At 67.2% G+C, this 57,671-nt stretch carries 51 protein-coding genes and 2 pseudogenes (2 of these 53 cut by a window edge); 18 read left to right on the forward strand and 35 right to left on the reverse strand.

Translation table 11 applies throughout. The features are described 5' to 3' along the window. On the reverse strand, positions 1-2,548 hold the 5' portion of the coding sequence (locus tag F4560_RS43035) for a rhamnogalacturonan lyase family protein (RefSeq protein WP_221483858.1). 296 nt of this gene lie to the left of the window's left edge; the window shows 2,548 of its 2,844 coding nt (coding positions 1-2,548); the start codon lies at positions 2,546-2,548; its stop codon lies beyond the left edge, outside the window. 482 nt (positions 2,549-3,030) lie between these two features. On the opposite strand from F4560_RS43035, the gene F4560_RS43040 reads away from it, so the two are divergent. Together F4560_RS43040 and F4560_RS43045 are read left to right on the forward strand one after the other, a co-directional pair. Then, positions 3,031-4,044, forward strand: a complete 1,014-nt coding sequence (locus F4560_RS43040; protein ID WP_184928747.1) for a LacI family DNA-binding transcriptional regulator — start codon at positions 3,031-3,033, stop codon at positions 4,042-4,044. A gap of 76 nt (positions 4,045-4,120) precedes the next feature. After that, positions 4,121-4,465: pseudogene (locus tag F4560_RS43045) on the forward strand (transposase family protein); the annotation flags it as partial. A 410-nt stretch (positions 4,466-4,875) separates the two neighbouring features. Here F4560_RS43045 and F4560_RS43050 read toward each other — a convergent pair. From F4560_RS43050 to F4560_RS43065, 4 genes are read right to left on the reverse strand one after another with little or no spacing between them, the layout of a single operon-like run. Beyond that, positions 4,876-5,949, reverse strand: a complete 1,074-nt coding sequence (locus F4560_RS43050) for a prenyltransferase/squalene oxidase repeat-containing protein (protein ID WP_184928748.1) — start codon at positions 5,947-5,949, stop codon at positions 4,876-4,878. 4 nt (positions 5,950-5,953) lie between these two features. Beyond that, positions 5,954-6,661 (reverse strand): class I SAM-dependent methyltransferase, encoded by a 708-nt coding sequence (locus F4560_RS43055; RefSeq protein ID WP_184928749.1) that lies wholly within the window; start codon positions 6,659-6,661, stop codon positions 5,954-5,956. Next, positions 6,655-7,911, reverse strand: a complete 1,257-nt coding sequence (locus tag F4560_RS43060) for a glycosyltransferase family 4 protein (protein WP_184928750.1) — start codon at positions 7,909-7,911, stop codon at positions 6,655-6,657. Before F4560_RS43060 ends, F4560_RS43055 begins: the two co-directional genes overlap by 7 nt. Before the next feature lie 15 nt (positions 7,912-7,926). Then, entirely contained in the window at positions 7,927-10,614 is a 2,688-nt protein-coding gene (locus tag F4560_RS43065; protein WP_184928751.1) for a tetratricopeptide repeat protein, read from the reverse strand. Between the two features lie 84 nt (positions 10,615-10,698). Between F4560_RS43065 and F4560_RS43070 the strand changes: the two genes are divergently transcribed. After that, entirely contained in the window at positions 10,699-11,670 is a 972-nt protein-coding gene (locus tag F4560_RS43070) for a hypothetical protein (RefSeq protein ID WP_184928752.1), read from the forward strand. Positions 11,671-11,838: 168 nt separating this feature from the next. Continuing rightward, complete coding sequence (locus tag F4560_RS43075; RefSeq protein WP_184928753.1) at positions 11,839-13,725, forward strand: hypothetical protein; 1,887 nt, start codon at positions 11,839-11,841, stop codon at positions 13,723-13,725. Here the strand turns inward: F4560_RS43075 and F4560_RS43080 are convergent. Next, complete coding sequence (locus tag F4560_RS43080; protein ID WP_184928754.1) at positions 13,709-15,418, reverse strand: hypothetical protein; 1,710 nt, start codon at positions 15,416-15,418, stop codon at positions 13,709-13,711. The genes F4560_RS43075 and F4560_RS43080 overlap by 17 nt on opposite strands. Positions 15,419-15,500: 82 nt before the next feature. Here F4560_RS43080 and F4560_RS43085 point away from each other — a divergent pair, with 82 nt between their 5' ends. Next, a complete protein-coding gene (locus F4560_RS43085; RefSeq protein ID WP_184928755.1) occupies positions 15,501-15,956 on the forward strand; it encodes a hypothetical protein in 456 nt (151 codons plus the stop codon). An 83-nt stretch (positions 15,957-16,039) separates the two neighbouring features. Here F4560_RS43085 and F4560_RS43090 read toward each other — a convergent pair whose 3' ends face one another. Then, positions 16,040-16,549, reverse strand: a complete 510-nt coding sequence (locus tag F4560_RS43090) for a hypothetical protein (RefSeq protein WP_184928756.1) — start codon at positions 16,547-16,549, stop codon at positions 16,040-16,042. A 103-nt stretch (positions 16,550-16,652) separates the two neighbouring features. Here F4560_RS43090 and F4560_RS43095 point away from each other — a divergent pair, with 103 nt between their 5' ends. Then, positions 16,653-17,903, forward strand: a complete 1,251-nt coding sequence (locus tag F4560_RS43095) for an IS4 family transposase (protein ID WP_184928757.1) — start codon at positions 16,653-16,655, stop codon at positions 17,901-17,903. Positions 17,904-18,062: 159 nt separating this feature from the next. Here the strand turns inward: F4560_RS43095 and F4560_RS43100 are convergent, their stop codons facing one another. Further along, positions 18,063-18,308 carry a hypothetical protein gene (locus F4560_RS43100; protein ID WP_184928758.1) on the reverse strand — a complete coding sequence of 82 codons (246 nt, stop codon included), beginning with the start codon at positions 18,306-18,308 and terminating at the stop codon, positions 18,063-18,065. Between the two features lie 174 nt (positions 18,309-18,482). Between F4560_RS43100 and F4560_RS43105 the strand changes: the two genes are divergently transcribed. After that, entirely contained in the window at positions 18,483-19,328 is an 846-nt protein-coding gene (locus F4560_RS43105; RefSeq protein WP_184928759.1) for a PE-PGRS family protein, read from the forward strand. Here F4560_RS43105 and F4560_RS43110 read toward each other — a convergent pair. Further along, complete coding sequence (locus F4560_RS43110; protein WP_184928760.1) at positions 19,255-20,502, reverse strand: SPFH domain-containing protein; 1,248 nt, start codon at positions 20,500-20,502, stop codon at positions 19,255-19,257. The genes F4560_RS43105 and F4560_RS43110 overlap by 74 nt on opposite strands. Positions 20,503-21,035: 533 nt before the next feature. On the opposite strand from F4560_RS43110, the gene F4560_RS43115 reads away from it, so the two are divergent. Further along, positions 21,036-23,105: a tetratricopeptide repeat protein gene (locus F4560_RS43115; RefSeq protein ID WP_184928761.1), complete on the forward strand. Its 2,070-nt coding sequence runs from the start codon at positions 21,036-21,038 to the stop codon at positions 23,103-23,105. Here F4560_RS43115 and F4560_RS43120 read toward each other — a convergent pair whose 3' ends face one another. Beyond that, entirely contained in the window at positions 23,106-24,719 is a 1,614-nt protein-coding gene (locus F4560_RS43120) for a hypothetical protein (RefSeq protein ID WP_184928762.1), read from the reverse strand. Between the two features lie 431 nt (positions 24,720-25,150). Between F4560_RS43120 and F4560_RS43125 the strand changes: the two genes are divergently transcribed. The 3 genes and pseudogenes from F4560_RS43125 to F4560_RS46765 all read left to right on the forward strand — a co-directional run. Next, positions 25,151-25,921 carry a glycosyl hydrolase gene (locus F4560_RS43125; protein ID WP_221483859.1) on the forward strand — a complete coding sequence of 257 codons (771 nt, stop codon included), beginning with the start codon at positions 25,151-25,153 and terminating at the stop codon, positions 25,919-25,921. 914 nt (positions 25,922-26,835) lie between these two features. After that, positions 26,836-26,994 carry a hypothetical protein gene (locus F4560_RS43130; RefSeq protein WP_184928763.1) on the forward strand — a complete coding sequence of 53 codons (159 nt, stop codon included), beginning with the start codon at positions 26,836-26,838 and terminating at the stop codon, positions 26,992-26,994. Positions 26,995-27,210: 216 nt separating this feature from the next. Next, positions 27,211-27,381 (forward strand): annotated as a pseudogene (locus F4560_RS46765) (UvrD-helicase domain-containing protein); the annotation flags it as partial. A 46-nt stretch (positions 27,382-27,427) separates the two neighbouring features. Here F4560_RS46765 and F4560_RS45325 read toward each other — a convergent pair. From F4560_RS45325 to F4560_RS43150, 4 genes are all read right to left on the reverse strand, one after another. After that, positions 27,428-28,519, reverse strand: coding sequence for a hypothetical protein (locus F4560_RS45325; protein ID WP_246477966.1), 1,092 nt, complete (start codon positions 28,517-28,519; stop codon positions 27,428-27,430). 215 nt (positions 28,520-28,734) lie between these two features. Continuing rightward, positions 28,735-29,742 carry a hypothetical protein gene (locus F4560_RS43140; protein WP_184928765.1) on the reverse strand — a complete coding sequence of 336 codons (1,008 nt, stop codon included), beginning with the start codon at positions 29,740-29,742 and terminating at the stop codon, positions 28,735-28,737. A 314-nt stretch (positions 29,743-30,056) separates the two neighbouring features. Continuing rightward, entirely contained in the window at positions 30,057-30,962 is a 906-nt protein-coding gene (locus tag F4560_RS43145) for a cysteine desulfurase family protein (RefSeq protein ID WP_184929737.1), read from the reverse strand. Between the two features lie 136 nt (positions 30,963-31,098). After that, positions 31,099-32,511, reverse strand: a complete 1,413-nt coding sequence (locus F4560_RS43150) for a hypothetical protein (RefSeq protein WP_184928766.1) — start codon at positions 32,509-32,511, stop codon at positions 31,099-31,101. Between the two features lie 316 nt (positions 32,512-32,827). On the opposite strand from F4560_RS43150, the gene F4560_RS45890 reads away from it, so the two are divergent. Then, complete coding sequence (locus F4560_RS45890; protein WP_281392023.1) at positions 32,828-32,959, forward strand: hypothetical protein; 132 nt, start codon at positions 32,828-32,830, stop codon at positions 32,957-32,959. Between the two features lie 528 nt (positions 32,960-33,487). Here F4560_RS45890 and F4560_RS43155 read toward each other — a convergent pair. The 18 genes from F4560_RS43155 to F4560_RS43240 form a co-directional block, all read right to left on the reverse strand. After that, on the reverse strand, positions 33,488-34,207 hold the full coding sequence (locus tag F4560_RS43155) for a hypothetical protein (protein ID WP_184928767.1): 720 nt from the start codon (positions 34,205-34,207) through the stop codon (positions 33,488-33,490). A 45-nt stretch (positions 34,208-34,252) separates the two neighbouring features. Continuing rightward, on the reverse strand, positions 34,253-35,461 hold the full coding sequence (locus F4560_RS43160) for a tyrosine-type recombinase/integrase (RefSeq protein WP_184928768.1): 1,209 nt from the start codon (positions 35,459-35,461) through the stop codon (positions 34,253-34,255). 360 nt (positions 35,462-35,821) lie between these two features. Beyond that, entirely contained in the window at positions 35,822-37,357 is a 1,536-nt protein-coding gene (locus F4560_RS43165; protein WP_184928769.1) for a YfjI family protein, read from the reverse strand. Next, the gene (locus F4560_RS43170; protein WP_184928770.1) at positions 37,354-38,337 is read right to left on the reverse strand and encodes a bifunctional DNA primase/polymerase; all 984 of its coding nucleotides are present in this window, start codon (positions 38,335-38,337) and stop codon (positions 37,354-37,356) included. Before F4560_RS43170 ends, F4560_RS43165 begins: the two co-directional genes overlap by 4 nt. Positions 38,338-38,434: 97 nt before the next feature. After that, positions 38,435-39,148 carry a hypothetical protein gene (locus F4560_RS43175; RefSeq protein ID WP_184928771.1) on the reverse strand — a complete coding sequence of 238 codons (714 nt, stop codon included), beginning with the start codon at positions 39,146-39,148 and terminating at the stop codon, positions 38,435-38,437. Positions 39,149-39,170: 22 nt separating this feature from the next. Continuing rightward, a complete protein-coding gene (locus F4560_RS43180) occupies positions 39,171-39,656 on the reverse strand; it encodes a hypothetical protein (protein WP_184928772.1) in 486 nt (161 codons plus the stop codon). Between the two features lie 198 nt (positions 39,657-39,854). Next, positions 39,855-41,843, reverse strand: a complete 1,989-nt coding sequence (gene traB, locus F4560_RS43185) for a plasmid transfer protein TraB (RefSeq protein WP_184928773.1) — start codon at positions 41,841-41,843, stop codon at positions 39,855-39,857. A 56-nt stretch (positions 41,844-41,899) separates the two neighbouring features. Then, positions 41,900-42,256, reverse strand: coding sequence for a TraA-like protein (locus F4560_RS43190; RefSeq protein ID WP_184928774.1), 357 nt, complete (start codon positions 42,254-42,256; stop codon positions 41,900-41,902). Between the two features lie 104 nt (positions 42,257-42,360). Further along, entirely contained in the window at positions 42,361-43,140 is a 780-nt protein-coding gene (locus F4560_RS43195) for a hypothetical protein (RefSeq protein ID WP_184928775.1), read from the reverse strand. Continuing rightward, positions 43,140-43,412 carry a hypothetical protein gene (locus F4560_RS43200; RefSeq protein WP_184928776.1) on the reverse strand — a complete coding sequence of 91 codons (273 nt, stop codon included), beginning with the start codon at positions 43,410-43,412 and terminating at the stop codon, positions 43,140-43,142. Before F4560_RS43200 ends, F4560_RS43195 begins: the two co-directional genes overlap by 1 nt. Further along, positions 43,412-43,696 (reverse strand): DUF3970 family protein, encoded by a 285-nt coding sequence (locus F4560_RS43205; RefSeq protein WP_184928777.1) that lies wholly within the window; start codon positions 43,694-43,696, stop codon positions 43,412-43,414. Before F4560_RS43205 ends, F4560_RS43200 begins: the two co-directional genes overlap by 1 nt. After that, the gene (locus F4560_RS43210) at positions 43,693-43,914 is read right to left on the reverse strand and encodes a hypothetical protein (RefSeq protein WP_184928778.1); all 222 of its coding nucleotides are present in this window, start codon (positions 43,912-43,914) and stop codon (positions 43,693-43,695) included. The genes F4560_RS43205 and F4560_RS43210 overlap by 4 nt, the downstream gene beginning before the upstream one ends. Then, positions 43,914-44,318 (reverse strand): hypothetical protein, encoded by a 405-nt coding sequence (locus F4560_RS43215; protein ID WP_184928779.1) that lies wholly within the window; start codon positions 44,316-44,318, stop codon positions 43,914-43,916. Before F4560_RS43215 ends, F4560_RS43210 begins: the two co-directional genes overlap by 1 nt. Next, positions 44,318-44,767, reverse strand: coding sequence for an RRQRL motif-containing zinc-binding protein (locus tag F4560_RS43220; protein WP_184928780.1), 450 nt, complete (start codon positions 44,765-44,767; stop codon positions 44,318-44,320). Before F4560_RS43220 ends, F4560_RS43215 begins: the two co-directional genes overlap by 1 nt. Next, positions 44,767-45,042 (reverse strand): hypothetical protein, encoded by a 276-nt coding sequence (locus tag F4560_RS43225; protein ID WP_184928781.1) that lies wholly within the window; start codon positions 45,040-45,042, stop codon positions 44,767-44,769. The genes F4560_RS43220 and F4560_RS43225 overlap by 1 nt, the downstream gene beginning before the upstream one ends. Beyond that, positions 45,042-45,620: a hypothetical protein gene (locus F4560_RS43230; RefSeq protein ID WP_184928782.1), complete on the reverse strand. Its 579-nt coding sequence runs from the start codon at positions 45,618-45,620 to the stop codon at positions 45,042-45,044. The genes F4560_RS43225 and F4560_RS43230 overlap by 1 nt, the downstream gene beginning before the upstream one ends. After that, positions 45,620-45,943 carry a WhiB family transcriptional regulator gene (locus F4560_RS43235; protein ID WP_246477968.1) on the reverse strand — a complete coding sequence of 108 codons (324 nt, stop codon included), beginning with the start codon at positions 45,941-45,943 and terminating at the stop codon, positions 45,620-45,622. The genes F4560_RS43230 and F4560_RS43235 overlap by 1 nt, the downstream gene beginning before the upstream one ends. Then, positions 45,943-46,170 (reverse strand): helix-turn-helix domain-containing protein, encoded by a 228-nt coding sequence (locus tag F4560_RS43240; RefSeq protein ID WP_246477969.1) that lies wholly within the window; start codon positions 46,168-46,170, stop codon positions 45,943-45,945. The genes F4560_RS43235 and F4560_RS43240 overlap by 1 nt, the downstream gene beginning before the upstream one ends. Before the next feature lie 158 nt (positions 46,171-46,328). Here F4560_RS43240 and F4560_RS43245 point away from each other — a divergent pair, with 158 nt between their 5' ends. From F4560_RS43245 to F4560_RS43260, 4 genes are all read left to right on the forward strand, one after another. Continuing rightward, positions 46,329-46,679 (forward strand): XRE family transcriptional regulator, encoded by a 351-nt coding sequence (locus tag F4560_RS43245; protein ID WP_184928783.1) that lies wholly within the window; start codon positions 46,329-46,331, stop codon positions 46,677-46,679. A gap of 206 nt (positions 46,680-46,885) precedes the next feature. Continuing rightward, positions 46,886-48,100 (forward strand): helix-turn-helix domain-containing protein, encoded by a 1,215-nt coding sequence (locus F4560_RS43250; protein WP_184928784.1) that lies wholly within the window; start codon positions 46,886-46,888, stop codon positions 48,098-48,100. Between the two features lie 35 nt (positions 48,101-48,135). Continuing rightward, a complete protein-coding gene (locus F4560_RS43255; protein WP_184928785.1) occupies positions 48,136-48,639 on the forward strand; it encodes an NUDIX domain-containing protein in 504 nt (167 codons plus the stop codon). A 39-nt stretch (positions 48,640-48,678) separates the two neighbouring features. Then, positions 48,679-49,146 carry a hypothetical protein gene (locus tag F4560_RS43260; protein ID WP_184928786.1) on the forward strand — a complete coding sequence of 156 codons (468 nt, stop codon included), beginning with the start codon at positions 48,679-48,681 and terminating at the stop codon, positions 49,144-49,146. 481 nt (positions 49,147-49,627) lie between these two features. On the opposite strand, the gene F4560_RS43265 is transcribed toward F4560_RS43260, so the two are convergent. From F4560_RS43265 to F4560_RS43275, 3 genes are all read right to left on the reverse strand, one after another. Next, positions 49,628-50,617, reverse strand: a complete 990-nt coding sequence (locus F4560_RS43265) for a hypothetical protein (RefSeq protein WP_184928787.1) — start codon at positions 50,615-50,617, stop codon at positions 49,628-49,630. Further along, positions 50,614-51,135 carry a DUF6932 family protein gene (locus F4560_RS43270; protein ID WP_184928788.1) on the reverse strand — a complete coding sequence of 174 codons (522 nt, stop codon included), beginning with the start codon at positions 51,133-51,135 and terminating at the stop codon, positions 50,614-50,616. The genes F4560_RS43265 and F4560_RS43270 overlap by 4 nt, the downstream gene beginning before the upstream one ends. A gap of 1,070 nt (positions 51,136-52,205) precedes the next feature. Further along, positions 52,206-53,561 carry a PIN-like domain-containing protein gene (locus tag F4560_RS43275; RefSeq protein ID WP_184928789.1) on the reverse strand — a complete coding sequence of 452 codons (1,356 nt, stop codon included), beginning with the start codon at positions 53,559-53,561 and terminating at the stop codon, positions 52,206-52,208. A gap of 1,040 nt (positions 53,562-54,601) precedes the next feature. Between F4560_RS43275 and F4560_RS45895 the strand changes: the two genes are divergently transcribed. Both F4560_RS45895 and F4560_RS43280 read left to right on the forward strand, forming a co-directional pair. Further along, entirely contained in the window at positions 54,602-54,727 is a 126-nt protein-coding gene (locus F4560_RS45895; protein ID WP_281392025.1) for a hypothetical protein, read from the forward strand. A 722-nt stretch (positions 54,728-55,449) separates the two neighbouring features. Continuing rightward, on the forward strand, positions 55,450-57,671 hold the 5' portion of the coding sequence (locus F4560_RS43280) for an AfsR/SARP family transcriptional regulator (protein WP_184928790.1). It continues 211 nt past the right edge of the window; only the first 2,222 of its 2,433 coding nucleotides appear in the window; its start codon is at positions 55,450-55,452; the stop codon falls past the right edge of the window.

Raw genomic sequence — 57,671 nt, forward strand, 5'->3', positions numbered from 1 at the left:
CAGGCCCTGTCGTGGGTGTCGTCGTTGCGGTAGTCGTCGTCGTTGGAGATGTGGTCGTTGGAGGTGTCTGGGTGGTGGTGTCCGGTGGGGTGGTCGAACGGGGTTGCCAGACCGCGAAGTCCCGCAGGGTGAAGTGGCTGTCCACGGTTCGGAACCCGAACCAGCCCTGGGTGTAGGGCTGCGAGTCGGCGTAGTCGAAGACCAATCGGCCATCGACCCAGTACTGGATCTTGCCACCATCGGACACAAGCCGGATCCGCTGCGGACGGTTCGCGGTGAGCAGCGGCTCGGTCCGATCGAAGATCAGCGGCCGGTTGCCGGGCTCGCCGACGTAGCGGCGCATCCGGGTGGTGGTGTTGCCGTTGGCGCCGTGGCCCACGTAGTAGGTCTTGAGGTTGTCGTAGTCGGCCAACCGGCCCGATCGGCGGCTCGCGAAGAGGTCGTTCGGGGAGCGTGCGTCGGTGGCGCTCCAGAAGGCGTTGAGGTCGGACACGCGATCGTTGGCCCCGCCGGCGCTGACCGGCGTGGCGGTGTACTCGATGATCGTCGGGCCGGCGAACTTCTGCCGGAACCACACCGTCGCGCCGCCCGGCACGTCGATGTCCAGCGCGCCGTCGCGGGCCTGGACGGTGCCGCCGCTCTCGAGCTCGGCGGTCCACTTGCCGGTGCCGTCCCGGAAGTCGTCGGAGGCGACCATGGCCCACTCGGGTGTGGCATCGCCGCCGACGGTGGTGATGTTGGGTGCCGGGGGCTGGCTCATACCGGTGCCGAGGTAGTAGTCGACGAGCAGCGATTGCAGGTAGCCGCGGACGGTGAATCCCAGGCGGTAGGCCGGGTTGTGCGCGAGGGTGTACAGCCGCGTGCTGGTCGGTGCGGTGGTGGTGTAGATGCGCATCGCCGTGTGATCGGTGGTTTCAGCGAGGATCTCCTCGCGCCAGTCACCGATGATGTCGCCGTACATCGGCACCGCTGCCCGCCAGGACGAGCGGACGCCGGACGGGTTGAAGATCCGGCCGACCGACTGCGAGCCTGGATTCCACTTCTCCACGTACGTGTTATCGAGCAACTCGGAACCGAGGTCGCCGTCCCACCAGATGCGGAAGTTGACGCTCGGAGTCCGATTGGAGATCCGCTGGCCCCGGACGTTGAAGAGCCCGGCCCCCGGCTCGCCGGACGCCACGGTGGCCCAGTACTCGTAGCCGGGGTGACCGGGGTCGATGTCCGCCGTGGTGCCGCGAGCGACGTCGGTTGACGTTCCGGAGTGCGCGCCGGTCACCAACCGCTGGCCGGTCGCCGCGTCGTAGTAGTACCAGGGGAATGTGCTCGACGAGCCGCCCTCGGTCTGCTGGATCGCGTAGCCCTCCAGCCCTGGCCGGCTCGGGTCCAGGTCGCCGATGTGGAACCGGTCGCCGTGGATGGAGCCGGGCACGACGTACCGCAGCGTGCCATTGCTGTTGATCACCTTGTTGCCGTCGGCGATGTCGTCGCGACCGTCTCCGTCGACATCGACGATCCGGATCTGGTGGAACGAGCAGCACGCATTGTTGATCATTTTCCAGCGTTGGGTCAGCCGGGAGCCGTCGTAGTCCCACGCGACGTACAGGGTGTTGAACCCGCCGGTTCCGGCGCCGGTCCGGTTGACCATCTTCGTGATCAGGCTGGGGCGTACGCCGTCCAGGTAGCCGACTCCGAAGTGCCCGCCCGACGGCCCATTCGCGACCAGATCGGTCGGCACCGCCGCCCGGGCCCGCTCCGCGCCGGTCCGACCGTCGATCACCGAGACGAACTGGTTCGCGGCAGGGGCCGACACAGTCCGCCCGTCGGCGAACCGCACGCCGTTGGCCGTGTGCACGAGCACCTCGGCGCGGCCGTCCAGGTCGAGGTCGTACACCGTCACGTTGTCGTCGTTGCGGAAGCCCGCGACGTCCCCGTAACCGGAGATCGCCGCCGGCGCCGGCTCGTTGGCCCCGTTGCCGCCAAGCCGGGTGTACGAGGCCGGACCGAGGTCGACCCGCCACAACCGTGCGCCCGAGAGCGAGTACGCCTCCAGATACGACGGCCTGCCGGCCGCGAACGGCAACCGGCTCACCACTACCTCGTACCGGCCGTCGCCGTCCAGGTCGCCCGGCCAGCCGTGCTGCACGTAGTAGTCGGCCGCGGCCGCCCCCGGGATCGACGCCAGCGGAATGTTCCCGTAGCCGTTGCCGAACACCGTCGCCGGAGGGCTCGCCACCTGCTCCTTGCCGTCGACGACCGCGCGCACTGTGTACGTGCCCGAACCGGCCGTGCGGTCGGTGAAGTTCGTCCCACCGGTCAGCGGAGTCGGGTTCAGCTTCGTCGAGTTCTTGTACACGTTGAAACCGATGCCACTGCCCTGCTCCGGGCCCAGCAGCCGCCAGCTCAGGAAGGCGCCGTCGGAGGTCGGCACCGCCGTCAGGCCCCGGTCCAACCGCTCCATCACTCGGGCCGCCGGGGCAGCGGTCGGACTCGGACCCGCATTCGCCGTGAGTGATGCCGCCGCCAGCGACACCGTCAGCACAGCGGTCATGGCACCCGCAACCAAGGCGAGGCGTTTTCGATTCATCACAACACTCCAGATTGTATTGTGTTGTCACGGAACTCAGGTAAGGGCTTTCCGAAGGCCCGAGGTGCTTTTGGGCGACTCTGCAATCACTTGCGCATGGCGAACGAAGCCGACTCGGCGGTGGTCACAGAGATCTCCCTGCATGGGGGTGTGGAGGCAGACAGGCACGCAGACAAGGACGGGGCGACGGCCTTGTCGGCGCGGTTGAAAGCTTTCAACTCGCGCCCATAAAAGTTTCACACCGTATGCAGCCAGGGCGGCGACGGTGTTCAGATCGGCTGCAAGGACAACGGTGGTGCCTACACCAGCCCCGCATCGATCGAGGTCTGTGACTTTACATACACGACACGATGATGGCAAGCATCGAAAGGTCCGACTGTCCGACACTGTCATGTCGACCGATCGGCCTGGGTAGACTCGACATCCTTGACGTTGGGGGGAGGCTGATGTCCCGACCGGTCCGCCCGCGATACGGCATCCGCGAGGTTGCCGCGGCCGCCGGCGTCTCCGTCGGCACCGTCTCGAACGTGCTCAACAACCCCGACCTGGTCGCGTCGGAAACCCGCGAACGAGTCGAGCAGGCGATGCGCCAGGTCGGGTTTGTCCGAAATGGGCTGGCCCACCAGCTACGCCTGGGGCGCTCCAACACCGCCGCGGCGATGGTCTTGAGCATCGGCAACCCCTTCTTCACCGAAGCGGCACGCGGCATCGAGGACCGCCTGGCACAGGCGGACTGCATGCTGATCCTCTGCAGCACCGACAAGGACTCCGGCCGAGAGGCGAGGCAACTGCGGTCGCTCGAGGAGCAAGGCGTCCGCGGCTTGATCATCACGCCGGGCCACATGCAGACCGAACCACTGCTGGCACTGCAGCGCCGGGGTATCCCTGTCGTCCTGCTCGACTGCCCCAGCCCGACGCCGGAACTGTGCTCCGTCTCCGTCGACGACGTCCACGGCGGAGAACTCGTTGCCACACACCTGCTCAGCCAAGGGCATCGGCAGATCCTGTTCCTCAACGGATGCAGGGAGGTCTACCAATGTGTCGCCCGCAGCCGCGGCGTCCACCGGGCCCTACAGGCTGAAGGGCTGGAGCCGTCCCGGCACCTACTCGAGGTTTCCCTGACCGACGTCGACGACGACGACGCGGAGCGCGCAGTCGAACAGATTCTGGGCTTGCCCGAATGGCCGACCGCCATCATGTGCGTCAATGACGTCGTAGCCCTCGGCGTGCTGCGCTGCCTGCGCAAGCGCGGCATCAAGGTGCCCGACGACATCGCCGTCGTGGGATACGACGACGTGTCCTTCGCGGCGGAACTGTCCACACCGCTAACCACCGTGCGGCAGCCCACTTACCAGCTCGGATACACCGCGGCGGCATTGCTGCTGGCCGACGCGGACGGTGCGACCGACCACCAGCGGGTGGTGTTACAGCCGGAGCTGGTGGTACGGGATTCGGCCTAGATGAGTAGGTCCTAAGCGCGGGTGGTGTCCGGGATGGACGAAGGGTGTTCAAGATCAGTTTGTGAGGACCGACCTGAACACCGAACTGGTCACCCTGGCCGTGGCCCAAGCTCTGCTCGGCATCACCTCGGAGACCCGGTGGCTTCGGTTCCTGCCCCGTCGTCTGCCCGGCGCGTTCCGCTACGTGCCCCAGCAGTCCGGCTACAACAAGCGCCTGCGCAATGCCATGCCGCTGCTCCAGCGGGCGATCCGGATACGCTCGCGGTCGACACCGACCTCTGGGCGACGCGACCTGGATCGTGGACCCCACCCCGATCGAATGCGCCCGTTGCCGCGAGACGGCCAAGCGGTCGGGGTTGGACGGATGGGCCGGCTACCGTTACTGCGCAAGCCATTCCGCTTTTCCTGGGGTCTGCGCCTACGACCACTGGCCGGTTAGGACTTACTCATCTGGTGTCTTGTCACGCAGCCTTGGCCGGGTGATTGGTCCAGGTACGGATGAGTGAGTCGGTGGCGAAGGCGGTCTTGGGCTGGGCTCGGGCATTGTCAGCGGACGAACGAGCCGATGGCGGCGTTCTGTTCGGCATGGGTGAGGTGGTCGGTGCCGTTGAGGGCGAAGTAGGGCAGGACGGCGAACTCGGCGGCTGTCTTCGATGCGCTGGGCTGCGTCGACAGGCGGAGAGCACGAAGTACCGGCGATAGGTCACGACATGGCTGCACGGGGAGGTCGACTGCGCCGCCCTCCTCCAGGCAAGCGTCGCCGAACGTCGGCTGTACTTCGGGCGGGCCGGGGCATCCGGCACGTTCCTGCCCTGCGTTCGGTCGCCGCGATCAGGTCGCGACGCTACTTCCAGCCGTCCAGGATGGCGTAGCTGTGTCGCCGGTCGGCCGGCTCCGGGGGCCATCCGGTGGAGAGTCGGTGGCTGGGTGGTCGGTGTGGAGCGATGTCGTGAAGGTTTGGTGCGTGGCCGGTTCGTCCGCGATCGCGGCGTGTGCGAGGAGGATGGCTCCGGCGGTCCAGGTGGCGCGTTCTGATGGCCAGAGGACTTGGTTGGCGTATTGGTAGCCGGTCCAGTAGGAGCCGTCGGTGTGGCGTAGTCGGGCGATGTCGCGGAGGAGTTCGCGGGCGGTGTCGTGGCGGCCGCGGGTGGCGAGGGCGAGGGCCAGTTCGGCGGTTTCTCCGCCGGTGACCCAGGGCTGGTCGTGGACGCAGCGCACGCCGAGGCCGGGTGCGACGAAGCGGTCCCACCCTTCGGCGATCCGGGTTGACGCCGTCGCGGGGGTGAGCACGCCGCAAAGCACCGGGTAGTACCAGTCCATGGCGTGCGGCTTGGTGGTGAACGTGTCGGGTGCGTTCGTGATGGCCTGGCGCAGGAGGTCTGCGGCGGCTCGCCACCGGGTGGGTGGTTGGTCGAGGTCGGTGGCAAGGTCGGCGGCGCACAGCAGGGCCTGGTGGATGCTGGAGCACCCGGCGAGCATCACTTCCTCGGTGGCGACGCCGAACCTGTTGAGGCGCCAGGGTATCCGCCCATCCGGTGCTTGCAGCGCCACCACGAAGTCGAGGGCCCGGCTCACCATCGGCCGCATCCGGGTGAGGAAGCGCGTGTCGCCGGTCAGCAGCCAGTGGTGGCGTACGCCGACGGCGACGTAGGCGGTGAAGCTGGTGTCGCGCGAGCGGTCCGTGGCGTGGCCGTCGCGGTAGGCGGCGAACCACGAGCCGTCCGGGTTCTGGGTCCGGGCGAGCCAGGTGTAGGCGGCTTCCGCCTCGTCCCGAAGTCCGGCGACCGCCATGCCCATCGCGGCTTCGACGTGGTTCCACGGGTCGACGTGGCGACCGGGTTCCCAGGGGATGGAGCCGTCGGCTTGCTGTGCGGCGGCGATGGTGCGTGCGGTCTCGTGGTCCACTGCCTCAGTCCTTGACCGCGTAGACGACCAGGCTCTTGCCCAGAACCGGGTCGAGCGCTCGTTCCGCGAAGCGGGTCATCGCGTTGCCCCGTTCGATCTCCCAGCACAGGGCTTTGTGGTAGCCGCGGACCAGGGCGTTGTCGTTGTCGGGGCCGAAGGCGCATTTGAGCCACCAGTACGGCGTGTGGAACGCGTGGGCGTGGTGTGAGCCGATGGGGCGGAGCCCGGCCTGCCGGAGCATGTCGAGCAGGCCGCTGCGGCGGTAGATGCGCACGTGTCCGCCTTCGACGAGGTGGTAGGCCTCCGACAACGTCCAGCAGATCCGTTCGGGCAGCCAGCGGGGGACGGTGATCGCGATGTGCCCGCCGGGTGCGAGCACGCGGACGAGTTCGGCGAGCGCCACGTCGTCGGCCCGGATGTGCTCCAGGACCTCGGCGGCGATGACGCGGTCGAAGGACCCGTCGGTGAACGGGAGGGCGAAGCCGTCGGCGCGTAGGGCGTTGGCTTGGGCGGTGGGTGGTGCTTCGCCGACGTAGGCCATCGCGGCGAACATGTCGCGGACGTCCTTGAGGACGGTGTCGTCACGGTCGAGTGCGACGACGTCGGCGCCGCGTCGGTAGGCCTCGAAGGCGTGTCGTCCGGTGCCGCAGCCGAAGTCGAGCACTCGGTTGGTCGGGCCGACGGGGAAGCGGTCGAAGTCGATCGTCAGCAAGTCGCGCCGTTCTTCCGGTTGTTGTGCACCAGGGCCCGGTAGACGTCCGCGGTGGCCGCCGCGGTCGCAGTCCAGGAGAACCGCTCCGACCTGGCTGCGGCCCGTGTGCCCATGGCGGTTCGGAGGACGTCGTCCTCCAGCAGCACCCGGAGCTGCTTGGCAAGCGCGGCCGGGTCCGCCGGCGGGACGAGCAATGCGCACTCGCCGTGCGCGCCGACGACCTCTGGAAGCGCGCCGGCGGTCGTCGTGACAAGCGGGGTGCCGCACGCCATCGCCTCCACCGCGGGGAGTGCGAACCCTTCGAACAGCGAGGGCACGCAGACCACTTGGGCGCTGCGCAGCAGATCGGCGAGTTCCACGTCGTCCAGTCCTGTTCGGACGGTTACGCGGTCCCGCAGACCGAGCTCGGAGATCAGGTGGAGGGTGGGACTGGTGGGGGAGATCCGGCCGACGACGACCAGTTCGGCGTCGGGCACGTCGGGCAACGCCGCCACCAAGTGGCGCAGACCCTTGAGCGGCACGTCGGCGCTGGCGGTGGTGACGATCCGGCCCGGCACACGGCGCACGTCGGAGTCGACGAAGAACACGCCGCGGTCCACGCCGGGGTGCACGACACTGATCCGGCGGTCCGGAACCCCCATGCACCGGGTGATTTCGACGCGTGCCGCGGTGGACACGGTCAGCACGGCGGGCAGCGTGCGGGCGACGCGGTGCTGCATCGCGGTGAACCCGTACCAGCGTCGCGCGCCCCGCGCCGCCTCGCCTTCGGCCGATTGCAGGGTGAGGTCCCGGTCGATGGTGATCGGGTGGTGCACGGTGGCCACCAGCGGCAGTCCCAGCGCGGGGACGCCGAGCAGTCCGTAGCCGAGGCCCTGGTTGTCGTGCACGACGTCGAACTCGTGCCGGCGCGAGCGCAAGTACGCCAGCGCGCGCAACGAGAACGCCAGCGGCTCCGAGTACCGTCCGCGCAGCCGCCAGTCCAGGTATTCCACCCAGTCGCCGACCCGCCGCAGTTCCCGCAGCGCGGGCTTGCGGAACGGGTTCGGCTCCGCGAACAACTCCAGACCGGGCAGCCGGGTCAGCCGCACACCGCGGTCGAGGCGGGGGTAGGGAGGCCCGGCGATCACCTCCACGCGGTGCCCGAGCGCGGTCAGCTCACGACTGAGGTGCCGGACGTAGACGCCCTGACCACCGCAGTGCGGTGCGCCCCGGTAGCAGAGCAGGGCGACGCGCAACCCGTTGCCGCTCACCGCGAACGCTCCCTGTCATCGCGGGCGCTCATCGGGTCGCCCCGACCAGAAGTCGAGCTGCACCATGATTTGGTGCGTGTCCGGATGCCACGGTCCCAGGACGCGCTCGCAGTCCGGCAGCAGCGCGTGGAACTCGGCGAGCGCCGCCGAGACCTCGCCGCGCTTGGCGGAGAACAACGCCTGGTGGTAACGCGCAGTGAGCGTTTCCGGGTGATCCGGTCCGACCGAGTGGACGAGGTCGTCGACCAACCGGGACCACCGAGAGGCAACGGGGGGGGGGTGCTCCGTTTCGGCTTCCCAGTAGAGGATGTTGTGGCGACTACGCAACGTGTCGACGTGATCGGGGCCGATCACCCGTTCACGCAGCCCCAGCACCTCGCGGAACCCGCGCAGCGCCTCCGGGACATCGGGGACATTGGCAGCAGCCAAGGCCATGTGGTGACGAGCGCTGAGCGTCTCCGGGTGCTCCGGGCCGAGGTGGGCGGCGCATTCGTCCGCGAGTTCGGCGAACATCCGTCCGGCGGCGGGCCAATCACCGGTGTAGCCGGTCCAGAACGCGACGTTGTTCCGCAGGCTCAACACATCGACGTGCTGCGGCCCGAGCACGGCGACGGCCTGTTCGAGCACTTCGCGGAGCACGGGCAACGCCGTCTCCGGGTCGCCGCTCTTCGCCGTCCAGGTCGCCACGCGTGCGCGGGCCCGGAGCGTGAGGACGTCCCGGGCTCCGAGCTCGTCGCCGGCCGCCGCGGCGATCACCGACCACCTGGTCCGGTTCTCCAGCGGGATCGCGGACTCGTGCGCATCGACCTGCTCGACCGCCTCGGCCCGCTGCCCCACCGCCCACAGGTGGCGGTGCAGCGCGGCGATCGCGTAGTCCGAGGGCATCTCGGCAGCTACCGACGCCAACGCGCGGTGTCCCGCCTGTTCGTCCACAGCGGTGTCCCGGTCCTGACGCAAGAAGTCGGCAAAGGCGCGCTCGGCGATGCCGACGTGCTCGTCAGGCGTGCCGGCCCGACCACGCACGACCACGGCGTCCAGCCGGAGCAGCAGGTCGCGCAACGGCCCGACCGCACCGTGTCCGAACGAGTCGCGCACGGCGGCGAGCAGCACGGTGAACGGCAGCACCGGCCCGATGCCCGCCGCCAGCAGCACGGCCAGCACCGCCCGGAGCTGTTCGGCTTGCTCGTCGCGCCGCAGCAGTCCGGCGCGTCGCAGGTAGGCCCGGTACACGTCGTCGAACTCAGACGGTGTCGGACCGGCGGCCGACAGGGAGGTCGTGGTGGCCAGCAGCCCATCGGTGATCAACCGCGCCGACAGCCAACTGCCCCCGCTCAGCGTGACCACGTTCGCCACGTGGTGCGTCGGCAGTCCGCGCAGTTCGGCGTAGCGGGCGAGGGCAGGCGCGTCCGGACGGTCCAGGGTCACCACGTGTGCGGACGGCAGGTGGTCGCCCGCCTTGTCTCCCGTGATGACGAGCTGGACGTGGGCCAGCTCCGGCTCGGTGGTGACGCGGGCCAGGGAGGTGAGCAGCGCGTCGCGGGTGATCGGGTCCTGGGTGTCCGTGCCGTCGATCACGAGGCGCACCCGTTCGGTGATGTGCTGCAGCGGACCGAGTACGTGTACTTCCAACGCGTCCACGTGCGGCCACCGGTCCGGCAGTTCCTCGTTCCAGTAGCGGGCACTCGCCTCGGCGAACCCGAGGCCGTGGGCGCCGAGCTGACGTGCCAGCTCGACCGCGACCTGCTCGGCGGTGGTCGCGCCGGTGAGGAACACCGAGGCGTGCACACCGACGTCCCGTCGAGGGTCGACGAGCGTGGCGACCGTGGCGGACTTCCCGGAACCGGCGGGACCGGTCACCACGACGCAGCGCACCCCGTCGCGCACCAGTTCGTGCACGACATCGCACGCCCGCGTCGGCTCGTAGTGCTCCACCAGCCGCTCGACCTGCGCCATCGCGCTGGTGTCCGCGAGCGGGGACGAACGCCAGGCCAAGGCGGCGTTCACCGCCAACCACAGGCCGGCGTCGCTGCGCAGCACCTCGCGGCTGCCGTCGTAGGCCAGGTGCACCGCCACCTGGTACTGGCACGAGTCGTCCACATGCGTCTTCAGATCGGCGCAGTGCAGCCGCTCGCCGACCGCGGGCACGCCGGTGCGGATCATCCTGGCCAGCGACCGCGTCAGGCAGGCGCCGAACGCCGGGCCTTCGTCGGTCGCCGTCAGCAGCTCGAACCGGCGGCGGGACCGGCGCATCGGCGCCAGCCACTCCCGACCCGCCGCTTCGGCCGCCAGCCCGGAGTGGCAGGCGTCGATGAGCATGACCAGGCCGTCCAGGTTCGAGTACCGGCGCAGCAGCTCCTTCACCCGCTGTCCCACCAGCACGGCCTGTCGGGAATCGGCCGCCGAACTGTCCTTCGCCAGCAGGTAGAAGTCGTCGTCCTCGAACCCGCCGTGCCCGATGAACACCAGGAACAGCGTCGCCTGCTCGTCATGAGCCTGTCGGATCGACGCGACGATCGCGTCGTCCAGTTCGGCCGCGGTCGGGTCGATCACCGTCGGGCCGGTCGGCAACGCGGGCGTGCAGCCACCCAACTCGGGCCGCACCAGCACCTCGGCCAACTCGTGAGCCGCGCGCGGAAGCACAGACAGCTCCAGGTTCGCGGCGTCGCACTGCGACCCCACCACCAGCACCAAGCGCCCGTTCACGGATCAACATTCGCCTACCGGACCCGCTGCGGGCAAGCAACGCCATACTACGGAGCGTCGCCACCCGGGCAGAAGGGTCGAAGCGTGACGGAGATCATTCTCGTGCACGGCATCGGACAAGAGCACCGTTCCGCCGACTGGCTGGAAAGCCAATGGCTGCCCAGCCTCGCCGGAGGCGTGCGCACCGCCGGTCACCCCGAACTCGCCGACGCCCTGTGGCGGCACGCCCGACCGGGCACCCCGACCACCCGCATGGCCTACTACGCCGACCTCTTCCGACGCGCCGACCAGCAAGGATCTGCCGCCGACCTGGTCGGGCTCAGCACACCGGACCGGCAGCGGGTGATCGACGACCTGCTCGCCGAGCTGATCGCCAACGCGGGTGCACGCGCACAAGGCCCGAACGACCAGCGTGAAGTCGAGCAAGCCCTGCGTGTGCTGCGCGGGGATGTCCCGGACGCGCAAGGACTCGGCGCGCTGGCCCGGCCGCTGCTCAACGCGTTGCTGCGCATCGGTCCCTTCGCGCGCCTCGGTCACGCGGTCGCGGAACGCTTCCTCGTCGCTGCACTGCGCCAGGTGACCCTCTACCTCACCGACCCGGAGATCAGGCAGGCCGCGCAGCAGCGTGTGCTGTCCCTCGTCGACGTCGACACGAAGGTGGTCATCGCCCACTCGCTGGGCACCGTGGTCGCGTTCGAGGCGCTGCACCGCGTGGACCACCCCATCCCACTGCTGATCACGCTCGGATCACCGCTCGGGATGCGCACCCTGATCCACGGGCGCCTCCACCCGCAACCGACATGCGTGCCGCCCACGGTGAAGCGCTGGGTGAACATCGCGGACCGGGACGATCTCGTCGCCTCGACGCTCGACCTGACCCCGTTGTTCGCCGGCGGGGACGGGGTGCTGGAAAACCACTCGACGGTGGACAACGGCTCCAAGCCCCACGAAGCCACCTACTACCTGGGCAAAGCGGTAGTCGGCGGACCATTGGCCGAGGTCTGCCATTCGGGTGATGGCTTAGGCGATCCGCCTGCGACATCAGCGTCGGCATGATCCAATCCGGCGTACCTTGGGGAGGCAGGCGTGAGTTCCTACTTCGGCCCGCGCAGGGCGAATCCTTTTCTCAACCGCGCGGGTGTTCGGCGGGCAATGCGTGAATGCTTGAGGGCCCGGCGCGCACAACGTCGGCCGTGCCTGATGTTCGTGCACGGTCCTGAGGGCATGGGGCGCGCCAGTCTGATCAGCGAGTTCTACCACGAGGACCGGGATGCGTTCGGCCGCGTGTACATCGAAGTCGCCGCCCGGCAGGCCGACGGCACGATGGTCCCGCCGGGGGAGATGCTCGGGCAGGTGCTTCGCGGGCTCGGTGTGCCCGACACCGAGCTGGACAGTTCGGACGCGGCGCGGTTATACGCCTTCCACCGGGTGTCCGCCGGCAAGCGATTCCTCCTGGTCATCAAGGACGCGGTCAGCGTCGAGCAGGTGACGAACCTGATTCCCGCCGCCGCCCCGGACGCGGTGTTGGTCGTGACCACCCGCACGATGGTGCGCGACCTGCTGCTGCACGACTTCGCCGACATCCCGCTCGGGAAACTGCCCCAGGCCGAGTCGAGGGAACTGCTGACCGACCGACTGAAGTCCACCGCGGGCAAGATCGCCGCGGACACGCTGCGCGAACTCGCCGACCTGTGCGACGGCTACCCGCTTCTGATCAAGATGCTGGCCGCTCAGCTGACCGGTCGCGCGCGTGTCGTGGAGCGGTTCCTGGCCGACCTGCGCCGCTCCGGAGCTGCGCTGATCGAGATGGACCGGTCCCAACAAATGGCCAGGTTCCTGGATCTGGCCTATGAGAACCTGGAACCCGGGCTCCCACTCGTCTACCGGCGTCTGGCCTTGCTGCCCGGCCAGAGTTTCGGCGCCGATGCCGCCGCCATCGCACTGGACGTCCCGCCGGTCGAAGCCGAACGCCTACTAGACCAGTTGGTGGACATGAGTCTGCTGGTGTTCGACGAAGACACCGACCGGTACTCGTTCTACCGCGTCGTCCGCGCCGATGCGCTCCGTCGTGCGCAGGAAGTCGACGGCCCACGGGAATGCGGGTCGGCACGCGCCCGGATCGTCACCTGGTACCTCGACCAGGCGGTGCCGATGGACGCGGCCCTGTCCCGGCGGTGGCGGGTCGGCCCGGTGTTCGAGCGGTACGCCCGCGCCGGTGGCCCGGTCGTCGCGCGGGAGGAGGCGACGGCGTGGTTCGACGCCGAATGGCCCGCGCTGGTGGCGTCGGTCGGCATGGCACACGAGGACGGGCTGCACGAGATCGCCTGGCAGACCTGCGTGGCGCTGTTCAAATACCTCCATCTCCACGGGCACTACGACGCCTGGCTGGACACCCACCGGCTCGGCGTGTTGTCGGCTCAGACGGCGGACGCCACGGCCGGGCTGATGCAGGTGATCTCCCAGCGCGGCGCGGCGCACCTCGCATTGGGGGAGCTCCGCTCGGCGCGTGCCGACTTCACTGCGTCCCTGGAATCAGCCGTGCGGGCAGTCCATCCGTTAGGCGAGCAGAGCGCGCACGAATGGCTCGGGAAGGTCGCCGCCGCCGAGCGGGACATCGACACGGCCCTGGACGCCTACGACAAGTCCGAGGCGGTGATCGCCCGGGTCGCCGACGCGATCCCCGCCGACCAGCAGGGCCGGATGCGGGCACTGCTGGACCTGCACCGCGCCCGGGCGTTGCTCGTCCGCTCGGAGTGGGCGCGGGCCGCGGCCCTGGTGGCGGACGGCCCGCGGTTCTTCGAGCGGATCGGCGAGGCCGAGAACCAGGCGAAGTGCCGGATGGTCCTCGGCCGCGCCGCGCACGGCTCCGGTGATCAGTCGGAGGCTGTCCGGTGCTTCTCACTCGCGGCAACCCTCTTCGAGGGTGACAATGCGCGTCGCGCGCAGGCGGATGCGCTGCGTTGGCTGGGTGACGCGTTGGCCGCCGCCGGGCGTCGGGACGAGGCGCTCCAGGCCTACCTGTCGGCCAAGGAGCTCTTCGTCAGCCTTGGCGACGCGCGGGCCGATGCCGTGCAGGAACGGATCGACGCCCTGCTCAACGAGGACGGGTGAGGCACGCGGTGAACACCTGACGGCCCAGTCGCACGGTGAGCGTCTCGGGGAGCTCCGACCATTTCCGTCCTGCGGCGAGCCAACCGTAGATCGCAGAGCCACACACGATCACCCCGTCGGGCGACGAGGAATCGGCGAGAGCCACCGACAGACGGGTGCCATCGCGGTGCGCGATGCTGTCGCCGGCCACGACCAGCACGGTGGACGGACGGCTGTCGAAAACCGCCTCCACGGCGCTGTCGCCCTCGCCGTCGATCACCACGATCGCGGCGTTGCCACGCAGATCGCGGCGTGGGTGCCCGCCGGCCACGACCAGGTGGCGGGCGGCGTCCGGGGTCTGATCCTCCCTGGCGAGCACATCGGCCGGCCACCGGGTGACCACGACCTCGTCCACGTCCCTCGGTTCGGCGGCCACCCACCACGCCCGCACCGGTTCCTCCTCGGGCACCAGACCGCCGACGGAGTATCGGGGGAGCAGCGTGGTGCGGGACGGCTCCGGTAGACGCATGAGGTCGTAGAACACCCTGCGCAACAGGTCCGCGCTTCGCCCCGGGACGGACGTCGTCAGGTCGCGGACCTGCGACCACCGGTCGGTTGCGGTGTCGGTGAGGGCGGTCCGGATCTGCGCCTCGAACGGTCCGCGCCGGTCCAATCTGGCTGCGGTCCGCCCCAAGGCGTCGATGGCAGATCCTGCTGCCACTTCCGGCACCGGGAACGAGGCCAACAGCGTCGGCCGCCCCAGCGCGGCGCCGTACCCCGTCACCGCGCCGTGGTCACCGATCACCACGTCCGAAGCGATCAGTGCCTGCTGCCAACCCTCCGCCGGCGGGATCAGTCGCAGACCCGCGCGGAGGCAGTCACCGAGCCACAGCCGGATCTGGTGTGGACCGTGCGCGAACCAGACATTCGGGTGCAACACCGCCGCGACCACGTACCGGTCGACCGGCAACTCGGCCAGTAGATGTCCCGGCAGGTCCGGCATGGTTCCCAGCAGGGAACGATCACCCCAGGTCGACGTCAGCACCACCACGGTGGTGTCGTCGCCGGCTCCGAGCACCCGCCGGTAGCCCGATCTTCTCTGCTCGCTGGCGACCAGGCGATCGAAGCACGGATCCCCCGCCACGACGGCAGCGGACAGCGCCTCCGGCACCGACTCGCCAAGCCGCGCACACTGTTCCTCGTGGGACAAAACGATCGCGCTCGGCACGACGTCTCCGGAATGGATCAACCACTCGCGGGAAAGGCCGTAAACGGAACGGCTTCCGGCTTCCGGCTTCCGGCTTCCGGCTTCCGGCTTCCGGCTTCCGGCTTCCGGCTTCCGGTGTGAATTCTTAGTATATCCCATTCCGTGGGACAGGACGATGAGCGGCGCGTCGATTTCGTGCAGGTTCCCGCTGTTGTGCACCGACAACGCGAGGTGGAACTTGGTCGACACGGCTTGATCCCACGGAATCACCAGGGCTCCGGTCGCGGCGAGGTATCCCTCGACATCGGCGGTGACGGCCGAGGCGGCCGGAAAGGTGAAGACCAGCTGGACCCGTCGATCGGAGTCGAACACAGAGAGGATGTCGGCGAACCGGTTGACCGCCGTGATCGTGTGCACCACCACGAGGACAAAACGCTCGGCCGCAACGGTCGTCCAGCGCGGCCCCTCCGGGCCCAGTGGCACGCCGAGCCAACGGGTGGTGGACAACTACGCTCCTGGGACGCTCGATGACCGGATCACCGTACCTCCACCGACGGCGGTCACCACCCTCCTCGGTACGGTCGCCGGTGTGACCCCGATTTGGCTGACGATCGTCGTGGCCGTGCTCAGCGTCAGCGGTGCCCTCGCGGCGCAATGGCTCGCCAGCTCCCGCGCATACCGCCTGGCGTTGATCGAGCGGGAAACCCGCCGCGCCGAACGCGACCGGCAGAGCCGCGAGGACGCCTACACGAAGTTCCTGGCCGCCGCACGGGCCATAAAGCCTGGAAAGCAGCCAACGGCGGACCCCTCGGCGACCGAATCCGCGTCCACAGCCCTGCGCGAAGCAGCTGCCCACATCGAGCTGTACTCACCGGACCTCGCCGAAGGACCGCTGGCCGTCGCGCTCGCCGCCGCCGAACGCCTGCTCACGCTTCCGCTGGCCATGTCCCCATCCGCACCCGCGGTCCGGGAGGCCGAGCGCGAGTTCGACGAAGCGCTGGCCAAACTACGCAGGGCCATGCACTCCGACTTGGACGACTCGTGAACCGGCGGCTCGGCTGAGGATCAGATCAACGGTCGAACTCGCCGCAGCGGGCGGCGCGATCCATTGCACGGGTGCGCTTCTCGTCACTCGGCCGATACCCGTTGCCGAGCGGGTCGACCGTCGTTCGCGTCGAGGTCGGCAAGCTGCTCCTCCATCGCGCTCACGCGTTGACGAGCTTTGTCGACCCTCTTCTGCAAGCGATCCTCTTCGACCCGAGCCTTGGTCAACGACTCTTGCAGGCTGCGCCTTTCGGCTGTGAGTCGTGCATCGCCCGGTGGAAGTTTGACCGAGGAGACGATCCCGCGTACCTGCTGACACTCGGGACAATTCGTCACGCTGCGGTACCAGTACGTGTTCGTGTGGTGCTGAGTCGCCTCGACCAGGTGGTCGCACGTCAGGGTCAGTTGCCAGGTGTCGAGCTCCGAAGGGTCCGGCTTATTGCTGTTGAAGATCTCTCGGATTGTCGCGACCTGCTCTTCGCTCAGCGGTGGTGGTGGGCAGCAGTACCCACAATGCGTTGCCCTCGATCCTTGAAGGGTCCAGCGGTGGCTTCGGCAATCCGCGTGGCGTCGGTTGTACTCCGCTTCCGCCAAGTCGTACTGCTCCCGTTGTCCCGTGTCCATCTCAATGCCGCTTAGTTAGTGGCCTTGGTGTGCGGGTTGAGGCGAGTGGATTGGTTGGCAGTACTGTTGATCAGTGCCGTCTGCTCGCCGTTTCACCGATGGGATCAGCATCGGTGTGCTGGCCCGTGTGTTCGACCGGGATCTGGTGGACGAGGTGCTCGCGGAAACGGGGCGTCGGGAGAGGCGGTCGCGTCTGCTGCCCGCGCGGGTGGTCGTCTACTACGTGCTGGCGCTGTGCCTGTTCTTCGATGACGGTTACGAAGAGGTGATGCGCAAGCTGGTCGACGGTCTGCGGTTTCTGGGCACGTGGCGGCAGGGGTGGACGGTGCCCACGACGGGGGCGATCTCCCAGGCGCGGGGGCGGTTGGGCGAGGCGCCGCTGCGGGTGCTGTTCGACCGGGTGGCGGTGCCGATGGCCCATGCCGGAACGCGGGGGGCGTGGTTTCACGGGTGGCGGGTGATGGCGGTCGACGGTGTCGTGCTGGACTTGCCCGACACGGCGGCCAACGTAGCCGAGTTCGGCAAGAAGCCGCACAAGGGCGGGCAGAGCCCGTTTCCGCAGGTGCGGATCATGGGGCTGGGCGAGTGCGGCACGCATGCGATCGTGGCGGCGGAGTTGGATTCCTGGCGGGTGCAGGAACGCGGCTTGTGCGAGCGGTTGGTGGCGGCGTTCGAGCCGGACATGCTGGTGCTGGCCGATCGCGGTGTGTTCTCCTACGACTTGTGGCAGCGGGCGCGCCGGAGCGGGGCGCAATTGGTGTGGCGGGTCCGTGACGATGTGGACCTGCCGGTGTTGGGGTGGCTTCCCGACGGGTCCTACCGCAGTGAGCTGCTGCCCTCGAAGGTCAAGGCGGACCTGAAGCGGGGCAAGCGGTCGCGGGCGCCGGAGGGGTCGCGGTTGCCGGTGCGGGTGGTGGAGTACTCGGTGACCGACCGCGGCGGGCAGCCCGAGATGATCCGCCTGGTGGTGTCGATCATGGATCACGAGGTGGCGCCGGCGGTGGAGTTGGCGGTGCTGTATCGGCAGCGGTGGGAGTTCGAGCTGACCCTGGACGAGATCGAGACCCATCAGATGCCGCATGGCAGGGTGCTGCGGTCGAAGTCCCCGGAGTTGGTCCGGCAGGAGATCTGGGCGTTGCTGCTGACCCACTACGCGGTGCGGGCGTTGATGTTGGAGGCCGCCGAGGGCCTCGGTCCGGACGACGGGCTCGACGTCGACGGGTTGTCCTTCGTCCGAAGTCTCAACGCTGTGCGCCGCCAGGTCACCAACCAGGCGGGTTTTTCCCCCTCACCGCCTGAAGAACGCGATCATCGAGACGCTTGAGGAGATCCGACACCGACGCGCCCGGGGCCGCCGCCACCGCTCCTACCCACGCGTGGTCAAACGCAGCAACGTCGGCAGCAAGCTGATCAAACGCGCGCACCACACAGGCACCCGCTACGACCGGCCACCTGGCATCCACCTCTTCGGCAAGATCACTAACTAAGCGGCATTGGTGTCCATCTGGAGCAACGGTGGCCAGCGGCCGAGGCCGTCTGCTACGGGTAGGCCGCATCCGCGACAAGCTGCTCCCGCATTGATCTCGGCGCGAGACAGGTACATTCCGTTCGCCTCCCACTCACGCCGCCTTGCCTCCCGTCGGATCTCGTCTTGCTCGGCCTCCAACGCGGCCTTGCGACGGCGGCTCAGCGCGCGCCGCGCCTTCTCTTCCTCGGTCAGCTTCGCCATTGCACCCTCTCCGGTCTGCAGCGTCCGGGAACCGTGCTCTCGGTATCGGCCCACGCCCCGGCGAGCTGAACCTTTCTCGGCAACCAGTACCCGTAGAACGGACTCACCCGTCGGCATGTGGCTCTTGAGAGCGCCTGTCGTAGCGGCTGGACTTCGACATCGAGTCGTGACTCAATGTCGGCCATGCAGATCGGCGAGCACCGGGTGTTCCGCGACCGGCCGAAGGCTTTGGGCGAGCCGGTTCACCGCGTAGAAGTGGTCAGGCTCGACGGACCACGGCGTCAGGGCGACGTTCACGTGCGCTTCCTGGCGGGCGAGGAAGCCGGGCTCCAGGAGTGGGTGGCGCGCGGACAACTGGTCGCTCCTTGGGAGGACGTGGAGTCGTTCCTGCATGACGACCGGCGTCGCCTCGCGGTGGTCGAGGAGTCCGTCGACGTGCGAGGTACGCCCGAGTTCGACGCGGCGCGCTTCGTGTTCGAATTCGTGCGTCCCAAGAACGTGCTCCGTCTGCACACGACGAAGGCGGACGCCGGCGTGGCGGAGATCTTCGATCTCACAAAGATCGCGACGTTGGTCGGTATCGGACCCGATGAGCTGACCGCCCAGCCGCGCTGCTTCGTCGATCGCAACGGTGTCCTTGTCTGTCCGTGGTCGGCGACCCGAACCCTGGCACGCCGGGTAGCCGACAAGCTCGGCGAGGAAGTCCTGGGCAAGGCTCTCGACCAGGAGCGGCGTCTGCGGGACCACTACGAAGGCGAGCCGTCGTGGCGACGTGACGACAAGGAGTTGCGGCAGTTCGAACGTGTGGCGAGCGTGCTGCGCGAGTGGTGCACCGGCGAGGCCGTCGAGCGTTTCGACGAACTGCGGGCCCTGCGGGCGGAGGTGGTCCGACTGGGTGGACTTGTTCAACGAGCCGTGGCCGAACTGCGCCAGCGGAAGGCGCACGCTATCGCTGCCACCATCGAGCGCGACCTCGGAGTCCTGGATGCCACGCCTGCTGCCGGGACCAGTCGGCGTTGACCTGCGGCGTCGGTGCGGTGTGCGGCGCGCGGTACTCCTTCTCTGGGCGGTGCGGGCTCCATTCGCCCAGGTACGGCCGGAGTTCGTCCGGTGTGGGAGGACGGTCGAACCCGTTCGCGGTGAGTGCCTTGGGGTCGTGCACCGGATCGATGCTGTCAGCCATGGACCGTCCCCAGTCGATCCACGACGTCAGGGCGTCACGACTATCGGGTGAGGCCTCGGTGAGTTCCGAGAGCGCGTCGCAGAAGGCGCGGACCTGGTCGGCGGTCAGCCAGGAGTCCAAGGCACGACTGAAGATTTCCGCGCGGCGCTCCTCTGTCGCGCGGACGCGGGCCTGAGCCATCGCCTGTTCCCATTGCGCGAGCTTTTCCGCTGCCTCACCTCTCAGCTGGGCTTCGAACTCCTCCAGTGCCCGCCTGTGTTCGCGGTCGCTCTCCTCCTCGGCAGCCACACGGTGCTCGATCTCGTCGATGACCTGGTCGAGCATGTTCTCAAGACGGGCCCGACCTTTATCGCCCCACGTGCTACGGCGTGCGTGGCGAGATTCCACGAGCTCCAGTCGGAGGCGACCGGACGGAACCGACTCGTGTACCAGGGGCTGGCGTTGCCACGAGTAGCGCTTACTGCCGACAGTCCCTTGATCGGATGTGCGCGCGACCTCCTCGTACTCCTCTTTGAGCGTCACAGTGAACTTTCGTTCGCCCGCTTGGATGAAGAGTCCCTTGTTCTTGCGCTTCTTGGACATCGCCAGCGTGTAGCCCCGCCGCCCCGCACTCCGTGACAATTCCTCGACAAGTCCGAGGGCGCGAGGCATCGACGACTCGGAGACCTCCATCACGTCTGGATTGGCTCGCAGCATCCTGGTCAGTTCAGGCGTCGCCGCCACCTGATCGCGAACGCCGAGCCTGATCCGGTTCCACTCGGTCTCGTCAGGGTTCGCGGCGTCCACGAGTTGGATGATCAGATCGCCGCCGTTGCGACCGGTGTGCCGGAGAAGGAATCCCTCCGGCACGAGCCCGCGCTGCGTCGCCGCGTGGATGGCACGACGGTAGGCCGCGCGCGACGTCTCGTCCGGATTCTCGATCCGAAGAGTCCCGGCGTCCGTCAGTAGCTGAACGAGCCTCGTGGCATCGGGGAGGTCGGATGTGCCAGACGTGACGGTCGTGTTCTCCACCTGAGGATCGGGATGACGCCCGTGTCGCAGGTAGAAGTCTCCCGCATCGGTGATCCGTGCTGTCCAAGCCCCGTTCTCCCGAGGGGTCGTGACCAGCCCTCGTGCGCGAAGCGCGTAGACGGTCGCGGCAAAGTCGGGCGTGTGGGAGCCGACTTGCCCGTCACCCGCTGAGACTTGGCGGAGAACGGACACCTGACGGTCATTCAGTTTCGCGCGCCGCTGCACACGGCCAGCACACACCGTCGCGGGCGTAACAGGCAAGCCGACTCACCGCGGGCTTCTCGCGTTGTCGTCCGACCGATGTCGCCCATGCGGCGGTGATAGCGAGGCCGGGTTCGGCCAGTACTCGACGGTGCTTGCCGAGAGGGCGCCGCAGGATGGCGGATGCCGTGTAGGGCCAACGGGTGAAGGTTCGGCTGTGGTGCGTGGATCGTCGTTGCTGAGACGTCGCATGGCGTAACGTTGTTGTTTGATCACGACGGCGGATGTGCGGGGCGTGGATGGAGCAGCCGGATTCGAGTCGGCCTCGGAAGGTGACCGATGTCGGCAACTCGGTGGTGGACGTCAGTGGGCCCGTGGTTCAGGCGGGCTCCGTCGGCGGCAATGTCGTGATCAACCACCATCCGGCGTCGCCCGTCGAGGTTCCGGACCAGCTGCCGCCTCCGACCGCGGGATTCGTGAACCGGGTTCGTGAGTTCGAGGCGTTGGACGGTGTGCTCGCCGCAGCGGGTGCGCGTCCGTCCGGGTGTGCGGTGGTCACCGGCTTGGCCGGCGTGGGGAAGAGCGCGTTGGTCCACACGTGGGCGGCGGGTCGGAGCGAGCGGTTCCCCGACGGCCGGATGTACATCGACTTCACGGCGCTGCGGACGCCAGGCGGAACGGCCGTGGGCGACGCCCTGGCCGAGTGCTTGCGGGCGTTGGGGGTCCACGAGGAGCACATCCCGCCGACGCTGGCGGGACGGACGGCGCTGTTCCGGACGAAGATGGCGACCGGCCGGCGCCTGGTGGTGCTCGACGACGTCACGGAACCTGCTCACGTGCAGCCGTTCCTGACCCGATCGACCGGATCCGTGGTCGTGGCGACGAGCAACGAGCGGCTGGTCGAGTTGGCGTTGGACGGCGCGACCGCCGTGCCGCTGGCCCCGCTCGGACTCGAGGACGCCGTCCGCGTGTTGGCCGCGTTGTGCCCGGACGGCCGGCTCGACGCGGATCAGACGAGTGCGGAAGCACTGGTACGGCTGTGCGGAGGATTACCGGTGGCCTTGAGGGTCGCCGCGGGCAGGCTGCTCGGCAGGCCGCACCTCACGCCTGCCGCCTTGGTCGACCAGCTCTCCGACGAGGCAGGACGGCTCGAAGGGCTGGCTTTGGGAGGGGAGCGTGTCGTGTCCGCCGTGTTCGACAACTCCTACCGCAGCCTCCACCCGGCCGCCGCCGCCCTCTACCGGCGACTCGGCCTGCTGCCCCTGCTGGAGATCCCCCGCCACGTGATCGACGTTGTCGCCGTCCGCGCCGACGACGCGGTGGAAGCGCTCGTGCGGGCGCATCTGCTCGACGAGATCGGGCCAGACCGGTACGCCTTCCACGGACTCGTCGCACTGCACGCACGTGGTCGTGCGGCGGAAGAGGAGACGGCGGGGGACGCGGACCGGCTGCTGGCGACGGTTCTCGGTCACTACCTGGAGCGCCTGTGCCATGCGGATCGCACGGTGATGGAGGATCGGCTGCGGATCGCCGCCGTGGCACCGTCGACGCCCACGCCGTTCGGTGATAAACGCCAGGCGCTGGAGTGGCTGGTGACCGAACGCGCGAACCTGCTGGGGCTGGTGCGGTCGGCCGAGCTGCGCGGGTACGACGAGGTGGCGTGGCAGATGGCCGAGGCGCTCACCGCCCTGTACCTGAACCGCCGCTACGTCGCGGATTGGATCGAATCGGCGGACATCGGCGCGCGCGCCGCACGGCGGGTCGGTGATCCGGCCGCCGAGGCACGGCTGCGCAGCGTGGTCTCGCGCGCCTACACCGATCTCGGGCGGCTGGACCGGGCGGAGGAGGAGTTGGCCCTCGCGCGGGAACTCGCCGCCCGGAGCGACAACCCCGTGCTGGTGGCGTCGGTGTGGGAGTTCACCGGCCGGTACCTGGACCACGTGGACCCGCACGAGGCGATCGCGGCGTACCGGAACGCTTTGGCGGTGAACTCCGACATCGGTGAACGTCGGGGCGCCGCGTTGGCCACCTACTTCATGGGCTGCTCGCTGCACGCGACCGGTGAGGACGACGAGGCGTTGGCGGCCCTGTCCCATGCCCACGCCGAGTTCGAGGCGGTGGACGACCCCAGGATGGCGGCCCGTGCGCTGATCGGCTTGGGCGCGTTGCGTCGGGACGTCGGGGACTTCGCCGCTGCCCGGGAGGACCTGGAAACCTCCGTTGCGCTGTTCCAGCAGTCGGGCGCCGAGCACTACGAGTCCCAGGCGCTGGTCGTGCTCGCCGACGTGCTCGAAGCGCAAGGGCAAGACAACCTGGCGCGGGAGCACTTGGCGCGTGCGTTGACGATCCGGGAAGCTGCCGGCGCCGACGTGTCGGACCTGCGGGCCCGCCTGGGCGAGTGATCAGACCGCTGACACGGTGACGCGACCCGTGCGTCCGCCCGCGCGCAGCTCGAACGAACCCGGGAGTTCGCGGTCGTGGACCAAGAGCGTGTAGAGCGCCGAGGTCAGCAGCCCGGTGTCCCGGAGCTGTGGGGGAGCGGTCAACGCGACGCCCCGACCGTCCCGCAGACGGACCTGGCACCCGGTCGACGTGGCGTGGCCGGCCATCCGGCACCCCGGGAACGCGTCGAGGGTCTCTCCGAGCCATCTCGCCGCCTCGTCCGACCGTCCTGCCGCACGGACGATCGTCGCCGCGTCGGCGAACCGCCGGACGTCCCGTTCCCTGTCGTCCACGCTGACGTGCCGCACCTCGACCGGCGTGACGTGCGGCACCGTGACAAACGGATACCGCCGCAAGGTGACCGCGCCACCGCTGACGGAACCCACGACGTGGAGGCTGTGCAGGTCCGGCAACGCCTGTGCGGGGTCCTCCGCGATCGCCGACTCCTGCGCCCAGGCCGGCTCGGGCAGGCCCAACGCGTCGTAGCACCAGGTGCGCAGCAATCGCAGCGCCTGTCCCGGCGCCGCGAACACCGTGTCGGCGGGCACAAGGGCGGCATGCCGGTCACCGATCGCCTGCTCGACCTGTGCACGCAGGTCCCGGTGGCGGTCCAGGCGGATCGCCTTACGGCCGAGGTCGGCCATCACCGTGTGCGGGACTACCTCGTCGCCGAACGCCGCGAGCCGCAGCGGGACACCCGTGGTCGCGGCATACATGCTCAACGAGCCGTGGTCGCCGATCACGAGGTCGGACGCGACCATCGTGGCGTGCCAGCCCATGGCCGGGTCGACAAGCAGCAGACCGCCGCGCAACGCGTTGTCGATCACGCGCCGCAGCTCCCAGCCGCCCTCCCAGGTCCAGACGTTGGGATGGGCGACGAGCGCTACCCGGTACTCGTCCACCGGCAACTCGCGCACGAGCGCCGTGAGCAGACCGGGATCGGTACCCAACAACGACTCGCCACCCCACGTGGAGGAGACCAGGACCAAGCGCCGGCGGTCGTCCACCCCGAGCGCCGAACGGTAACGAGCCCGCTGCGGAACACTCGTGGTGAGCAGGTCGAAGCTCGTGTCGCCACCCAGAACCGTCCGCCCCACCGTCGCCGGATCCAACTCGGCCAACTGGCGTTGCTGGGACGGATGGGTGACCAACATCCGGACCTGGTCACCGCGCAGCACGGCGGGATCCACGAGGCCCGACACCCTGGTGCCCGTGGTGTCCACATCGGGTACGTACTTGTGGAACCCGACACCGTGCGGGATCACCAGCATCGGCACCGGTTTCCGCGTCCGCAGGTCGAGCTTCTCAGTGGCCGCGATCACCAGTCTGCAGTCGAGGTCGGCGACCCGATCCCACGGCACGATCGGAGCGGGCAGACCGCGGATCAACGCCGAGACACCATCCGAGTTGCGCGACCGCTCGTCCACCGCGAAAGCCACCCGCACCCGGTCATCGCCGGCGAACACCGGAAGCGCTTCGAGCAGCCGTATCGCCGAGGTGAGCGTCCTGACTACCGCGAGCACCGTCGGCTTCGACCGGAACGTGCCCCATCGCGCGGATTCCGACGGCTCCATGGCTGGATCAAAGCCCATGGACCCCACCAGCCCGACGCGTCAGCCGGCTTCCCGGCTTCCCGGCTTCCCGGCTTCCCGGCTTCCCGGCTTCCCGGCTTCCCGGCTTCCCGGCTTCCCGGCTTCCCGGCTTCCCGGCTTCCCGGCTTCCCGGCTTCCCGGCTTCCCGGCTGAGGGTTAATCCTAGGGCGCGCTTGGCCTCAGCACGTCCACCGACGCCGCGTGGCGCACGTGTGTCACCAGATCGTGGACGGCACCTTGGGATGAGTTCGACAGCGCGGTGATCACACATGGCGCTGACGCCTCGAGAGCCCCGGTGATCCGCGCACGCCGTAGATCATAGCTGGACCGGCGCCCGCCACCTGCCAACATTTGACCAGCCCGATCGCCGTGCCTAGCTGGTTCGCGGCGGTGCCTGCGTCGAGTTCCCCTCAGTGAACGTCGGATCCGGCCGGCTGGTCGGCCACCACGGCCTGCACAACCTGATCTGGGTGTGGAACTCGATCTCGCCGGACTGGTACCCCGGTGACGACATGGTCGACGTGGTGAGCGCGGACGTCGGAGACCATAGCGCGCTCGTCGGCCAGTACGACCGGTTCGTGCAGTTGGGCGGCGACAGGAAGTTGGTCGCGCTGGGCGAGGTCGGCTCCATCTCCGACCCCGACCTGGTCCGCGCCTACGAGGCCCGCTGGTCCTGGATGAACCCGCCGGACCAGGTGACGAGCCAGGACCAGCGGAACTCGTGGACGCGGAAGTTCCCTTTCCCCGGCAACCAGAAGATCGCCCGGGGCCTGGTCGGCAAATGGAACCATCTCGACCGAGGTCAACGGCGACGAATGTCCGTGCGGCAACGTCGGGTGCCTGGAGAACACGCCGGTCCATCGGCCCTGGTCCGGCAGCCGCTGGCGATGCCGGAGCTCGCCCGGCGACTGGCGCCCGACCCGGCCGCCGACGACTCGCCCTCACCACGGCGGGCGGGGTGTTCCGCAAAGGACTCTGGGGCGACCCCGACAACACCAACCCACCGCAACAGTGGGCGATCTACCCCGAGATCACCTCGTCCCGCCACGGCGCCTCCGACCATGCCGCGGTCTGGATCGATCTCGATCTCTAGTCAATGCGCCACGACGAGCACCTCGGTACTTCTGACGGCACCACCTCGCCGCTCGCAACGCGTGGGCAGCGTAGGTGCCTCGCAGTGGTGATCTGGCCGGCATCGGCGCAGGGATCCTTGCCTCCTTGGCCGAATCTCACCTGGCCGAGTCCGTTCTTCTCGGTACCACCGCTGCGGCAGTGCCTTGCTCGCCCTGGGTCGTCATCCGCGGCTGTTTCACCGACAGGGCAGGAGTCGTACGACGGAAGGTTCGGAAGGCCGTCCGGTGGTGTCAGGACAGTGGTTCGACGGTGGCGCCTTCGTGGGGTTGTTCGGCTGCGTCGTCGTGTCGGATGTCGTAGACGCGGGAGTGTCGGTCGGGGAGGGCGGTGATGTCCTCGTTGGTGATGTTGATCGCGGGTTTGCGGTCTTTGAGGTGCAGGGCGAGTTGGCGTAGGGGTAGATGAGTTCTCGGATGAAGGAGTCGAAGTAGCGTCCGGAGTTCTTGGTGATGGCGTCGCGTCGTCGGGTGAACTCGTCGTGGGGGACGCGGCGACGACCTGGATGGCGATGTCGAGGTCGTCGAGGCGGTCCCGGGTGGGGTCGACGTAGGTGCCGAAGACTGGGACGTGGGTGGTGCTGTAGGGCTTGGTGCGGTCGGCGTTGTAGGCGCGGACGCGCTGGAGCAGGCCGTCGAGGTGTCGTCGGGCGGTGTCCTGGGTGATGGGTTTGGAGAAGCTGGCGCCGGCGAGGGCGTTGCCTTTGATCGTGGTGAACCAGCGGGGACCGGCGTCGTCCTGTTCGGTGATCTCGAACTGGACATCGGTCAGCGGCAGCTCGGGGTCCTCAGCCATCCGGTAGGCGGCCGTGTGGCGCAGGGCATGCAGGGTCGCCGTGCTGCCTGCCGCCTCGGCCGCGTGCGCGAACATGCGGGGTGCGCCGCGTGGTAGGTCAGCGGGCCGCAAGGGGCGTCGCAGGGTCCGCCACAATGGCTGCCGACGTCCTTTCGATGGTGTTGGACCCACGTTGTCGGGCCTGGAGCGCCACCTCCGACGCGAGGACTTCTGGGACCGCTTGTCCGATGGTGCGGACGATTGGGACCCGATGGCGGCTCGCGAGGTCGTCGAGGTCTCGGTCGACATCGTCGACTTCGATCACGAGACGGCGGTCCTGACGGCTGAGTGACGCTCTCGTCCAGCAGGAGCCGATGCGGGCTCGTCTGACCTACCGGTTTGCTCCTGTCGACACCGGCGTGGAGGAGGCGGGCGGGGAGGTGAAGTACCGCGCGATCATCTTCGGCGGTGACAACGACGACCTGGAGGTGGCCAGTGATCTGAGCGGCTACCTGTACCTAGTCTTCCTGCACGCGCTGCGCGATGTCGAGTCCGACCTCAACACTGGCGCCCTTGCCGCTGCGCGCAAGGGCACTGTGTGGTGCTCGCGCCACCCGGCAGCGGCAAGACCAAGCTGCTCACCACACGAATGGCCTACGACCTGTTCAACAAGATTCCGCAACCAAACGGCGCCGCCTACATCACCCTCACCAACGCCGCCGCGGGAGAACTCCGCCGCTGCCTCGACGAGACCCCCTCGAACGATGATCGACAGGAGGAGATCGTCAGGCTCTCCAGTCCAGCAGGACTTCCGAGAGTCGGTTCAACGTCCCGTCGATGTTGCCGACGACCGACTCGTAGGTCACGTCTGTCGTTGCCTGCACAAGCCCGTAGTCCGGCGACTTCGTGTCCTGGATCGTCAGGTGTGAGGGAACGCCGTAGTGCATGCACCTGTTCCTGAGCGGCCTGATCGCGTCGCTTATCAAGTACTGTGCGGCGGGTGTGTTGAGGAGCGTCTGAACCGCCGTCATGCCGGGCCTTGCGGCCAGTGCAGGGAAGCGTTCGACGATCTCGGCCAGCGCCCGCAAAGCGTGAACTGTACTGATCAGCCGGGCTCGGAACACCGGCCCGGGAAAGTACTGCGTGTATGCCGAGAAGATGAACAGGCTGGTGTTGACCGTGGACTCGATCACGCACAGCACGTCTTTCAGCGCTTCGGGGAACTCCGGTTCGTAGCTGTGTCGGTAGAATGTGGCCGCCTGCATGGAGCGCTCGGTCGGCGCCTCGCCGTCGGGCAGGGGCACATCGACCGGCTCCATCGGAATCAACACGCCCAGGTGGAGGAGGATGAGGGGCAGTGACTCGCCCATGTCCAACCCCAGGCGGTAGGCGTGGCTGTGAGGACCGGCCTGACCGCGCTGTGGCGTGTCGCCCAGGGCACCGTTGTAGTCGGACACCCTCGAGGTGGTGAACAGACGGCCGTCGCGGCTCATCACGGCCAGATCGTTGAAACGTCCGAGAGTAGCCCGATGGGCCTCGGCGATCCGGGTGAAGTCCGCTACCACCCCGTCGTACAACTTGCCGGTGTCGTCCAGCAGCTTCACCGTATGGCGCGCGGCTGCGATCTCGGCTCCGAACCGGAGCCGGACGCTGTTGGCGGACGCCGGGTGCTTACGGCTTAGGTGAAGGTGACTCTCGTGGACGACCCGCGCGATGTGCGGGAGCGCGGTCAGCCCGAGGACGGCCTGCCAGGCCTCGTCTCGAGTACCGGCTGCGGCGAGAGCATGAAGCCAGTCCACATCGTCGGAGATCATTCTCGCGTCTAGCGAGGACCAATCGCGCTTCGGGGTGGTCTTCTTGTTTTTCCTGCGGCTCATCGGTGTTGTGTCCAACCTGTCGCACGTGCTCAACCGAGTTTGTCTGCTCAACGGATGCGGGCAACCGCGCGTGTCACACCACTGGGCCAGGTGGGTACTGCGGTACGTGACTGACCACAGAGCCCACCCTCTCACGAACCTTTCTTCCTTGGACTCGTCGTCGGCTGCACTGGCGGGCCGCGCGAAGTTGCCAGAAGAGGCGATGAAGCGTTCGGTCAGTGAGTGGTCAGCGTTGCGATCGCGCGGCACAACGCCTCGGTGTCGGTGATGGCTTGTCGACACGTCGCCTCGGTGATCGTCAACCGCTGGCCGGGGCGTGCCGTGTTGTCGGGCACCTTGGCCAGGTACTTGGCGTCGACGATGCCGTCGTTGTGGGTGAACACGTGGCGGACAGCCCACGCCTTCTGGAGACGTTTCCAGGTCGCGGCGTCCAGCGAGGTGCGCAGGTCCGGGTATCCGCCCTCGACGAACAGATCGGCGGTGTCGACGAGACGTTGGAAGATGTTGCCCTTGCCCTTCAGCCTTGCCGCGGCGTCGTCCACGGCGGCGTGGAAGGTTGCGGATGCCAAGGCTTCCACGATGCCCACGAGGTTCTCCATCGTGTCAACCCATAGCCGGGTGAAGACGCCTTGCTCCCTCAATGTCGCCACGGCTTCCGCTGGCAATTGGGCCAGGCCGTCGAGTCGGGCCGTTTCGGCGCCCAGGGCGTCGAAGGCAACGACGTCAGCCGGCAGCGGCCCGCAGACCGGGCAGAAGCGGTGCTCGCCGAACACCGCGTACCGCACCTCACAGCCGGCACAACTGCGTACCCGGATGAGCTGTTCTTCGTCGATACCCGGGAGCGGCTGCGGGTAGAACGGCGTCGAGCGGAAACTGACCTCGACGGCGAAGCCTGATCGACCGGGACTCCGTTTCGACCGCCGGCCGAAGATCTCCTCAGCGGCCCGCCCCAACAGTTGGACACCCAGGTCCCCGACTGCACGCCTTGCCCTGTCGATCTGCTGCTGGGTCACGAAGTCGGTGTGCTCGGCGTGGTGACCGCAGTACACGCACGACAGCTCAAGATCGTCCGGCAACCCTTCATAGTCGGCGGCGTCGACCCGGAACATCTGGGCACAATCCGGGCACTGCCTACCGATGAAGCCGTGGTCGTCGGGCGGCATGCTGACCCGCATTTCGAACGTGTCGCCCCGCCTGCCGACCATCTCGGCGCCCTCGGGCATCCGGAACCTGCGCTGACCGTGCCACCGCCCGCTTCCGTTGGACCGCATGGAGGCATTGTGCGCTTCCCTTCGTGCGGAAGGAACATCTGGCCGCTACCAAGTCGGCACATCCGGGTGGGTGACCGGAGTTGGCCACCCCGTCGGCTCGGGGCTTTAGCCCGTGGAGGATCAGGCGATCAGCTCGACGCGGCGGATCCCGAGGATTTGATCAACGTCAGGTGTGAACGGGGCGTTGGTCACCGGCCGACAGCGACCCAGCAGTGGGTGTTCACTGCTCAGCCGCCGTTGGGCGTGCCGCACGGGCCTGGAGTTCCTCATCGGTCGCGCCGGAGTGATGTGGTGATCAGGTCGGCCGCGTGGTCGATGTCGGCGGATGTGTTCCACCGGCCCAGTGCCAGCCGCAGCGCCGACAGGGCCCGGTCGGTGTCCAAGCCCATCGCGGTCAGCACCGGTGAGGGCTCGTGGGTTCCGCTGTGGCAGGCGGAGCCGGTCGACGCGGCGATGCCGGGAGTCGCCGCGAGGAGGGTGTGCCCGGCGATTCCGCTGATGCTGACGTTGAGGGTGTTGGGCAGGCGGGCGTTCACCGGTCCGTTGAGCAGCACTCGCCCGCCCAGGTCGGCGGTGAGTCGGTGGTGGAGCCGGTCGCGCAGGTCGCGGATGCGGTGGTGCCCGCCTGAGGCGAGGTCGTCGGTGGCGAGTTGGGCGGCGGTGCCGAGCGCGACGGCGAGGGCGACGTTTTCGGTGCCCGCGCGCAGCCGGTGGTCCTGCCCGCCGCCGTAGATCAGCGGTTCGAGCGTCACGCCGGGGCGGATCCACAGCGCGCCGATGCCCTTGGGGGCGTACATCTTGTGGCCGACCACGGTCAGCAGGTCGACGCCGTGGGCTTCCGCGTCGAGGGAGATCTTGCCGATGGTTTGGGCGGCGTCGCAGTGGAACACCGCGCCGTGCTCGTGGGTGAGGTGGGAGAGTTCGGCGACGGGTTGCAGGGCGCCGGTTTCGTTGTTGGCCGCCATGATCGACACGAGGACGGTGCGTTGGGTGATGACGTGCGGCCGGTCGACGCCGGCGGCCAGGACCGTGCCGCGGATGGCGAGGTTGTCGGCCTCGGACCCCGACCGAGTTCTGGAACCCCATAGGCCACCGGCCCGCAGCCGGGTGAACCGGCTCGCGGACGGTTCACCTTTCGATGACCCGACTCTGTGGCACAGCCGCTGCCGCAGTGACTGCTCAACTCATTGAAGGGGACGGAAAAACTCCGGACGGAACAACCAGCCGGTGGTGTGACTGCATCACGGGCATCAGTGCTTACGGGGTGGGTTGCAGACGTCGCATTGACCACGGACAAGGAGCACCTGTCTAACGGCGCTTGCGTGACGAGCGCGTTCTCCGGCGGGGTGGAGGGAAGCCCTGGAAGGCTTCAGGACCCTTGAGCGGTATCCGAGAGCACAGCGCGTCCAAAACAGGGTCGGGGCCGGGAGCGCGGTTGTCGTAGGAGGTGCTGATCAATCTCCCCTGGGAGTCGTAGAGGAGGCCGAAGCTCCGGTCGAGCTGGAGTTGGTGCTTCTTGGCGGTCGTGTACTCGCGGAGACGCTGTTGCGACGCCGTCGTGGGGACAGTGGGCGGCGTGGTCATCAATACGAGCAGCACGCTGTCGCCACGTCGCGTGCCCATGGGGATGGCTTGGTTGTGGGGTAGGCCGTCCGACCTGGTCTGGGCAGCGAGGTGGGTGCCGAGGGTCGCGCAGCGGCGCTGAGCGCTCCCGTCGAGGTGCAGCAGAGTTGCGGTCATGGCTAGCCAGCCGGGGTCTCGTCGTTCGGCGAGTTCGTCGATGAGGTTCAGCATGGCGGGATTGGCCTTCATGCGGGGTTTGTCGATTGGTGTCGTGCGGATGCCAAGCTGGTGGAAGTACCAGGCGTCCGGGGGGTTTGTGAGACTGGTCAGCAGCTCCAGGCCCTGCTGGCGGTGTCGGCGCCGATCCCTGGTGCGGGGTGTGCCGAGTTGGGGCAGCGCGTCGTGGACTTCGTCCGGGTCGGGTTCGACGTAGAGCTGTGCGGCGAGGAAGTGCAGGAAGAAGTCGAGTTCGTCGACGGCGTGGAACCGGCGAGTGGTGTCCGGTTCGGTGCGGCGGCGCAGGTAGAGCAGCAGTTCGGTGGGGCGGTCGATGAGTTCGCTGATGATGCGCAGGTCGTGGAGAGAGACGGTCCAGGGAAGGTCGTCGGTGGTCAGCAGGCCGCTGGTGACCAGTTCGCTGGTGATGGTGGCGATGCCGGACAGGTCTTCGAGGCTGACCGCGACGGTGTGGATTTCGCGGATGGTGGTGAGGTCGAGCCAGGTCTCGTCGCGCAGGCGCAGTCCGCGGTCGTGGAGGATGCGGCGGCGGAGGCGGTCGCCCTGGTCGGCGGCATCGGTGACGATGCGGCGCAGATCTTGGCGCAGTCGAAGCGGGTCTCCGGTGCGTGAGCGCGGCCGCAGGGCCACGGCCTTGGCCTCGATGATGATTGCGATGTCGTCGAGCAGCAGCAGTCCGTCACTCTCGACAAGCTTGGTATAGGAGGCGGGGTCCGTCTCGGTGTCCCGCGCGGGGACGAAGTACTCGAACCCGAGGTGTTGTGCGCAGCCGGGCAGGTGAACGGTGATCAGGCGCGCCGCCTCTGCTTCCAAGTGGGCGCCGCGGTGTTTGCTGTAGGTGTTCCAGGCGGCGGTGTGGTGACGCAGCGCGTCTTCGACGCGCTCGCGGATCGCCGGAACCAGCAGCGCGTGGTGCACCACGGTGTACTCGCCTTCGGGGGTGGCTGGACACCCTCCTCGGTACGGCCGGATCTGCGATCGTGAACGCGGGTGGCGAGCTACTGGTTCAGCCGACTCAGCGGCCACCGACCGAACGTGCCGAGCGGTCCAAGCAGAGCGAACAGCAGGAGCGTGCCCACAGACGGGAGGGCCGTGCCGACAACGCCGCTCAGTACCGCCGCCGCCAGTGTGGTCAGAGCAATTGCGAACGTCCAAGTACAGCGTCATGCACCCGATGCCAACAGTGCGGCCCACGGGCGGTGCGCCCAGTAAGACCGCAGTTACCTACCATGCCGCCGTGGCGCCGACCGTGAAAGTGATCACCCTGGCCGCCGCAATTACCACGACCGTCGGTGCCACCGCCCGCCATAAGGACCGCGACCCAAGCCGCAGGAACACGGTGCTGCCGAACGCCAGCGCTCGGCGGTGACCAGCACGAGCAACCCCAGGTGTACCGCGTTGTGACGTACCCAGCTATGCAGTCGGCGGGGTGCTGGTGGTGAGACGACCTGCACCACGCCGAAGGCTATGGCTGTGCTGCGGTCTGCGAAGACGCGGGTCACTTGATTCACGCACTGGCGTTCGAGGCTCGCTGCGGTCGACACAGGCCTGTAGTGGGAGGAAGATGGGAGGAAATTGGGAGAAGTCAAGGTGGGACAACAGGATCGAGCTGCGCTCAAGTGCATCCAACGGTGCCGTCGCGACCTGCCGATTCGACGTTTTCGCAGGTCAGGCCATGATCCAATCCACCCTGGGGGTCAAGGGGTCGCAGGTTCAAATCCTGTCGTCCCGACGGTCTGAAACAGCCCCGCTGATCTAGGTGAAATACCTGATCAGCGGGGCTGTTTCGTGTCTATCAGTCGATCTTGCTCGTGATCTACTCGGCGCGCAGTTGTGGACCATCCGTGGACCAATCCGGCTGCGGGCTTGATCCTGGGTGGGGTGCTCCTGCGGACCGCTAGGCCGAACTGCCTGGGTCCCACGATGGTTCGAGCAGCTCGCTCACGCAGAGTTTGCCGTAGTCGGTCACCCACCAGGTCGGCATGCTGGAGAGGAAAGTCGAACCAGCGTTGCTCGTGATGAGTCCTTGTGCTTCGAGGCGCGGAATCACAGCGTCGAGAACGGTTCCAACTTCGGGTAGGTCCATCGCTAGGCTTGGCCCACCTTCGCTGTCGTATTTCCGCCACTTGCGGTCCTCCTCGCTACACATGTGGAGGAGTACTTTGACATCTACGGCATCTAGCGCGGCCAAGCTGGAGAAGATCCGCTGTGCTTCGTCTACACGCGCGGTGTCTTCGGCGAGTACGCCTTTGGCTGCGATCCGGCCATAGAAGCGAACGCGTTGGTGGTCCGCTGTCTTCTGCGCGCTCTCAAGGGCTTGAGCAAGTAGCTCGATCTTCCTGTCGTCGTCAAGCGCTGTAGTGAGCAGCTCGTCCAGGTCACCGCCTACGTGGGTTGCCTCATCAAGTGCGATCCGTAGTCGCTGCTGTCTACGTTCAATGACGCTGATGAGGGCGGGATGCGCACTCTTGACCAGGCCACCGACGGTGCCTCCTACTGCGGAAGCAGATATTGCATCGAAGCCAATGAGTACGGCTATGGCTTTGGCAACTTCGTTCGAAACGTTGCTTAATACCTCGCTTGCGATCGAGTTGCGGCGAGGCTCTAGGTCGGTCATGTAGTGAAATATACAGCCAAAGTAGAGCGACGGTGTTGCGTATGGCTATCCCACGACACGCAACCTAGAACCCTCTGTAGACCGGCGAAGGTGTTTTGACAGCAGGTCGCCCGCATCGGTGACTGATCGGCGGTCCGGGTGCAGGTACCTCTGCGTGGTCGTCAGCGAGCCGTGTCCGGCGATCCGTTGCAGGTGGTGGACCGGCACGCCCGCATCGGCCATCCACGTCAGGCCGGTGTGCCGCAGGTCGTGACGGCGCAGGTGTTCGTAGCCGAGCTTGTTCACCACCTCGTCCCAGTGGGTGGCGTCGCGGAGGACGGATGTGACGATCCGGCCACCTCGTGGACCGGTGAACAGCCGAGCATCTCCCGTCCCGTCCGTTTCGGCGATCCGCCGTTCCACGAGTTCCCTGATCTCTTCGATGATGGGGACGCGACGTGCGCGTTTGCCCTTGGTGCCCTTGTCGATCAGCCCGCCCGGCCCGTTGGTGGTCTGGCGCCGCACGGTCCAGGTCCACTCGGTGGTGTCGAGGTCTTTCACGCGACAGCCCGACACCTCACCGATGCGTGCCGCGGTGCACGCGGCGAACAGGACGACGTCGCGCCATCCCGCGTACTCGTCGGAGGATCTGGCGACCAGTGCATCGGCAAGCCGGGTGAGCGCGGTCCAGTCGGCCAGTGCGAGGGATCGCGGGTCGTCCAGCTCGTCTTCCGCGCGGGCGTACTCGCGCTGCCACCCGGAGATCCGGGCCGGGTTGCGGTCGATGATCTCGTCGCGCAACGCCTGCTCCATCACGCGGACCAGGACCGCGATGGTGTTCTTGACGGTCGAGCGGCTGCACTCGTCGGCGATCCAGGCGTGCACGGCGCGGTCGACCACGCCGTGCGTGACCATCTGCACGGGGATGTGCCCGATGGTCGGCACGACCCGCTTCCGCCATCCGGCCAAATAGGGATCGGTGGTCTTCGCTTCCAGCCCGCGGAGCGCCAGCGGCATGTTGGCGTTCCCGTAGTCGGTGAGCGGCATCGATCCAGCGTCGGGATCGGTGCCGCCGGCCGCCACGCGTTTCATGGCGTCGATCCAGGCTTGGGCCAGTTCCTCGGTCTGGCACGACTCCGACAGTGATGGGCGCTTGCCGGTGGTCGGGTCGGTCCAGCGGACGCGGGCGCGGTAGGGCGTCGGCCGGTCGGGAAGGTGCTCGATGTCGTCGGACAGCTTTACGTCGATCGGCGGACGTCGTCGGGGCTTGGGCATGGCTGGGGCTCCTCGGGGCTCCGCAGAATCCGCAGAATCCGCAGAATTGACCGGCGGTGGTCGTTTACGCAGGTAGACGGCTTATGGGGTGATCATGGTCAGACTCCGCAGAATCTCCGCAAAACCTCCGCAGAATTCACGGGGGCCGGTCGCGGCCGGGTTGGACGGGTGCTCGACGTGACGCGGGCGGGTGCGTCCGGTGGTTCGTGCGCTGGTCGCCCGATGGTCGGGCCTGGTGGATTCTGCGGAGGTTCTGCGGAGGTTCTGCGGAGACCACGACCGTTTGACGCGCACCCCCGGTGACCTGTGGAAACAGTCGGTTCGGTGAGATTGTGCGGATTGTGCGGATTCTGCGGAGGCTCATGAGTCACCTCCGGCTCGGTGGGAGGGGTGGACGTAGTACGTCGGCGACGGCTTGCGGCCGGGGCCACGTCGTTCGGGCGGTGGTGTGTGGTGGATGTGGCCGTGCTGTTCGAGCAGGTCCAGCGCGGGGGTGAGGTCGCCGACCTTCTTGAACCTGGCGCGGTTCATCGCGGTGAACAGCTCCCGCACGCTGAACGAGGTCGGGCGGGTGCGCTCGATCCAGTCCAAGACGACGTGAGCGTCGTCAATCACGGGATCGCAACCCATGCGGTCGAACGCGGCCAGGGCGTGGGCAGCGGCGTAGTCGGTGATGCGGCGTGCCGCGGTGAAGGTGTCGGTGGTGATGGCACCGGCCCAGCTCGTCGGGTTGTGGGCGAGGTGGAGCAGGGCGGCGATCCGGGCGGTGAGCCCGGCCTGCTTCCCGCCCCAGTCGCCCAGGTATGCCCAGGAACCGGTCACGGGGTGCAGGCGCGGTTCGATCTCGTCTTGCAGGTCGGCCATGAGGTCGTCGGCGGCCGGGGTGAACACGAGTACGGCGGGATCGGTCCACTCGGCGAGTTCCCGCACCAGCGACCGGATACGGACGTCGTAGGCGTCGGCGATTTCCGGCGCCGCCGGAGTGGGGCGGGAGATGCGGTTGCCCACGGTGTTGACGGGCAGGGAGTACATGATCCGCGCGAGCAACCCGGTTCCCCGGAAGGTTTCGTTGCGGGCCAGTCCGTCCAGGATCGACGGCTGAATGGTGAGTCCGAGCGTGATGGCGGGTTCTTCGACGGCGGTGGCTTCCCGTCCTTGCCGGTCCACCAGGTGGAGGTCACCGGCGTGGCCTTTGAGGAACACGTCCAGGTTGGGCGATCCCGAGTAGCGACCGGCGAGCGTGCCGAACAAGCCGCCTTCTGCCGACAGCACGGCAATACGGCCGCCGTGATCGGCGAGCAGGGTGGCGACGACTTCGGGGGTGGCGTCGTCGGCAATGAGCCGCGGGGTGATCGGCATGGCGCTCTTGTCGACCTGCATGGCGGCGTTCACGGCGGCTTCCAGCGCTGCGTCACGCTCGGACATGTCGGCGGACAGCACGGCCTTTTCCGCGCGGGCAGCGAACTCTTCGGCCGCACGACGCCCGATGCGGGCCGACTCGATCTCTGCTTTCGCTTCGGCGACGAGTTCCTTCTCCACCGCGCGGATGGGTCGGGTCATGGCCTTGAACACGGCGGACTTCCGTGACGCGGGCGGGAGCACGACAACGGAGTAGAGGTTGACCGGTTCGTCCCAACCGGGCCGCACCTGAACCCGCACCCGCCCGCCGGCCGCTGTGGACAGCGCGACCAGGGCGAGGCACCCGGCGAGATCGGGCGGGGTCTGGGTCAGGTTGGCGACCGCGGTGACGTGGTCGGCGAGCCAGGTCGGGAAGGCGTCGATCGGGAAGGGCGGGACGGCGCGGCTGGTGCCCAGCGGCATCGGCGCTTCCCACTCTGGCGCTGCCGTGGTGGCGGTGGTTTCCGTGACGGCGTGCAAAGGCCGTGCGGTGGTCATGCTGCGCCCCTACGGGTTTTGTTGGGGGGTGCGGTGCGTGGGCGTTGTTCGCCGGCGCGCAGGCCCTTCTCGATCACGCGGCGGATCTCGCGTTCGGTGCACCCGCATGAGCCGTTGATCATGTGGGTGGCGGCTGCGTACAGGGCTTGTTCGGCTTGAAACGCGGGGAGCATCCCGCCTCCGACGAGTTGTCCCAGTTGCCCGGATGCGGCGTACAGGACGGCGTTGTGCTCGTGTGGTGCGGCTTGTGCGACGTAGTGGCACTCGCCCCGGACTGCGGCGTCTACGTAGGCGGGCAACCGTTGTGAGGCGATCTGAGGGGCCGCTGTGGTGGCCGTGACGGGCTTCGGAGACAGGCGGTGGACCAACCAGGTGGGCAGATCGGCCACGGGGAGGTCTTCCACGAGTTCGTATCGGCCGGTGGGGGTGGTCGATCCGGGAGCGACGACGTAGCCACCCCAACCGCGGGTGTCGACCTTCCAGCCGAGTCCGTTGCCGGTGGCTCCTTGGGTGTTGCGCAGCTGCACGTCGCGCGGCGCCCGGAAGTAGAGGTGTCGGCCGCCGCTGGGGGTGTCGACGGTCAGCGTCTCCCACGGCACCGGTTGTCCGGCTTCCTCGCAGATCACGGCGAACACGTCGTGCCCGTCACGGACCCCCACCCGTTTCCAGCCGTCCGTGGGCACGTCGGCGGGTGAGTCGACGGAGTCCAGGTCGACCACGAGAAGTCCGCTGGGACCGGTGGCCACGCCGACGTTGCACCCGGCGTAGCGGCGGCTGGTCCAGAACCACCGCACCTGGTCCGGGTCGTTCATCGCGCGCTGCTCCCAGCCCTGGTGCGTGGTGGCGCAGATTCCCGAACGGGGGCAGTCCTTCTCGCCGTGCAGGGCGGGGGGCTTCTTGGAGTTGGGCCGGAGAGGGAAGACGTGCCAGCCCCGCGCGACGGCGTCGAGGGCGACGGCGAGCATGTCGGTCGCGTTCATTGCGTGGGCTCCTTCCGGGTGGTCGAGCACGTGGTGGCCGGACGGGCTCGTTATCCGGCCACCACGCGAGAGCAGTTCACTCACTCCTTTGGTGCTGTCAGGGACTCTTTGACCTGTTGTTGCGCGTCGTGAGTTCGCGGGCACGCTCAGCGCAGATCCCGACAGGGTGGAGCTCGTGGCGCAGGGTCTTGGCGGCCCTGACGGCCTTGCTGAGGGCGTATTCCGTGTCGCGGTGGGCGGTGATGGCGGCTTGGGTGGTGGATCCCTGGGCGAGACGTGCTGCACCGGACGCGGTCCGGCTGGTCAGGTCGGTCAGACGAGAGGTGATGTGGGTCAGTCTGAGGACGACCGTGGGCAGGACGGCCGGGTCGGTGACGGGGTGGCCGTTGTCGGACAGTCGGGCAGCCGCGATCTCCAGCAGCTCGCGGACGTCCTCTCCGGTCATGGGCGAACGCTCTCCCGGTCCCGGCTCCCGCGTGTTGTGCGCGTTCCAGGCTGCTTCGTGTGCGCGCATCAGCGCTCGACGCACCTCACGTGCGGCGGCGCGCGCAGTGGACGCGGCTTGGTACGTGTCGTGGTGGACCTCGGCTGCGGTGGGGTTGTCGGTCTGTTCGGACAGGGAGCGCGCGCCGGTAGCACAGTTGCCGAGTGTCAGCGCCACTCCGCGCGCGATCTCGGCCAGATGACCAACGGCCGCCGCTAGGCGAGTCCGGTTGACGTGCCCGAGATCAACCGTCACTTGGTATGCGCGGTCGAGAGCCTTGGCCGCGTCGGTGAGTCTGTCGTGGGTGTCCTGGTCGTGTCGGTTCATCGGTTCCTCCTGTGTGGACGGTTCAGGCGTGGACGTGGTGCATGCGGGGGTGGTCGACCAGCCGGGCGGCGAGGCGTTCGATGCGGTCCCAGGACCGGACCACCAGCAGGGCGGCGTCGCGTTCGATCTGGCGGTAGGTGGGGCGTTCGGCGCGGGTGATGTGGGCCAGGCAGTCGCGTGCCTCGTTGCGGTCGTGGGCGCTGCTGGCGTGCACGTCGTGGGGCAGGGCGGTGGCGGGCACGCCGTGGAGGTCGAGCCAGTGCAGTTCGGTGGGCGCACCGGCCAGCAGTGCGGTTGCTGCGGCGCGGTTGCCGTCGTTGGTGCTGGGGAAGGTCATGGCGACGTTGCCGAACCACCGGGCGGGGCCGGTCTTCCACATGCGGATCTTCGGCACCGTGCCGCCCAGTCGGAGTGCGATGACGGCGTGGGCGGCTTCGTGGTGGGAGATCACGCCCAGGGCGTAGGTCGCGGTCCGGTCGGCGGTGGTCTGGTGCGGGGTGTCGGTCACTGGTGTCAACTCCTCAACTGATTACTGTCCGTAGCGTCAGATGGGTATGGGGAGCTGGACCGACGGGGTGCCGGCCTTGAGTCAGAACGGTGTTATGAAAGGTGTTTCGCGCGCGCACGTGCGCGCGCACGCATTGGGGGCGGGTGCGGGCGTGCCTGACGTGACGTCACGTCAGGCGTCAGGCACGCCCGCCCGTGTTCACGCTGCGTTACGCATCGGGAGTGCGTAGCGGATCGCGTTGCCGTCCGTTCCGGCTTCGACCAGCAGGCCCTGACGGGCGAAGTCGGAGAGCACCCCGGACAGCCACTGCCGGGACCGGTCCAGCAGCTTGGGGTCGGGCAGGTCCCGCACGGTGATCGCGGTGTGGCCCTGTGCGGCGAGTTCGTCGATCGAGTTGCGGATCATGTCGAGCGCCTGCTTGCGGGTGGGCCGTCCACCGGGCAGCGCCATGTCGGGGTCGTCGGGCAGTTCCGCGTCGGGGTCGACGTCGAGGTCGGGTTCGTGGTCGATCGGCAGGGTGTCGAGCTCGTCGTCGGCGGGCAACGGCATGGAGTCGAGGTCGTCGTGGTCGACCGGCCCGGCGGGGGACGGCTGGTGTGCGGACACGGCGGTTCCCTTCGTGGTCGCGGCACTCGCCAGGGTCGGCAGTCCGAGAACCTTCGCGGTGGGCGCCCACAGCGGCGGGCGGATGCCCTGGTGCACCCCGATTTCGGTGGCCATCTCGTCGTCGGTGACGTCGAAGGTGCGCCCCGGCACGGCGAACCGCTCTTCGGCGATGCCGGGGCCTTCGAGGTAGTTGCAGCCCGGCCGGCGGTTCTTCCACCGGTCCGGCCGCGCCCCGGCGTCGATGGTCTCCTCGGACAGGGTGAACGCGGCGTCCTCGATGTCGTTGACCCCGAAGCACCACACGCCACCGAGCTGGGAGCGGATGTCGGTGTTCATCTGCCGGAAGCTGGCCTTCTGCAACGACAGCACCAGCGAGATGCCCGCCGATCGGGCTTCCTGTGCGATGCGGGTGACGGTCTTGGCGTCCTCCAGCACGCGCGGTGCTTCCTCGATCCACAGCACGAGGTAGGGCATGCCGTGCTTGGCGAACACCTCGGGGGTCCACTGGTCGTAGCCCCACTTGCCGAGCTGGGATGCCCGGTCGGTGATCGCGTCCGGCACGCTCGTGACCAGGTTCCTGCACGCCTGGTGCCCGATGACGACGTGCGCGTTGTCGCCCAGGAACCCCACGGTCTGCTCACCCTTGGACGGGTCCAGCACGATCAGGTTCGCGTCACGGCGGGTCAGGATCTCGGTCCAGGTGAGCTTCGCGCCGTGGGACTTGCCCGACCCGTTCATGCCCTGCACCACGTAGTGCGTCGCGTTGCGCTGGGTCTTCTTGTCGCCGGGCAGAAACAGCTGCTGCGGGTCGTTGTCCTCGTACAGGCCCGGCACCAGGGCTTCGGTGATGGAGCCGCCGGGCGCGGACGGGCCGGGCCACGGCTGCGGGTGCCGGAGCACGTCCTGCGGGACGATCGCCATGGTGGCGCGGCTGAGGTCGTCCGGGTCGCCGACCACCCGCACGGACCCCTTGTGCAGCCCCAGCACCTGGGCCACCTTGTCGGCCTTCTGCTGGACGTCCTCGACGCTGACCTCACCGGCCGGCAGCGCCAGCGGCACGGACACCTTGTTCGGGGAGACCTCCACCGGGCCGGTGCGGACCCCGGCGAGCTTGATCTTCTCGAACAACCCCGACGCCCCGTCCCCGTCACCGCCGGAAGACAGCACGCGGCGGATGTTCCACGACAGCGCGACCGCGGCACCGCCGTACAGGCACAGACCGGTCATCGGCTGCGTCCACGGTGCGACGATCGAGCACGCGGTCAACCACAGTCCGCCCAGGGCGGTGGTGGCGGTGGCGTGCAGGCGGGTCACCATGCCGCGTGCGGCACCGGCCTTCCACGCCACCGCCGACAACCCGGTACCCAGCAACGTCAGACCGGGCGTGACCCAGGGCAGCACGTCGGAGTCCGCGCACAGCAGGTGCGTACCGGCACCGGCCGCCCACATGGCACCCACAGCCGCCCACTCACCGGCGTACGGGGCCACACGCGACGCCCAGTACTTGCGCGGGACGAAGTACCCGAACTGCTTGTCCTGCTCGTGCTCGGTGACCGCGTGGCCCCCGTTGCGCCTGCCCATCTCGAACTCCTCTCGTGTGTGTGCTGCTCGCGGTCACCCGGCCTGGTACGGGTAGGTCAGGCGTTGAAATCGAACGGACGACCCTTGTCCTTGTGGCCGGCCGCGTCCAGCTCGACCACGTAGTGCTTGCGGAAGGACAGGTAGGTCTTGACCATGGACGTCTGCGCGACCAGCAGGGCGTCGGCGGCGTGGCGCATGTGCCGGGCCACCAGCGCGGCCCGCACACGGGAGTCCGCACCGAACAACTTCGGGTCCGCCGACTTCACGTACTTCAATGCCGCCGCCAGCTCCTCCGCGCTCACCATCAGCTCGTGGTGCATCGGGCGGAGCACCTTACGGGCGTTGCCGCAGTAGTCGCGGATCTGGCTGGTGGAGAAGAACTCCGGCTCACCGAACGCCATCATCTCGGCCATTACGGGTGTCCTTTCGGGACAGAGGGAATGGTGACGGTCTGCGCTTTCGGGCCGACCGGGCGACGACACCCGCAAGGGGAGGGCGGGTGCCGCACCCTGGACGGTCAGACCGCGTCGACCAGCGACAGCGCCGGAACCGGCGCGTCCTCGTCGGGACCGGTGGCCAGCAGCCCGACCTGTCCGAGCAGCTTCCGGGCGCGGTCCACGCCGCACCCGAGTTCACGTGCCGCACGACGTACCGGCACGGTGCCGTCCTCGTCACGGGCGACCAGTTCGGGATAGGACAGGATCGCCAGCAACTCGTCATCCGGACGCGGGGCTTTCGGCGCGGTACGGGCACCGGCCGCAACAGCCTTGCGCGTCGTCTGGGGTGTACCGGTACGCACGGCGGTTGCACGTACCGGCGTCGGCTTGTCCGCCACCGGATCGCGCCGTACCGGGGCCACGTCGGTACGCGGCGGGTGGACCGGCGCGACCGGGGGAACGGGTACCGGTGCCGGGGCCGGTGCGGGCTGCTCGTCCACCGACAGCGTCAGCAGGTGTGACAGCAACCCGGCCAGCACGACCGGCCCAGCGCCCACCGCGATAGCCGCCGGAGTCGGCAGGTTGCCCACCGACAACGCGTGCCACGTGTTGAGCCCCAACTCCATGCCGCCGGCCAATACCAACACCAACCACGCCCACAACCGCGCCGACTTGCTGTGCGCCACGGTCACCTCGTGCAGCGCCAGCAGCGTCGACAACGCGAACACCAGCGCCAGCACCACGGCCATAGGCGTGCCCAACAGCGGCTGCACCGCCTGCACCTCACCACCCACGGTCAACCCGAGGGCGCCGGACATCACCGTGAACAACCCGATCTTGCGGACACCGATCTTCGCCATCACTGCCCCCGCTTCGAACGGCGCTCACGGGGGGAGATGTGCACCGTGCCGCGATCCAACGACCGCAGCAGCCCACGCGCACCGGCCATGAACGCCGTGAACGCGCCCAGCAGGTAGACGGCCACCGCAGCGAGCACGACCGGGAACCACCCTGAACCGTCCGGGACCACGATCCACGCGACCACCAGGATCACCGCCGGCCAGAACAGCAGCCGCACCAGCGACCACGCCAACACGAACGGCAGCAACGCCACCTTGATCACGCGGCTCATCACGACTTCCCCTCGTCCATGTGGTCCAGGTCGATGAACTCGTTCTCCAGCTCGGCGCGCGGGGTGCGACGCCGCACCGGCCGCCCCGGCTTGTCGATCCGGACCGCCGGCGGCTGAACCGGCGGCTGCTCCCGCAGTGGCGCGACGGTGACGTAGACACGGCCCAGCGCCGACGTGCCGCGGTTGGCGTAGAACCGGCTGACCTCCTGCACCTCGAACACCTGCCGCAGCGACTGCACAGCCGAGTCGACCTCGTCCGCAGTGCCCTCGACCCTGATTTTCACGACCAGTCCCCCTCGTCGTCGTAGTCGTCCTCGTCGCCGTAGTCCGGTCCGTCGATCACCTCGGTGTGCAGCTCCACCAGCCGACCGGTGTGCTCGCCCTCGGCGGTGGAGAGGTGCTTCCGCAGTCCCTCCTCGGCGCTGTCCTGGTGGGTGAAGGTGATGAAGGAGGTGGACCCGCATGAGCAGTCCCAGCCGTAGCTGGTCTCCCAGCCGTCCATCAGGCGACCTGCCTTTCAGCGGCGGTGGCGTCCTCGGTGACCCGAGCGGACGGCGTGAGGCCCGCACGCACGCGGTACTCGCGGTGCTCGCACCGGTCGCACCAGGCGAACTGCCGCAGGCACGTGCCGGTCGCGTCGTGGTCGTGCCCGGACAGCGGCGGCTTGCACCGGCAGTCGTGCCAGACGTCGAACACGTGCCCGTGTGCGGCGCACAGCCGCTCGGCGACGCACCGGCCGCAGCTCAACGCCCGGCCGTCATCGGTGACGTGCCATCCGCGTTCCGCCAGCCACGTCATGGCTTCGGACTCGGTGGCGAAGTGGATGGTGGTCTCCCACTCCTCGTCGCGGTACTTCTCGCCGCACGTGTCGCAGACAGCCGTCACGCACGTTGTCGTGGTCAACATCAGGCGGCCCTCCTTCCGTAGTCGTCGGTCGAGTCGGCGAAAAAGCAGGGCAGGCACTGCTTGCGCGGCCCGCGCACCACGTGGTCGACATGGGCCAGGTGGTCGGGGTCGTGGCAGAAGCGGCGGGCACGCATCGCGGCGTCGTGCGCCTTCCACATGGCCGGCGTCATCGTCCGGACCGGAACGGCGATCTCGTCGCGCCACAGTTCGCACACCTCCTCGGTGCGCGCGGGGATCCGGTGCCGGAACACCAGCAACGCGTCCGGGTCAACCCCGCCGGGCCGCAAACCCTTGGCCCGCAATTGCCGCCGGGTGTACAGGCCCCTGGGCACCCCGCCCGGCCTGGTCCCCCAACCGAACACCGGCAACCCGTCCCGCGAACCGCGGCACGTCACCGCCATCCCGTTCCACGGCAACACCACCGTGCCCAGCTGCACGCGGCGGCCCATCACGCCACCGCCCCGAGGTCGACATCACGCGACTGCACCGGCCACGGCGTCACCGGCACGAGGTCAACCAGGCGCTTCGCCTCGGACTCGGCCTCCTCCACGAAGTTCTGAACCCGTTCCCACTCGAACGGGTCCTCGGTCTTCCGGCCCAGGACGGACAGCAGGTCGGCGCGCTCGAACCACCAGTCCGCTCGAGCCGCCGGCGGGGCGGTGTCCTCCGGCTTGCGGAAGTCGTGCGCCATCACGGCCGACAACGCGCTGAAGTAGGTCGTCATCACGCCGCCTCCCGCGCGCCGTCCAGCGCGTCCAGCACCGGTGCGAGGTCGTGGTTGATCACGTGGACGATCGAGCTCACCGCGCACTTGGCGGCGTTGAGGTCGGGCGCGCCGTGGCGCAACCGGGGCACGGGCAGGCAGTCCACCGGGACCGGGACCAGCACCCGCACCTGCGGCAGCACGGCCCGACGGTCGTTGTCGTACGGCGCCGACCACCGTGGCGCGCCGTCGAACCAGTCACTACGTTCCCGACGCCACCCTGCCCACCGGGCGCACACACCCGCCAAACGGGCAGGCAGCTCGCTGACCAGCGTCACCGCGATCGCCAGCCGCCCCTCGTCGTCCCAGTGCGGTTCCACGTCCAGCACCCGCGGGTGGGTCAGGACGTAGCCGGGCGACATGACCGGCGGCAACGCCACCCGCAATGCCGCCGTCGCGAACTCCGCCGGCAAGTCCTCCAGGTCGGCGAACCGCGCCGCGTCCTGCCGCAGGTAGGCCCCGTACCGCGACACACCGTCGCTGGCCAAGTCCTGGTCACGCCGGTTGTCCACCCGGAACGCCTGGATACCGTGGCTCATCACGCCACCTCGCCGATCCGCTCGGCGACCACCTGGTCGCGCCGGTCGCGGATCAGCTGCTGGCGCTCGTTGGCGGTCTTGCCGCCCCGGACGCCGTGCTGGTTGTAGATCCCCTGCGTCAGCTCCGACTCCAGGCACTCGACCTTGATCGGGCAGCCGGCGCACACGGCCTTCGCCGTGCGGATGCGGAACACTTCCTCGCTCTTCGTCTCCCGCAGCTCGCGCGGCACGTCGTCCGACGGGCCGAACCACAACTCCAGATCCGTGCCCTGACACATCCGGTCCGGCCAGTCCTTGAGCTTCTTGAGCGCGGTCTCGTCCATCACGCCACCACCGGCAACTGCGGTGCCGACGCGGCAGCGGCCTCCTGGCACGCCTTCACGTAGTCCGCGACCGCGTCCTCGGGGATGCGCAACGCGCCCTTGCCCGTGCCGATCTTCAACGCCCGAAGGACGCCGGACTCGATCGCCCGGTAGATCGTCGCGACCGAGACGTCCAGCATCTCCGCCACGGTCTTCACGCGGTACATCCGCGTCACCTGCTGATTCATCCGATGCTCCTAGCGAGTCCCGAGAGCCCTGCAACGTGGGCAACTAGTGCTAGTGCTGATGTTAGGACTAAAACTAGCAAGGTCAAGTGGGTCCACGGGAGTTTCCTCCCGCGCTGCGCTAGCGTTCGGCCCTGAAATCAGCAGCTCAGGGAGGCTTTGTGTCAAAGGACTGGGACGCGGTCTCGGCAGCCATCACCACTCGAATGGTCGAACTCGACATGAAGCAGACCGAGCTGAAGGAGCGCTCTGGACTCGCCTTGCAGACGGTTCGGGAGATCCAGCTCAACCTCCAGCCGCGGGACCGAAGCAAGCGCACGCTCGCGGCGCTGTCCGAAGCGCTGGGCTGGCCCGGCGACCACCTGTGGTTGGTACTGGAAGGCAAAGACCCTGGAGACCCTGACGCCAACGATCCGGTGCTCGCCGAGCTGGTGGCGCTGAAGGATGCGATCACTGTTCTTGCCGACCGTGTCGACGCGATCGAGCGGCGGCTAACTGCCGACGACGAATGACCATGAGGCGGTCCAACCGCTGGTTGACCTGCACGGCAAGGCTGCGGACGTCTGCGGCTACCGCCCTTGCGTCGTCCCCCTGTGACACCACTGACCTCCTGAGAACACCGCGATCACTGCGATGCCAGTAGCGTCGGACGAAGTGGGCGACGTACCCCGGAAAAACCTTCCGGGGTACGTCAGCGATCTGCCGAGAGGCTGAGGCCATGCGCGGAATGACGAACTCACTGACGATCGGCGAGCGCGTTGCGTGGTACCGCCGGCGCAGGGGAGTGCCTCAGGAGGTACTCGCCGGTCGAGTCGGCCGAACCACCGATTGGCTCAGCAAGGTTGAGAACAACCGCATCGACCTAGACCGGCTGTCGGTGATCCGGAACCTCGCCGACGCCCTGGACGTGTCGGTCGGCGACCTGATCGGCGAACCGACGCTGCTCGACTGGAACCAGGAGAGCGGCACGAAGACCGTTCCCGCACTGCGTGCCGCGCTGATGGACTACCGGCAGTTGACTCCGCTACTGGCCATGCCGAGTACTGGCGCGGAACCGGTTGACCTGGATGAACTCCGGCGTGAGGTCGGAGTGGTGTTCGACGCGTACCAGGCGTCCAAGTACGGGTTCGTCGCTGGTCGCGCGCCACTGTTGCTTGCCGACGCTGTCCAGGCCGCACAGGCGCACGGAGCGGAAGCTCAAGGGCTACTGGCACTCAGCTACCAGGCCGCAACGTCGATGCTCACCAAACTGGGGGAGACCGATCTCGCCTGGATCGCCGCCGAGCGCGGGCTTTCCGCAGCACAGCAGACCGGTGATCCTGTCGTGCTCGGCTCACTGTTCCGCTCGGTCGTCCACGCCTTGCTCTCGACTGGCCGGTACGCGCCGGCTGTGCAGCTCACCGAGACGGCGGCGGGTCTTCTCCAGCCCGAGCTGTCGCACGCGGACAGCGCGATGCTTTCCATCTACGGCAGCCTGTTCCTCGCTGGATCGATGGCAGCAGCACGAACCGACGACCGCGGGCGAACCCAGGACTTCCTGCGGGAAGCACAGGATGCGGCCGACCGCTTGGGCGCCGATGCCAACCACGTGTGGACCGCGTTCGGCCCGACCAACGTGAAGATCCACCGAGTAGCCACCGCGATGGAACTCGGCGACGTCCAAGTCGCCGTGGACCTTGGCCCTGCCGTCGACACGTCTGGCCTGCCCGTCGAGCGCCAGGTAAGGCACTCGCTGGAGACGGCGCGTGCGTTGAGCGCGTGGAACCGGACAGACGCAGCACTCTCGATCGTGCTGGAAGCCGAGCGGCACGCTCCCGAGCAAGTTCAGCACCACTACCTGAGTCGGCAGCTGGTGCTCACGTGGATGCGCCAGCAGCGCACCAAGCCCGGACATGCCCTTGCAGGCTTGGCTCAGCGGCTGCGGCTGGAGTAGCGCGCACATCCGACGCCACCCTTAGGCTCTTCTACATGGATACGGACGCCGACCACTTCGCAACGCCCCGGATGGCTGCCGGGGCGTTGTTCGTTGACGACCACGACCGAGTCCTTCTCGTGCACAAGACCTACAGCAACGGCTGGGACGTCCCAGGTGGTTACGTCGACATCGGGGAGTCGCCAGCTGCGGCGTGCCGCCGGGAACTGCTGGAGGAGTTGGGCCTCGATCGAGAGCCGCAGCGTCTACTAGCTGCGGACTGGGCACCGAACGAGGGGGAAGGCGACAAGGTGCTCTGGCTGTTCGACTGCGGAGCACTCGGCGAGGATGAGCAGAGGATCAAACTCGACGGCGCAGAGCTGGACCGGTGGGAATGGGTGCCAGCTGCACGGCTCGACGACTACCTGATTCCGCGGCTTGCCCGTCGACTCGCTCAAGCTCATGCTGCTCAGAGCCGGGGCGATACGGTGTACCTCGAACACGGCCACTTGCCTGGTCTCAACGCACGGACACCTCAATTGCGCGCAAAAGACGAGTAGTCCTGCTGTAATTGCCGTGGCTACAACCGGCAGTGGGTCATGACAGAGCGACTTGGGGAAAGATTGAAAAGTCTAGGCTTAGGTAATCACGATGAGAACGCGCCTGAAGTTGACAGGTTGCTTGAAGAGCGGGTAAAACTGCTGCGCGAATTTCGTAGCTATCAGCGTCAAGTGCATAGGTGGACTATCTCGTTAGGTAAGCTTCGGTTTAGTCGCCCCGTCAGTAGTCAAGGTGTGGCATGGTTGTTTCTTGTGTGGCACCTGACGGCTGGTGTCGCAGGTGTTGTCATCACGATTATATGGTCGAGCAATCGGGCGCTGGGTATTGCGCTGGTCGTGGGGTCATTGTTTGGTTTTGGCAGCTTTCTTTCTCAGGTGTGGGGTCAGGCGATAGGTCGGGAGAAGGATTATTTGGCGAAGATCTGGGCGGATGACGAAATTGAGGAGATGCGTGTTAAATGGAAGCGAGTTAGGGAAATTGAGGCGCGCCTAAGGGAAATCGTATAGTCTGTGTGTTGGGTGGTGAGTATGGCTACGCATTGGCCGGGGGCACGGTTCACGTCACACTTTTGCCCCAACGAAACGACGGCAGACGACCACGAAGCACGATCCACAGTGGTCGTTCGCGGACGTTAAGCGGGCTGGTGGCTGTGGGTGCTGGCAGAGGTCGACAGGCGATGGGGGAGACGGCCAAGATCCGTTAGGTCCTCGGTCGGGCAAGCGTCAGGCGTAGATTCGCGCACTTGACCCGGGAGCACTCATGCGTCCGACTTGCGACCTGACGGATTGTTAGCCGTCTTGTTCGTTGTCTGCCGACACCTGCCCGACGCTGCCACCAGCGCGCTTAGCGTCCGCGAACGACCACAGGGACCGTGCTTCACGGTCTTCTGCCGTCATTTCATGGAGCAAAAGTGCGGCGTTGATCTTTTCTCGCCGGCCGCCACCGGCACGATCGAAGGCATGCACCAGGGCGACTTGTCGGCAAGCCCTACTGCCGGTTCGTGCCATCCAGAAGACTAGGCTCGGCACGTAGGGGAGCGATCGACTCCAGCGAGTATCCCTGCCCCTTCGCCTGGTTCGTGCCTTGGGCATAGGTGGTCACGACGGTGAAGGAGGCGACTACCGGCAGGTCACGGTGTCCGCCAAGTAGAGCAACTTGCTCCGCCAGATGCTCAGGGACAGTCGCCCGGAACGGACGGCCAGCCGTAGGGACGAACCCCACCGTGCTCGAAGACCAGGTCCACCCGTCGATGGTGCCTTCGAGTGTCGCGCTGGCGACTTCTTGTGCTTCCGATCGAGAAGCCCTGTTCAGACGTGAGGCGGCTGCCCGAGACAGTTTGACCGCAGCAGTACCTCGGCGTGGGTCGTGCCACACTCCTCTGACCTCGAACTCTCCCTTCAACGTCGCCAAGGCGAAGGCACCCACCGCTCGCCGAGCAGACATATTCAGATCTTGCAGTGCCGCAGCCACCTCAGCACCGGTTGGGTCCTCGGTGTTCTCAGCCACCGCCATTAGAGCGACAAGACGTCGTAGACCAGCAGTTTCAACGCGTGCCAAACGCTCAGGCGAGATTGCGCCGGGAGGGGCTTCGGGAGCACTGGGAGTGAAGGTCAGTCTCACGCTGCCAGTACCGGGCATCACCTGAAGGTTCGAGACCAGACGCCTCAACCCTTGGATACTCTTCGTGACCTCCTTGACCACGGCCGCTGACGCCCCCACGAACCGAGCCAGCAGTGCCGCGTCAGTGGCGTGTCCGCGGACGGACTCGCCGTCCAAGTGGAGGTCGAGCTCAGGAGTCTTCCCGTACAGCGCTGTCACCAACTCCTCACGGTGACGCCTCAGCCCACCTAGACCCGGGTAGTCAGGCGACAGCGTGCGCAGGAGCTGATCGACCTTGCCCAGGTCTTCGTGCGGATCGACGGGCCTAGCCAGCCCCACGCTACGACGGAAAAGCACAGGTGGGAGCGGTTCAGTCATGATGACCACCTCACCTCCACAAAACCCTTGCTGTTGTCGTAGGAGACGAACTCTTGCTCTCCTCCAGTGTGCCCGCTACTCCCCACCTTGACACGAGACCAGAGGGCTGACCAGTGGTCCAGCTCGCTCACGCTGTCGTGGTAGAAGTCATGCCCCTCGGGGAACCAGTAGATGCCCCTGAAGTCCGTGAGATGTTCCGACGCCATCCCACCCGGCTCGTAGCGTTCTTCCAGGCAGTGGCGGACTCGCCTCGTCGCCTCCACATGATCCACATCGCCGCCCTGCCAGATCGACTTCAGCTCAGGCCCGTTGACCAACACAGCGATGTCGATGTCGGACGGCTGCTCGACGCTGGTGACGAACGAGCCGTTCACCCACACAGCAGCAATCGGCACCTTGAGCGCGGCCATCTGCTCTAGACGGCTGCGTGCAGTCAGGAGCATCGCCATCCGCATGTGCGAACCACCGAAAACGCGTTGAATCTCATCCCAAGTGGCCGCATGAGGTACCTCGGACACAGGAAGCACCTTCAGCTCCGGAGCGACAGGGCATGTAACCAGAGCTGGGAGCATGCGGCCTCCACGGTCGACGACACATCGGTCCATCGACGCCTGGTGATGAGTTGTTACACAACGCTATGCGCTAGGACTGCTACGTAGAGACAAACAAGGCAGGCGATACGATTACGTTACGTGACGGACCCTCTAGAGAGGGCTTCGTGTCATCCCGCCGACCTGGCTCGTCCCAACGCACGCGTCAAGGGGGCGCGTCGACAGATGATGCAAGGTTGGGCTGGGAGTGCCCCTTTTGACGCGTGCGGTTGCCCTCGGGGAGGTCGGCGGGTGACACGACGCCCCGGCCCCACGCTGGTAGCCGAACCAGCGGTGCCGTTCGGTCATCCTGCTGGCCTGCCGCGCGGCGAGCGCTTCTGTTGGTCTCTTGCGGTCGCCTTCGGGGTCGCTGGCTGTTCCTCGCCGACGTCGGGACCGGCGCCCTTTCCTCGCGTGGCACGCCCGCGGGCCGCCAGGCCCGCTAGGGCGTACCGCACTACTGGGCGTCGGTCCTTCGGCGTTGGTCTGACACCAACGGCCAGCGGCCCACGAAGGTGAGCCGCCATGGTGAAGAGAAGAATCTGCGAGCACGAGACGATCGACGCGGCCTACGCCTGGGCCAAGATCGATCGGCGCGCTTGTCAGGTCATCAAGTGAACCCAGCCCGCGTCCCTGCTGGTTCGGCCGGTGGCTTTCATAGACTGACTCGGTTCGTCGCCTCTGCGGGGCTCTCGGGCCGCCCTGTGCGGCGTTCTGCGTCGTCGACCAGCCTCGACAGGCCTGTTCCGCGCTCTGGTGGCCATGTACTACTACTGCTCTTCCCTTCTCAGGATCAGAAGGCAAACCCGAAAACCCGCAAGAGGCGGACGAAGTGTGCTCTGACCTGCGCTGATGATCTGCGGGGGTTGGGTGCGGGTTTTGCTAAGGCGGCGGGTTTGAAACCCGCACCCGCAGGACGGCCCTACTACCCCCGCGCTGGCTAGTAGGGCCGCATGTCACTCCTCGTGGTCCGGCCGACCGTCACCCACACAGCTGAACTAAATTTCATAGATACTCACGGAGATCGGAGGCGAACCTCCCAATAGGCCTGAGTAGTACGCCTTGGTTGTACCGGCGAACGAAATATCCTCGTTGCGCCAGACCGCCACCCAGCCACCTTTGATTAGCTTTGCCATGGTCGATTCTGAAGGAGGAGAATTCAGCAGGAACGCCGGTCTGGAAGGTTGCACCTTCTGGCGGCCAACTTCGTACTCGTTCAACTTGGGACGGAGGCTGAAATCGGACGGGTCGAGGAACGCGCTAGCGACAAAATTAAAGCGGTACCTTTCGCCATCGATCGCGTTGACGATCACCTGGTCGTTGAGTATTAAGGGATCCATGCCTCTTGGCTGGAGGTAGGCCACAAAGTCGACTATAACGGAATATCTTAGAAACTGGTACTCGTCGTATTCTTCCACGACATTTACGTTCGTTACCGAGTCGTGGGCAATGGACAATTTATGGTCAACGCTAATTCGGCTAAGCAGCGAGTCCGGACGACTCATGTACAAGCGTACGCCAGCTATCGACCGCATTTCTTCATAAAGCTCCGGCCTCGGCCCCTTGCGTTCACCGGACTCGATCCGCCACCAATCTGGTTTCGCGTCTCCGGTTACGAATAGTACATCCACCCTTTGCTTTACGGCATGTCTGAGCGTCTGTGTCCAGACAAGGTAATCGCCACGTGGATCACCTGTCTTTTTTCCTTGATCTTTGAACCCTGGCGGCACTTTCTCCAACATGCGCCTTTCGGCTTCTTTTAAGGCGAACTTATGGTCGGTCGCCGAAAGTGCGGGCCCAACCCGCCCTTCGAGTATAGGTTCAAGTTCGCGAAGCACGGGATCCTTTGCAGTGTCGAAGGCGTCGCCGATGTCCGACGGCTCCCCCAGTCTCCTAATCTCCTTGTCGACGTGGTTGAACGCTGAGGAAATTTTCTGCCGTAGAGGATCTAGCTCGGTATTGGGAAGCGAGATCCGTCCGGCCCATTGTTGCAACTTCTCGAAAGCGATATCGGCGACTGAAGAAATATCATCAGCCGTTCGTTCCGATAGGCCTCGCGCCTCGCCTATGACATTTTCACGGTTGCGCCAGAACTCCTCTGCAACCTGATGCGGTATCCAGATCCTGTCGATAACAGCCCTGAGTGCCTCTAGGAAATCGGCGCGCGCAGTTGGCGTGTAACGATATAGGTTGAGAAGTGCATTGGTGTCGAACACCAGTATTCCCTCGCGCAATACGCGTGAGTAATCTTCTTCTGACACTGAACTGTATGCGCCAAAGCTGGTGGAAAGTCCCACATTGCTCTCAACGGAGGATGGGCCTATATCGTCGCCTGCCGTGTCTTCAGAGGTCACGCCTTGAAAGAGTAGGACAAACAGCACGCTGAGACACCATGATCTTGAGAAGTCGTGCGTTGCGGCAGGCAGGCTGGCTGCCGCACTTTCGTGCTGGTGGTCAGGTGTATGGCAAGACAGGTCTGGGACCGGAGACAGCACCCGTCTCCGGAGGGCGGTGCGATCACTTGCGCTGACAAGCCGTCTACCAGGATAAACGGCAAAGCGATCTTGTCCTTGAGGGCGGCTTTGGCCCGTATTTGGCACACATGGCGGTAGGACCAGCGCGCCCGACCTCCGTCGGCCGGCCGTGCTACCTGACCGGGCATCAAGTAGCGCGGCGCTCGTGGACCACGTGTGGACCAGGAACCCAGCAACGGCAGCAAAACCCGAGACAGTAGCTTGCGTGAGTCGACAGTGGAGACTGTGTTTTCCCAGCTAGACGGCTACCCGGACGTCCTGGGGGTCAAGGGGTCGCAGGTTCAAATCCTGTCGTCCCGACGGCCAAGAGGGTCTTCGCAGGTCAGCCACTGCGAAGGCCCTCTTTTGTGATCTTGGCTCGTTCTTCGGGTCGAGCACGTCGCTCAGCGGCACCTTGACTCGTCGTTTCGTGCGATCTCTGGCCGGTGCTCGTACTGGTTTACATTGCTGACATGTCGTTGTTCGGCTTGAGGGACGGTGGTCGAACCCCTTGACTGGGCGTCGGCCCGAGTAAAGTGGTCGGCTGGTTGGTTGAGCTGCAACCGGACCGCAATCAACCAGGGCACTGGGTTCCTGCTCGTGCTGGTTGGGCTCTGCCGGAACGATGGAGTCAGCCACTTCGAGCGACGCGCATATCCTGATGCAGCCGCACAAGGACGCCCTCGCTGTCCTGCCACACTAGGCGGTTGGCTTGAGCTAGTGCGGGTGAGCTCGACGTCTTGCCTGCCGGATCGGTCGGTGCGTTCGGGGTCGTCGTAACAGCAGTTGTGTTCTCCGGCGTTGCGACAGGGGCGAGCGGTGGGCATGGTGCGGATCGTGGAGCCCTGTGTAGCGGTGCTCCGGCGGTCACCTCGGTCACGATGTCTGCAGGGGTGAAGCGGTTCCGGCCGCTGGAGCGGGACAGAGCGGCACGAATGGCATTGCGGATTCCCGCGGCCACCGTCGCGGGCGGTGAGCTGCGACGTGGCGGCGGCCTCTCGTTCTGATGGTTTTCAGGCTCGACGTAGAACGACCCCTTGGGGCAGCCCGGTGAACCGGGCTGCCCCAAGGGTCATCTATGCCCGCTCAGCGGCGGGTCAGTCCTCGGTCGGTGTGCCGTACGAGCGCCGAGCTGGGACGCGGCGTCGGGGTGGGGCGCGCCGTTCGTCGCCCCTTGCCGCTTCGGGACGGGTAGGACGTGCCGCGGCGCACTCCGCAGGTGAGGATCGCGCCAACGTAGACGGTAAGCATTCTTTCTCCTGACATCTTGTTGAGCTGCCCATGTCGAGGCGGGCAGGGCCGAGTCTATTCGTGCACGTTAACACTTTCGAGTGAATCCTCGATCGCGTTGTAACGGGTCTTGCCCGGCCTGCGATCTAGTCTTCCATGCCGTTGGCCGGAAGTGGACCGAAAGTCCTGATCAGAAGCTGAACAAAACCTGAAAGCGATCTGGCTGGACACGGGCGGTGGCGGGCTGATGAGATACGTGGCGAACGAAACGGACGGCCCCGCTAGTCAAGGCAGGCAGGATCGAATGAAGTTCCGGCTCTTCGGGAGGGTGGCTGTCGTGCTAGACGGGGCTGCCCGACCGACGCACTTACGCCCCCAAGTGGCTGCTTTCCTGGCTGTCCTGCTCCTGTCTCCCGGCTTCACCGCTGATTTGACTACCATCGGGTCCTATCTGTGGCCTGGAAGTAAAAATATATTGGACAACAGGATTCAGCAGTGCGTGCGCGAGCTTCGCAAGATCCTCGGGCACGACACCGTGCAGCGTGTCGGTCCGGGCATGTACTGCCTAGTCGTGAAGCCTGAAGATGTCGACCTCCACTGCTTCGAGGAGTTACTCGAGACCGCCAGAGGTGCCACCGGGGCCGAGCGTGCCACGCAATTCGGGCAGTGCATGAGCCTCTGGAGCGGTCCGCCGCTGACGAACGTAGACGGTGTCGGTTTCGACGGTGACCGGGATCGACTCGCGGAAGTGTGGAAATCCGTGTGCATCGACTATGTCGCCGCGGAGTGTGAAGTCGGTGCTGTTGCAAATATTGCGACACGCCTGCCTGGACTTCTCAAGCCGTGGTCGGGCGACAAACGATATGCGCAGATCGTAGAAGATATCCAGGAAGCTTACGTCAAGCACAAATCGAACAGTAATCGGGCGGAGTTCGCTTCGCCGAGCGAGACGGTGCCAAGGCAACTTCCGGCTCACCGGACGAGCATTGTTGGACGGGATACTGTGTTGGCCTCGATTGACGTCGCGCTCACTGCGGGTGATGGCCCGCGCATCTGTGTGCTTACCGGCACGGCAGGGGTGGGCAAGAGCCTTGCGGCGCTGCGGTGGGCGGAGACCCGTGGTGAGTACTTCCCCCACGGGATCCTGTACTTCGACCTTAACGGCTTCTCGACGCACAAGGCGGTAGAACCGGAGCAGGTGCTGGCCAGGTTCCTGGACGACCTGGAAGTCGAGATTCCCCGCTCAAAGGACGGGTTGGACGTCGCGTTCCGCACGGCTTTAGCCGAGCGGGCTGTCCTCGTAGTCTTGGATAACGCCAGGGACGCGGGGCAGGTGCGGCCGATCCTGCCCGGTCCGGGACTCAGTGCCGTGGTCATCACCAGCCGCCACCAGCTTACGGGTCTCGCTGCTGTGGAGGGTGCCGCGGTTGTCGCGGTGCCCCGCCTTGGCGAGGACGACTGCGCGGTGCTGCTCGGTTCCGTGATCGGCCGCACCAGAATGGACGCCGAGCCGGAGAACGCGCATGAGCTCCTGCGGCACTGCGCGGGACTGCCGCTGGCGGTGATCGTCCTCGGCTCCCGGATCGTGGCCAGGAACGTCGTCAGCCTGGCCGACATCGTCGCGGAGCTGCGGTCGACGGTCCGCCGGCTGGAGTCCTTCGTCGACGACGAGGCTGAACTCAACGTGCGAGCCGTATTCGAGTCCACCCTGGCCCAGCTGAGTCCGCGTGCCACCGCGCTGTTCTGGAAGCTCGGGGTCCACCGAGGCCCTTCCATTAGCCGGGCGGCGGTCGGCGCCCTGTCCGCCCTCGGTGACTCCGACGCACGGGACGCGCTGGCCGAACTGCGATCCGTCCACGTGGTCGAGGAGGTCTCGTACGAGCGGTACGCGATGCACGACCTCCTGCGGGCCTTCGCCGAGGAACGCGCCACCGAGGAGTCCGCTGCTGAGCGTCGGGTGGTCGTCGAACGCATCCTGGGCCACCTCGTGCACAACGTGCGGGCCTGCGACCGTGTGATCTCACCGGTGCGGGAAGTCCCCACCGGAGGGGCGCCACCCGGCATCCCCGTCGTCGCACCTGCGAGTCCGCAGGCCGCCATGGCCTGGTTCGACGCCGAGTATGAGGTGATCACCGCAGCCGTGGACCAAGCCGAATTCTTTGGCTTGGACCACTACACCTGGCTGCTGCCTGTCGTCGTCTCGACCTACCAGTGGCGCAGGAGTCGTTACCTGGACGCACGCAGGATGCTGGAGAGGGCACTCCTGGCCGCCGAGCGGGTCGCCGATCCCGGTGACATCGCCATGGTGCTGCGGATGTTGGCCGGGACGGACCGTGGGCTGGCGCGGCCCGACCACGCCAAGATCCGGCTCGCCGACGCCATCGCACTGTGCGACCACGGCGTCGATCCCCTCGGCTATGCGCACAGCTCTAACGCCCTTGCCGTCATCCACAGGGAGAACGGGGAAGCCGATCTCGCTGAAAGCCGCTTCACGGACGCGTTGGAGATTTACCGCGACGGCGGGGACGCGGCTGGCGTGGCGGTGAGCCTCAACGGTATCGGCTGCGTCTTCTTCGACCGTGACGACCTAGACAAGGCTTTGGCTTTCTGCGAGGAGGCCCTTGAGGTGTCCATGATGTCGACAGACGAGAACGGGCGGGCGAACGTTTTCGGCAGCCTTGCCGATATCAAACTTGCCAAGAAGGAGTACGCGGTTGCAGT

The organism is Saccharothrix ecbatanensis (assembly GCF_014205015.1).
Lineage (GTDB): Bacteria > Actinomycetota > Actinomycetes > Mycobacteriales > Pseudonocardiaceae > Actinosynnema > Actinosynnema ecbatanense.

Coding starts and splice junctions, on each gene's coding strand:
- F4560_RS43200 (WP_184928776.1), bottom strand. CDS start 43,412: ATGAGCCGCGTGATCAAGGTGGCGTTGCTGCCGTTCGTGTTGGCGTGG.
- F4560_RS43220 (WP_184928780.1), bottom strand. CDS start 44,767: ATGGGCCGCCGCGTGCAGCTGGGCACGGTGGTGTTGCCGTGGAACGGG.
- F4560_RS43170 (WP_184928770.1), bottom strand. CDS start 38,337: ATGAACGCGACCGACATGCTCGCCGTCGCCCTCGACGCCGTCGCGCGG.
- F4560_RS43265 (WP_184928787.1), bottom strand. CDS start 50,617: ATGACTGAACCGCTCCCACCTGTGCTTTTCCGTCGTAGCGTGGGGCTG.
- traB (WP_184928773.1), bottom strand. CDS start 41,843: ATGGGCAGGCGCAACGGGGGCCACGCGGTCACCGAGCACGAGCAGGAC.
- F4560_RS43120 (WP_184928762.1), bottom strand. CDS start 24,719: ATGGAGCCGTCGGAATCCGCGCGATGGGGCACGTTCCGGTCGAAGCCG.
- F4560_RS45325 (WP_246477966.1), bottom strand. CDS start 28,519: ATGAGCCGCAGGAAAAACAAGAAGACCACCCCGAAGCGCGATTGGTCC.
- F4560_RS43240 (WP_246477969.1), bottom strand. CDS start 46,170: ATGAATCAGCAGGTGACGCGGATGTACCGCGTGAAGACCGTGGCGGAG.
- F4560_RS43225 (WP_184928781.1), bottom strand. CDS start 45,042: ATGACGACCTACTTCAGCGCGTTGTCGGCCGTGATGGCGCACGACTTC.
- F4560_RS43255 (WP_184928785.1), top strand. CDS start 48,136: ATGGATACGGACGCCGACCACTTCGCAACGCCCCGGATGGCTGCCGGG.
- F4560_RS45895 (WP_281392025.1), top strand. CDS start 54,602: ATGTCTGCAGGGGTGAAGCGGTTCCGGCCGCTGGAGCGGGACAGAGCG.
- F4560_RS43230 (WP_184928782.1), bottom strand. CDS start 45,620: ATGAGCCACGGTATCCAGGCGTTCCGGGTGGACAACCGGCGTGACCAG.
- F4560_RS43140 (WP_184928765.1), bottom strand. CDS start 29,742: ATGCCCGAGGGCGCCGAGATGGTCGGCAGGCGGGGCGACACGTTCGAA.
- F4560_RS43195 (WP_184928775.1), bottom strand. CDS start 43,140: ATGGCGAAGATCGGTGTCCGCAAGATCGGGTTGTTCACGGTGATGTCC.
- F4560_RS43215 (WP_184928779.1), bottom strand. CDS start 44,318: ATGTTGACCACGACAACGTGCGTGACGGCTGTCTGCGACACGTGCGGC.
- F4560_RS43175 (WP_184928771.1), bottom strand. CDS start 39,148: ATGAACCGACACGACCAGGACACCCACGACAGACTCACCGACGCGGCC.
- F4560_RS43165 (WP_184928769.1), bottom strand. CDS start 37,357: ATGACCACCGCACGGCCTTTGCACGCCGTCACGGAAACCACCGCCACC.
- F4560_RS43235 (WP_246477968.1), bottom strand. CDS start 45,943: ATGGACGAGACCGCGCTCAAGAAGCTCAAGGACTGGCCGGACCGGATG.
- F4560_RS43160 (WP_184928768.1), bottom strand. CDS start 35,461: ATGCCCAAGCCCCGACGACGTCCGCCGATCGACGTAAAGCTGTCCGAC.
- F4560_RS43075 (WP_184928753.1), top strand. CDS start 11,839: ATGGGGCGCGCCAGTCTGATCAGCGAGTTCTACCACGAGGACCGGGAT.
- F4560_RS43155 (WP_184928767.1), bottom strand. CDS start 34,207: ATGACCGACCTAGAGCCTCGCCGCAACTCGATCGCAAGCGAGGTATTA.
- F4560_RS43210 (WP_184928778.1), bottom strand. CDS start 43,914: ATGGACGGCTGGGAGACCAGCTACGGCTGGGACTGCTCATGCGGGTCC.
- F4560_RS43100 (WP_184928758.1), bottom strand. CDS start 18,308: ATGGCGAAGCTGACCGAGGAAGAGAAGGCGCGGCGCGCGCTGAGCCGC.
- F4560_RS43040 (WP_184928747.1), top strand. CDS start 3,031: ATGTCCCGACCGGTCCGCCCGCGATACGGCATCCGCGAGGTTGCCGCG.
- F4560_RS43250 (WP_184928784.1), top strand. CDS start 46,886: ATGCGCGGAATGACGAACTCACTGACGATCGGCGAGCGCGTTGCGTGG.
- F4560_RS43190 (WP_184928774.1), bottom strand. CDS start 42,256: ATGGCCGAGATGATGGCGTTCGGTGAGCCGGAGTTCTTCTCCACCAGC.
- F4560_RS43105 (WP_184928759.1), top strand. CDS start 18,483: ATGTCGGCCATGCAGATCGGCGAGCACCGGGTGTTCCGCGACCGGCCG.
- F4560_RS43260 (WP_184928786.1), top strand. CDS start 48,679: ATGACAGAGCGACTTGGGGAAAGATTGAAAAGTCTAGGCTTAGGTAAT.